55 protein-coding genes and 2 pseudogenes (1 of these 57 cut by a window edge) are annotated in these 55,729 nt (G+C 72.2%); 28 read left to right on the top strand and 29 right to left on the bottom strand.

What is annotated here, in order from left to right:
* From ACFU3E_RS28885 to ACFU3E_RS28875, 3 genes are all read right to left on the bottom strand, one after another.
* On the bottom strand, nt 1-19 hold the beginning of the coding sequence (locus ACFU3E_RS28885; RefSeq protein WP_384164432.1) for a SpoIIE family protein phosphatase. 2,126 nt of this gene lie to the left of the window's left edge; only the first 19 of its 2,145 coding nucleotides appear in the window; the start codon lies at nt 17-19; its stop codon lies off the left edge, out of view.
* Between the two features lie 322 nt (nt 20-341).
* A complete protein-coding gene (locus tag ACFU3E_RS28880) occupies nt 342-1,034 on the bottom strand; it encodes a DUF402 domain-containing protein (protein WP_384164428.1) in 693 nt (230 codons plus the stop codon).
* 83 nt (nt 1,035-1,117) lie between these two features.
* A complete protein-coding gene (locus ACFU3E_RS28875) occupies nt 1,118-2,521 on the bottom strand; it encodes a class II fumarate hydratase (RefSeq protein ID WP_384164425.1) in 1,404 nt (467 codons plus the stop codon).
* Nucleotides 2,522-2,648: 127 nt separating this feature from the next.
* On the opposite strand from ACFU3E_RS28875, the pseudogene ACFU3E_RS28870 reads away from it, so the two are divergent.
* Nucleotides 2,649-2,944, top strand: a pseudogene (locus ACFU3E_RS28870) (transposase); the annotation flags it as partial.
* 33 nt (nt 2,945-2,977) lie between these two features.
* On the opposite strand, the gene ACFU3E_RS28865 reads toward ACFU3E_RS28870, so the two are convergent.
* Entirely contained in the window at nt 2,978-3,538 is a 561-nt protein-coding gene (locus tag ACFU3E_RS28865) for a MepB family protein (RefSeq protein WP_384164422.1), read from the bottom strand.
* A complete protein-coding gene (locus ACFU3E_RS28860) occupies nt 3,535-3,720 on the bottom strand; it encodes a hypothetical protein (RefSeq protein ID WP_384164419.1) in 186 nt (61 codons plus the stop codon). The genes ACFU3E_RS28865 and ACFU3E_RS28860 overlap by 4 nt, the downstream gene beginning before the upstream one ends.
* 192 nt (nt 3,721-3,912) lie before the next feature.
* On the opposite strand from ACFU3E_RS28860, the gene ACFU3E_RS28855 reads away from it, so the two are divergent.
* Nucleotides 3,913-4,320, top strand: a complete 408-nt coding sequence (locus tag ACFU3E_RS28855; RefSeq protein ID WP_384164416.1) for a recombinase family protein — start codon at nt 3,913-3,915, stop codon at nt 4,318-4,320.
* Between the two features lie 157 nt (nt 4,321-4,477).
* On the opposite strand, the gene ACFU3E_RS28850 is transcribed toward ACFU3E_RS28855, so the two are convergent.
* The gene (locus ACFU3E_RS28850; RefSeq protein WP_384164413.1) at nt 4,478-6,151 is read right to left on the bottom strand and encodes a fumarate hydratase; all 1,674 of its coding nucleotides are present in this window, start codon (nt 6,149-6,151) and stop codon (nt 4,478-4,480) included.
* Nucleotides 6,152-6,315: 164 nt separating this feature from the next.
* On the opposite strand from ACFU3E_RS28850, the gene ACFU3E_RS28845 reads away from it, so the two are divergent.
* Together ACFU3E_RS28845 and ACFU3E_RS28840 are read left to right on the top strand one after the other, a co-directional pair.
* Nucleotides 6,316-6,990: a DUF1707 domain-containing protein gene (locus tag ACFU3E_RS28845; RefSeq protein WP_384164410.1), complete on the top strand. Its 675-nt coding sequence runs from the start codon at nt 6,316-6,318 to the stop codon at nt 6,988-6,990.
* Between the two features lie 114 nt (nt 6,991-7,104).
* Nucleotides 7,105-7,482 (top strand): WhiB family transcriptional regulator, encoded by a 378-nt coding sequence (locus ACFU3E_RS28840; protein WP_384164407.1) that lies wholly within the window; start codon nt 7,105-7,107, stop codon nt 7,480-7,482.
* 78 nt (nt 7,483-7,560) lie between these two features.
* Here ACFU3E_RS28840 and glpX read toward each other — a convergent pair whose 3' ends face one another.
* On the bottom strand, nt 7,561-8,595 hold the full coding sequence (gene glpX, locus ACFU3E_RS28835; RefSeq protein WP_150482819.1) for a class II fructose-bisphosphatase: 1,035 nt from the start codon (nt 8,593-8,595) through the stop codon (nt 7,561-7,563).
* Between the two features lie 127 nt (nt 8,596-8,722).
* Here glpX and ACFU3E_RS28830 point away from each other — a divergent pair, with 127 nt between their 5' ends.
* Nucleotides 8,723-9,247, top strand: coding sequence for a DUF4245 domain-containing protein (locus ACFU3E_RS28830; RefSeq protein WP_384164404.1), 525 nt, complete (start codon nt 8,723-8,725; stop codon nt 9,245-9,247).
* A gap of 66 nt (nt 9,248-9,313) precedes the next feature.
* Here the strand turns inward: ACFU3E_RS28830 and ACFU3E_RS28825 are convergent, their stop codons facing one another.
* The 4 genes and pseudogenes from ACFU3E_RS28825 to ACFU3E_RS28810 all read right to left on the bottom strand — a co-directional run.
* Nucleotides 9,314-9,904, bottom strand: coding sequence for a malonic semialdehyde reductase (locus ACFU3E_RS28825; protein ID WP_384164401.1), 591 nt, complete (start codon nt 9,902-9,904; stop codon nt 9,314-9,316).
* Nucleotides 9,905-10,032: 128 nt separating this feature from the next.
* A complete protein-coding gene (locus ACFU3E_RS28820) occupies nt 10,033-10,278 on the bottom strand; it encodes an exodeoxyribonuclease VII small subunit (RefSeq protein WP_384164397.1) in 246 nt (81 codons plus the stop codon).
* Between the two features lie 9 nt (nt 10,279-10,287).
* Nucleotides 10,288-11,496: an exodeoxyribonuclease VII large subunit gene (gene xseA, locus ACFU3E_RS28815; protein ID WP_384164394.1), complete on the bottom strand. Its 1,209-nt coding sequence runs from the start codon at nt 11,494-11,496 to the stop codon at nt 10,288-10,290.
* A gap of 98 nt (nt 11,497-11,594) precedes the next feature.
* Nucleotides 11,595-11,842, bottom strand: a pseudogene (locus tag ACFU3E_RS28810) (amino acid permease); the annotation flags it as partial.
* A gap of 107 nt (nt 11,843-11,949) precedes the next feature.
* Here ACFU3E_RS28810 and ACFU3E_RS28805 point away from each other — a divergent pair.
* Nucleotides 11,950-12,975 (top strand): 4-hydroxy-3-methylbut-2-enyl diphosphate reductase, encoded by a 1,026-nt coding sequence (locus tag ACFU3E_RS28805; RefSeq protein ID WP_384164391.1) that lies wholly within the window; start codon nt 11,950-11,952, stop codon nt 12,973-12,975.
* 68 nt (nt 12,976-13,043) lie between these two features.
* Nucleotides 13,044-13,790: a polyphosphate--glucose phosphotransferase gene (gene ppgK, locus ACFU3E_RS28800; RefSeq protein WP_384164388.1), complete on the top strand. Its 747-nt coding sequence runs from the start codon at nt 13,044-13,046 to the stop codon at nt 13,788-13,790.
* A 19-nt stretch (nt 13,791-13,809) separates the two neighbouring features.
* Here the strand turns inward: ppgK and ACFU3E_RS28795 are convergent, their stop codons facing one another.
* Complete coding sequence (locus ACFU3E_RS28795) at nt 13,810-14,403, bottom strand: DUF6542 domain-containing protein (protein ID WP_384164386.1); 594 nt, start codon at nt 14,401-14,403, stop codon at nt 13,810-13,812.
* A 168-nt stretch (nt 14,404-14,571) separates the two neighbouring features.
* Here ACFU3E_RS28795 and ychF point away from each other — a divergent pair, with 168 nt between their 5' ends.
* Both ychF and ACFU3E_RS28785 read left to right on the top strand, forming a co-directional pair.
* Nucleotides 14,572-15,660 (top strand): redox-regulated ATPase YchF, encoded by a 1,089-nt coding sequence (gene ychF / locus ACFU3E_RS28790; RefSeq protein WP_031132562.1) that lies wholly within the window; start codon nt 14,572-14,574, stop codon nt 15,658-15,660.
* Nucleotides 15,661-15,981: 321 nt separating this feature from the next.
* Complete coding sequence (locus tag ACFU3E_RS28785) at nt 15,982-17,400, top strand: ATP-binding protein (protein WP_384164382.1); 1,419 nt, start codon at nt 15,982-15,984, stop codon at nt 17,398-17,400.
* A gap of 54 nt (nt 17,401-17,454) precedes the next feature.
* On the opposite strand, the gene ACFU3E_RS28780 is transcribed toward ACFU3E_RS28785, so the two are convergent.
* The 4 genes from ACFU3E_RS28780 to ACFU3E_RS28765 all read right to left on the bottom strand — a co-directional run bounded on the left by ACFU3E_RS28780 (nt 17,455) and on the right by ACFU3E_RS28765 (nt 19,929).
* Nucleotides 17,455-17,742 (bottom strand): hypothetical protein, encoded by a 288-nt coding sequence (locus ACFU3E_RS28780; protein ID WP_384164379.1) that lies wholly within the window; start codon nt 17,740-17,742, stop codon nt 17,455-17,457.
* A complete protein-coding gene (locus ACFU3E_RS28775) occupies nt 17,739-18,293 on the bottom strand; it encodes a class F sortase (protein WP_384164376.1) in 555 nt (184 codons plus the stop codon). Before ACFU3E_RS28775 ends, ACFU3E_RS28780 begins: the two co-directional genes overlap by 4 nt.
* Nucleotides 18,294-18,399: 106 nt before the next feature.
* Nucleotides 18,400-19,227 (bottom strand): DUF4397 domain-containing protein, encoded by an 828-nt coding sequence (locus ACFU3E_RS28770; protein WP_384164373.1) that lies wholly within the window; start codon nt 19,225-19,227, stop codon nt 18,400-18,402.
* Nucleotides 19,228-19,323: 96 nt separating this feature from the next.
* Nucleotides 19,324-19,929: a sigma-70 family RNA polymerase sigma factor gene (locus ACFU3E_RS28765; protein WP_384164370.1), complete on the bottom strand. Its 606-nt coding sequence runs from the start codon at nt 19,927-19,929 to the stop codon at nt 19,324-19,326.
* A 162-nt stretch (nt 19,930-20,091) separates the two neighbouring features.
* Here ACFU3E_RS28765 and ACFU3E_RS28760 point away from each other — a divergent pair, with 162 nt between their 5' ends.
* The 4 genes from ACFU3E_RS28760 to ACFU3E_RS28745 all read left to right on the top strand — a co-directional run bounded on the left by ACFU3E_RS28760 (nt 20,092) and on the right by ACFU3E_RS28745 (nt 24,818).
* Complete coding sequence (locus tag ACFU3E_RS28760; protein WP_384164367.1) at nt 20,092-21,159, top strand: MerR family transcriptional regulator; 1,068 nt, start codon at nt 20,092-20,094, stop codon at nt 21,157-21,159.
* Nucleotides 21,160-21,262: 103 nt separating this feature from the next.
* Entirely contained in the window at nt 21,263-22,480 is a 1,218-nt protein-coding gene (locus tag ACFU3E_RS28755; protein WP_384164364.1) for a lycopene cyclase family protein, read from the top strand.
* Nucleotides 22,477-23,247 carry a class I SAM-dependent methyltransferase gene (locus ACFU3E_RS28750; RefSeq protein WP_384164361.1) on the top strand — a complete coding sequence of 257 codons (771 nt, stop codon included), beginning with the start codon at nt 22,477-22,479 and terminating at the stop codon, nt 23,245-23,247. Before ACFU3E_RS28755 ends, ACFU3E_RS28750 begins: the two co-directional genes overlap by 4 nt.
* Entirely contained in the window at nt 23,244-24,818 is a 1,575-nt protein-coding gene (locus ACFU3E_RS28745) for an FAD-dependent oxidoreductase (protein WP_384164358.1), read from the top strand. Before ACFU3E_RS28750 ends, ACFU3E_RS28745 begins: the two co-directional genes overlap by 4 nt.
* A 57-nt stretch (nt 24,819-24,875) precedes the next feature.
* On the opposite strand, the gene ACFU3E_RS28740 is transcribed toward ACFU3E_RS28745, so the two are convergent.
* From ACFU3E_RS28740 to ACFU3E_RS28710, 7 genes are all read right to left on the bottom strand, one after another.
* Nucleotides 24,876-25,892: a DUF5914 domain-containing protein gene (locus ACFU3E_RS28740; RefSeq protein WP_384164355.1), complete on the bottom strand. Its 1,017-nt coding sequence runs from the start codon at nt 25,890-25,892 to the stop codon at nt 24,876-24,878.
* Complete coding sequence (locus tag ACFU3E_RS28735; RefSeq protein WP_384164352.1) at nt 25,885-26,871, bottom strand: phytoene/squalene synthase family protein; 987 nt, start codon at nt 26,869-26,871, stop codon at nt 25,885-25,887. Before ACFU3E_RS28735 ends, ACFU3E_RS28740 begins: the two co-directional genes overlap by 8 nt.
* Nucleotides 26,858-28,420 (bottom strand): phytoene desaturase, encoded by a 1,563-nt coding sequence (locus ACFU3E_RS28730; RefSeq protein ID WP_384164349.1) that lies wholly within the window; start codon nt 28,418-28,420, stop codon nt 26,858-26,860. The genes ACFU3E_RS28735 and ACFU3E_RS28730 overlap by 14 nt, the downstream gene beginning before the upstream one ends.
* Complete coding sequence (locus ACFU3E_RS28725) at nt 28,417-29,559, bottom strand: polyprenyl synthetase family protein (RefSeq protein ID WP_384164346.1); 1,143 nt, start codon at nt 29,557-29,559, stop codon at nt 28,417-28,419. Before ACFU3E_RS28725 ends, ACFU3E_RS28730 begins: the two co-directional genes overlap by 4 nt.
* A gap of 84 nt (nt 29,560-29,643) precedes the next feature.
* A complete protein-coding gene (locus tag ACFU3E_RS28720; protein WP_384164343.1) occupies nt 29,644-31,017 on the bottom strand; it encodes a cryptochrome/photolyase family protein in 1,374 nt (457 codons plus the stop codon).
* Between the two features lie 4 nt (nt 31,018-31,021).
* Nucleotides 31,022-32,605, bottom strand: a complete 1,584-nt coding sequence (locus ACFU3E_RS28715) for an SDR family oxidoreductase (protein WP_384164340.1) — start codon at nt 32,603-32,605, stop codon at nt 31,022-31,024.
* A 117-nt stretch (nt 32,606-32,722) separates the two neighbouring features.
* Entirely contained in the window at nt 32,723-34,834 is a 2,112-nt protein-coding gene (locus ACFU3E_RS28710; RefSeq protein WP_384164338.1) for an MMPL family transporter, read from the bottom strand.
* Nucleotides 34,835-34,908: 74 nt separating this feature from the next.
* Here ACFU3E_RS28710 and ACFU3E_RS28705 point away from each other — a divergent pair, with 74 nt between their 5' ends.
* Entirely contained in the window at nt 34,909-35,418 is a 510-nt protein-coding gene (locus ACFU3E_RS28705; RefSeq protein WP_384164335.1) for a MarR family winged helix-turn-helix transcriptional regulator, read from the top strand.
* Nucleotides 35,419-35,497: 79 nt separating this feature from the next.
* On the top strand, nt 35,498-36,073 hold the full coding sequence (locus ACFU3E_RS28700) for a DUF4383 domain-containing protein (protein WP_384164332.1): 576 nt from the start codon (nt 35,498-35,500) through the stop codon (nt 36,071-36,073).
* Nucleotides 36,074-36,142: 69 nt separating this feature from the next.
* Here ACFU3E_RS28700 and ACFU3E_RS28695 read toward each other — a convergent pair whose 3' ends face one another.
* On the bottom strand, nt 36,143-37,723 hold the full coding sequence (locus tag ACFU3E_RS28695) for a S8 family serine peptidase (protein WP_384164329.1): 1,581 nt from the start codon (nt 37,721-37,723) through the stop codon (nt 36,143-36,145).
* Nucleotides 37,724-38,006: 283 nt separating this feature from the next.
* On the bottom strand, nt 38,007-38,228 hold the full coding sequence (locus tag ACFU3E_RS28690; RefSeq protein ID WP_384164326.1) for a DUF2283 domain-containing protein: 222 nt from the start codon (nt 38,226-38,228) through the stop codon (nt 38,007-38,009).
* 288 nt (nt 38,229-38,516) lie between these two features.
* On the opposite strand from ACFU3E_RS28690, the gene ACFU3E_RS28685 reads away from it, so the two are divergent.
* From ACFU3E_RS28685 to ACFU3E_RS28640, 10 genes are all read left to right on the top strand, one after another.
* Nucleotides 38,517-38,681 carry a hypothetical protein gene (locus ACFU3E_RS28685; protein ID WP_384164323.1) on the top strand — a complete coding sequence of 55 codons (165 nt, stop codon included), beginning with the start codon at nt 38,517-38,519 and terminating at the stop codon, nt 38,679-38,681.
* Nucleotides 38,682-38,828: 147 nt separating this feature from the next.
* Nucleotides 38,829-39,581 carry a GntR family transcriptional regulator gene (locus ACFU3E_RS28680; protein WP_384164320.1) on the top strand — a complete coding sequence of 251 codons (753 nt, stop codon included), beginning with the start codon at nt 38,829-38,831 and terminating at the stop codon, nt 39,579-39,581.
* Between the two features lie 341 nt (nt 39,582-39,922).
* Complete coding sequence (locus ACFU3E_RS28675) at nt 39,923-40,117, top strand: SPOR domain-containing protein (protein ID WP_221757716.1); 195 nt, start codon at nt 39,923-39,925, stop codon at nt 40,115-40,117.
* A gap of 60 nt (nt 40,118-40,177) precedes the next feature.
* Complete coding sequence (locus ACFU3E_RS28670; RefSeq protein WP_384164317.1) at nt 40,178-40,633, top strand: (deoxy)nucleoside triphosphate pyrophosphohydrolase; 456 nt, start codon at nt 40,178-40,180, stop codon at nt 40,631-40,633.
* Between the two features lie 159 nt (nt 40,634-40,792).
* Nucleotides 40,793-41,200 carry an ATP-binding protein gene (locus tag ACFU3E_RS28665; RefSeq protein ID WP_384164314.1) on the top strand — a complete coding sequence of 136 codons (408 nt, stop codon included), beginning with the start codon at nt 40,793-40,795 and terminating at the stop codon, nt 41,198-41,200.
* 252 nt (nt 41,201-41,452) lie between these two features.
* The gene (locus tag ACFU3E_RS28660; protein ID WP_384164311.1) at nt 41,453-44,143 is read left to right on the top strand and encodes a SpoIIE family protein phosphatase; all 2,691 of its coding nucleotides are present in this window, start codon (nt 41,453-41,455) and stop codon (nt 44,141-44,143) included.
* A gap of 31 nt (nt 44,144-44,174) precedes the next feature.
* The gene (locus ACFU3E_RS28655; RefSeq protein ID WP_384164308.1) at nt 44,175-44,750 is read left to right on the top strand and encodes a GNAT family N-acetyltransferase; all 576 of its coding nucleotides are present in this window, start codon (nt 44,175-44,177) and stop codon (nt 44,748-44,750) included.
* A 68-nt stretch (nt 44,751-44,818) separates the two neighbouring features.
* Nucleotides 44,819-45,850, top strand: coding sequence for a hypothetical protein (locus ACFU3E_RS28650; RefSeq protein ID WP_384164305.1), 1,032 nt, complete (start codon nt 44,819-44,821; stop codon nt 45,848-45,850).
* Complete coding sequence (locus ACFU3E_RS28645; protein WP_384164302.1) at nt 45,847-46,209, top strand: hypothetical protein; 363 nt, start codon at nt 45,847-45,849, stop codon at nt 46,207-46,209. Before ACFU3E_RS28650 ends, ACFU3E_RS28645 begins: the two co-directional genes overlap by 4 nt.
* A gap of 56 nt (nt 46,210-46,265) precedes the next feature.
* Nucleotides 46,266-46,841 (top strand): phosphotransferase, encoded by a 576-nt coding sequence (locus ACFU3E_RS28640; RefSeq protein WP_384164299.1) that lies wholly within the window; start codon nt 46,266-46,268, stop codon nt 46,839-46,841.
* Here the strand turns inward: ACFU3E_RS28640 and ACFU3E_RS28635 are convergent.
* From ACFU3E_RS28635 to ACFU3E_RS28620, 4 genes are read right to left on the bottom strand one after another with little or no spacing between them, the layout of a single operon-like run.
* Nucleotides 46,816-47,592: a succinate dehydrogenase/fumarate reductase iron-sulfur subunit gene (locus tag ACFU3E_RS28635; protein ID WP_384164296.1), complete on the bottom strand. Its 777-nt coding sequence runs from the start codon at nt 47,590-47,592 to the stop codon at nt 46,816-46,818. The genes ACFU3E_RS28640 and ACFU3E_RS28635 overlap by 26 nt on opposite strands.
* The gene (locus ACFU3E_RS28630) at nt 47,589-49,526 is read right to left on the bottom strand and encodes a fumarate reductase/succinate dehydrogenase flavoprotein subunit (RefSeq protein WP_384164293.1); all 1,938 of its coding nucleotides are present in this window, start codon (nt 49,524-49,526) and stop codon (nt 47,589-47,591) included. Before ACFU3E_RS28630 ends, ACFU3E_RS28635 begins: the two co-directional genes overlap by 4 nt.
* 18 nt (nt 49,527-49,544) lie before the next feature.
* A complete protein-coding gene (locus tag ACFU3E_RS28625) occupies nt 49,545-50,381 on the bottom strand; it encodes a hypothetical protein (protein ID WP_384164290.1) in 837 nt (278 codons plus the stop codon).
* A 57-nt stretch (nt 50,382-50,438) separates the two neighbouring features.
* The gene (locus ACFU3E_RS28620; RefSeq protein ID WP_031103292.1) at nt 50,439-50,729 is read right to left on the bottom strand and encodes a hypothetical protein; all 291 of its coding nucleotides are present in this window, start codon (nt 50,727-50,729) and stop codon (nt 50,439-50,441) included.
* A gap of 289 nt (nt 50,730-51,018) precedes the next feature.
* Here ACFU3E_RS28620 and ACFU3E_RS28615 point away from each other — a divergent pair, with 289 nt between their 5' ends.
* The 3 genes from ACFU3E_RS28615 (at nt 51,019) to typA (ending at nt 55,693) form a co-directional block, all read left to right on the top strand.
* Entirely contained in the window at nt 51,019-53,178 is a 2,160-nt protein-coding gene (locus ACFU3E_RS28615; RefSeq protein WP_384164287.1) for an ABC transporter family substrate-binding protein, read from the top strand.
* 245 nt (nt 53,179-53,423) lie between these two features.
* Nucleotides 53,424-53,606 (top strand): hypothetical protein, encoded by a 183-nt coding sequence (locus ACFU3E_RS28610; RefSeq protein ID WP_384164284.1) that lies wholly within the window; start codon nt 53,424-53,426, stop codon nt 53,604-53,606.
* 179 nt (nt 53,607-53,785) lie between these two features.
* Entirely contained in the window at nt 53,786-55,693 is a 1,908-nt protein-coding gene (typA, locus tag ACFU3E_RS28605) for a translational GTPase TypA (RefSeq protein WP_384164281.1), read from the top strand.
* The last annotated feature ends 36 nt before the right edge of the window (nt 55,694-55,729 follow it).

The following is a 55,729-nucleotide window of genomic DNA, read 5'->3' as shown; positions in this document are numbered from 1 at the left end:
TCACGCGTGTCGAATCCATCCGTCCGGGGCTGCGCGCCGCGCGCGCAGTTGGTCCCGCCGAAACTCCGATACCCGGAATACGTGCCCCAGGAACGGAATTCCCGCGTGGTCAGAGGTTGTTCCTGTGCCACCGGCGGACCGTCTGCGGCCCGCAGGGGCCGTCTGACGGCCCCTGGGGCCCGTGGCGCAGGCCCTTCCGGTGTTGCCCTCGTACCCCTCGCTCACGTCCTGCCGCCCCTCGGTGACGATCGGTCAAGCTCAGCGCGTGCTCCCGTAGTTGCCGCCGCGCGCCCTTGCGGAGGACGATCCTACGTTTCTTGCCCGGGGGCGCATCAAGGGTCTCATGAGGACACATGCGCGGGCGTACGATCCCAGTCCTCCGGCAGTGACGGTACCGCCCAGGACGGATCCGGGCGCCAGTGCTGCCAGCCTTCCGAGAACGGCGGCCCCCAGGCGCGGATCACCTCCACCGCGTCCCGCCCCGCCGCCCGTACCTTTTCCGCCTGCTGGTCGTCCATCAGCCCGTCCCGCCGGGCCTGGGCGAACTCGTCCTCGTCCCGCCAGTGCCAACTCCGGTCGGGATGGACGGAGATGTCCAGGTAGTGGTCGACGGAGTCGACGCCACCCGTCCAACGGACCAGCGGCTGCTCCAGGTTCACGTACCAGTTCTTGAACCGCCAGCCCGGCTCCCAGAACAGCCACACCGACCAGGGCTCGCCGGGCCGGGCCAGCTTCAGCACACCCGTGCCGAACCACCGGTCGCGCTGCACGGTCCGCGGCTTGGTGTAGCGCGACTCCAGCGGCTCCAGGTGCACGGGTGTGCCGTCGGCGAGCACGGGCTTCACACACTCGGTGCCGGGCGCCAGCCACACGGCGAGCAGGTCGGCGTCGTCCCGGACGACGGTGACGGGACGGGCGATGTGCACGTGCGTGCCGCCGTTCTCCCGGTACCGCCACAGGATCCGGCTCCCCGGAGCCCAGAAGCCTGCCGCACCACCCGTTTCCACGCGTCTCATCGCTCCACCGTCTGCCATGAACAGATATTAGGTGCCGCAGGCATACGACGCTGCGGCGCGTGTCACGGTTCACGCGCCGGGCACACGTAGGCGCCCCTTCGTCACGGGTGTGTCATCCGCAGGACATCGAGCGCCTCGTCGAGCTGCTCCGCGGTCAGGTCCCCGCGCTCCACGTACCCGCCGTCCAGCACGACCTGACGGATCGTCTTCCGCTCGGCCAGCGCCTTCTTGGCGACCTTCGCGGCCTCCTCGTATCCGATGTACTTGTTGAGCGGGGTGACGACGGAGGGGGAGGACTCGGCGTACTCCCGCGCCCGCTCCCGGTTCGCGGTGACGCCGTCGACGGTCCGGTCGGCGAGCAGCCGCGTCACGTTGGCGAGCAGCCGGACCGACTCCAGCACGTTCTTCGCGATGACGGGCAGCATCACGTTGAGCTCGAAGTTCCCGGCGGCGCCCGCGGTGGCGACGGTGGCGTCGTTGCCCACGACCTGGGCGGCGACCATCAGCACGGCCTCCGGGATGACGGGGTTCACCTTGCCCGGCATGATCGAGGAGCCGGGCTGGAGGTCGGGCAGGGCGATCTCGGCGAGGCCGGTGCGCGGCCCGGAGGACATCCAGCGCAGATCGTTGGCGATCTTCGTCAGCCCGACCGCGATGGTCCGCAGCTGCCCGCTGGTCTCGACGATGCCGTCCCGGGCGCCCTGCGCCTCGAAGTGGTTCCGGGCCTCGGTGAGCGGCAGCCCGGTGGTGCGGGCGACCTCCTCGATGACGGCGGCGGAGAAGCCGGGCGGGGTGTTGATGCCGGTGCCGACGGCCGTACCGCCGAGCGGCAGTTCGGCGAGCCGGGGGAGGGAGGCCTCCAGCCGCTCGATGCCGTACCGCACCTGGGCCGCGTACCCGCCGAACTCCTGGCCCAGCGTGACGGGCGTGGCGTCCATGAGGTGCGTCCGCCCGGACTTCACGACGTCGGTGAACTCCTCCGCCTTGCGCTCCAGGGAGGCGACGAGGTGTTCCAGGGCCGGGACGAGGTCGCGCGTCACGGCGGCGGTGGCGGCGATGTGGATCGAGGAGGGGAAGACGTCGTTGGACGACTGGGAGGCGTTGACGTGGTCGTTGGGGTGCACGGCGCTGCCCAGCCGCTCGCTCGCGAGCGTGGCGATGACCTCGTTGGTGTTCATGTTGGACGAGGTCCCGGACCCGGTCTGGAACACGTCGACCGGGAAGTGCGCGTCCCACTTCCCCTCGGCGACCTCCCCGGCCGCCTCCTGGATCGCCCCGGCGATGTCCTTGTCCAGGACCCCCAGCTCGGCGTTGACCTTGGCCGCAGCCCCCTTGATCCGGGCCAGCGCCTCGATGTGCGCACGCTCGATGCGCTGCCCGGAGACCGGGAAGTTCTCCACGGCCCGCTGGGTCTGCGCCCGCCACTTGGCGTGGGCGGGCACCCGCACCTCGCCCATGGAGTCGCGCTCGGTGCGGTACTCGGTCCTGCCCTGCTCGTCGGTCATCGACGATCACCTCCACGTGTCACAGCATCCGCGCCGCGACCACTGTTCCCCGTGAGGGCGAGTCGTCACCGCCGATATCGGGCGAGTCCGGGGTGGCGTACCGGAATGGACTCGGGTCTTCGCCTTCGACGATCGTCCGTGGGGCGTCAACCGCGGCCGCAGAGGCACCGCCAACACCTTGCCGCACTGAAATCGATCCGCGCCGCCCGACCCGACGGCACCCCGATCCGCATCATCCTGGACAGCCTCTCGCCCCCACCGGCGCCGACATCCGGCGCTGGGCGTGGAAGGACAAGGTCGAGCTGTGCTTCACACCGACCTACGCCTCCTGGGCCAACCCGGTCGAGGCCCACTTCGGCCCACGGCGGCAGTTCACCCTGGCCAACCCCCCACCACCGCGGCCACCCCGCGCAGCCCCGGGCGGCCGGCGGGTCTTGTGGTGGTGCCAGCGCCCTCCTACGGGTGGTAGAGCTCTCGGGCGCGGGCCAGATCGATAGGCCCGTCCTGGTGCAGATGCAGGAAGAAGCCCAGCTGCCACGCCTGCGCACTGCTGGCCTGGCGGTTGGTGGTGGTCACCCAGGGCGGGTAGACGCGGAAGGCTCGTTTCCCACCGGAACCGTTCGCTGACACGACACCGTGCCGGCGGAGCGCGTCCATGGGAAGGACGAACTGGCCGAAGTGGGAATGGTCGCGGGTGCTGATGACAAAGAGGTCGACGGGGTCCGTGGCGTCGAAGGGCTGGATGGGCCCGGCCGGGGACCTCTTCCAGACGGTCACGAATTGGCCGACCTTGGTAGGGGTCGTCTTGGCTGCGCGGAACCGGATGGAGAGGCCGTCAAGGGTGAACTCGTGGGCGGCATAAGCGGCACCCTCGGCTTCGGGTGCCGGCTGCGAGCAGGTGAACCCGCAGGGGTCATAGACGAGTGCCTTCGCCGCGATGAGATCTCCGTGGGCCGGGGCGGTGTTCCACCACGGTCTGGGATGGAGATCGGATGAGCACTCGCGGTTCCTCGTCATTCGTGCACCCTGTCACGGTTGCCGGGACGCAGTCGGCTCAAGTCGGTGCGGCCGCTGATCGAGTCGGTCAACGACACCCCAAGGGCCAGCTCGACCTGGAACAGCACGGCGGGCGAACCTTCGGAGGTGTCGCCGTGCGCGGCGCCCAACGCGTCCTCGCGATGGCCGCCGCGATCTGGCACTCCGCAGGACCCACCGGCCGGTCACACGATCACTGATCGCCTGCGACCACTGATCATTCGGAACAACCCGCCCAGGTCAGGCCAGGCCCGGACCCCGGACCGGGATCGACGTGAAGGTCGGCTGCGGCGCCGGGTCCTGGAAGAATTCGTTCGACTTGTTCACCTTGTGTGGCCCTCCGTACGATCGCCGCCGTGATCAAGCACCCGAGGGTCCTGGGCGCTGTCCGCCTGTCCATCCTCCTGTCCATCCTCAAGGACGACACCAACAGCCCCGAGAGGCAGCGGCAGGCCGTAGAGCACTGGACTGCTGGCCCCGCCGTGGACGGTCGCACAGCGGGCTGGGCGGAAGACCTGGATGTGTCCGGTGCGATGCACCCCTTCAAGCGACCTGGCCTCGGTCCTTGGTTCAACGAGCGGGCCGACGAGTGGGATGTGTTGGGCGTCTGGAAGCTCGACCGCCTCAGCAGGAAGGCGGGCCACTTCGCCGAGGTCTTCGAGTGGTGCCAGAAGCACGGGAAGTCCATCGTGTCCGTGCTCGTCGACCCAGACCGTGGGGCGGTTCGCCCCGTCCGTGTTCGGGTCCTTGGCGATGAACCGTAGCGACACAGCAGCCTCCCGGGCTACGCGGATTGCACGGACTTCTCCGCACGGACCCTCCCGACGCATGCGTGATCGCCTCAAGGGTGGCGGTATTGGCCAGAAGAAGCGACAAGAGCCCCCGGCGCCTGCCAGGGGCTCTCTACAGGGTGCCGCAGGGTCAGCCGAGGCCAGGACCCCGCACCGGGATGCTGGTGAACGTCGGCTGCTCCGGTTCCCGTGAAGTGAAGAAGTCGTTGCCCTTGTCGTCGACGACGATGAACGCCGGGAAGTCCTCGACCTCGATCTTCCAGACGGCCTCCATGCCGAGCTCCTCGTACTCGACGACCTCGACCTTCTTGATGCAGTCCTGGGCGAGGCGCGCGGCCGGGCCGCCGATGGAGCCGAGGTAGAAGCCGCCGTGCGTGGCGCAGGCGTCGGTGACCTGCTTGCTGCGGTTGCCCTTGGCCAGCATCACCCTCGAGCCGCCCGCCGCCTGGAACTGCTCCACGTAGGAGTCCATCCGGCCGGCCGTGGTCGGGCCGAAGGAGCCGGACGCGTAGCCCTCGGGCGTCTTGGCCGGACCGGCGTAGTACACCGGGTGGTCCTTGAGGTACTGCGGCATCTCCTCGCCCGCGTCCAGCCGCTCCTTGATCTTGGCGTGCGCGATGTCGCGGGCCACGACCAGGGGGCCGGTCAGGGACAGACGGGTCTTCACCGGGTACTTGGTGAGCTCGGCGAGGATCGTCTCCATCGGCTGGTTGAGGTCGATCTCGACGACGTCGGAGGCCTCGTCGAGGTGCTCGTCCGTCGTCTCCGGCAGGAAGCGCGCCGGGTCCGTCTCCAGCTGCTCCAGGAAGACGCCCTCCGCGGTGATCTTCGCGACGGCCTGGCGGTCGGCGGAGCAGGACACCGCGAGGGCGACCGGGCAGGACGCGCCGTGCCGCGGCAGACGCACCACGCGCACGTCGTGGCAGAAGTACTTGCCGCCGAACTGCGCGCCGATGCCGATCTTCTGCGTCAGCTCGAAGACCTTCTGCTCCAGCTCCTTGTCCCGGAAGCCGTGCCCGAGCTCGGAGCCCTCCGCCGGGATCTCGTCCAGGTAGTGCGCGGAGGCGTACTTCGCGGTCTTCAGCGCGTATTCGGCGCTCGTGCCGCCGACCACGATCGCCAGGTGGTAGGGCGGGCAGGCCGCGGTGCCCAGCGAACGGATCTTCTCCTCCAGGAACTTCATCATGGAGGCCTCGTTCAGGACGGCCTTCGTCTCCTGGTACAGGAACGACTTGTTGGCCGAGCCGCCGCCCTTCGCCATGAAGAGGAACTTGTAGGCGCCGCCGTCGGCGGCGTACAGCTCGATCTGCGCGGGGAGGTTGGAGCCGGTGTTCTTCTCCTCCCACATGGTGAGCGGAGCCATCTGCGAGTAGCGCAGGTTCAGGTTCTGGTACGCGTCGTGGATGCCGCGGCTCAGGGCCTCCTCGTCACGGCCCCGGGTGAGCACGTTCTGTCCGCGCTTGCCCATCACGATCGCCGTGCCCGTGTCCTGGCACATCGGCAGCACGCCGGCCGCCGCGATGTTCGCGTTCTTCAGCAGGTCCAGCGCCACGAACTTGTCGTTGCCCGACGCCTCGGGGTCGTCGATGATGCGGCGCAGCTGTGCGAGGTGGGCCGGGCGCAGGTAGTGCTGGATGTCGTGGACGGCCTCCTCGGCGAGCTTGCGCAGCGCCTCCGGCTCCACCCGGAGGAAGGTCCGCCCGTCCGGCCCCTCGACCGTGGAGACACCCTCGGAGGTCACCAGGCGGTACGGGGTGGTGTCCTCGCCCTGGGGGAGCAGATCGGTGTACGCGAACTCAGGCATCTCAGCCCATTCCTCACTCGGCAGACGGGCTCGCCTCCTTCGGCGAGCGCCCACCAGCGTAGAACCTGCCGCTGACGGCGAGCTTGTGAGGTAAGGCTCAGTTCGTCACAGTCGAAAGGGACGTGGGGGTGTCGCGATCTATCGTGAGTGGGTACGCTGCTGCCGTGGACCTTCAGAAGCAGACCACGCCCGCCGTCGCCGAGCTCCGTGCCTCCGACGCCGAGCGCGACCGCATCGCCGACATCCTGCACGACGCCCTGGCCGAGGGCCGTCTCACGGCGGACGAGCACGCCGAGCGGGTCGAGGGGGTGCTGCACGCCAAGACCGTAGGCGAGCTGGAGGTCTTCATACGGGACCTGCCGGCGGCCCACCGTCAGGGCCCCGCCCCGGCCCCGTACCGCCCCACGGCCGGCGCCATCCCGATCGATCCCGACGACAACGTGGTCGCGGTCTTCAGCGGCGCCGTCCGCAAGGGCCGCTGGCGCGCGGGCCGCCGTATCCACGCCTACGCGATCTTCGGCAGCGTCGAGATCGACCTCAGCGAGGCCCTCTTCGACCACCAGCAGGTCGTCGTCAAGTCGTTCGCGATCTTCGGCAGCGTCGACATCCGCGTCCCGGAGAACGTGTCGCTGCGCGGCATGGGCGGCGGCGTCCTCGGCAGCTTCGAGGTGGCCACCCTCGACTCGGGCGACCCGGAGGCCCCCATCGTCTACGTCGACGGCTGGGCCGTTCTGGGCAGTGTCGAGGCGCGGCCGAAGCGGGGCAAGGTCGTGGCGGACATCCTGGACCGGGTGCACCGCAAGGTCGACAGGAGTTTGCGCAGGCATCTGGGGCATTGACAGTCGCGAATCAACCGAAACCGGCGGTTCGGAACTCAGTGCATAGGCGCGCGTACAGCGGGTAGGCCTTGCTGCATCGTCTCTCGCTCGCGAAGCCGTCGTCAGGAGTAGACCGTGCTGCAACCGCCGCATTCGTCCCTGCAGGTCGCTGCCGTTCCGGCCCCGCGGGTGCCAGCGCGAGACAGGGACCAAGACGCCCCGTGGCACACCGAGGCGGTGTGCCGGCGCGACGAGGCCGGCCTGTTCTTCGCCCCCTCCAAGGAGCCGACCGCCGCGCGGCTGTCCCGGGAGGAGGCGGCGAAGCGGGTCTGCGCCCGCTGCCCGGTGATGGTCGAGTGCCGCGAGCACGCCCTGCTCCAGCCCGAGCCCTACGGCGTCTGGGGCGGGCTCACCGCCGCGGAGCGCCGTGTGGTCCTGGCCCGGCGCCGCCGCCGCGACATGGAGCTGAAGAAGGCGGCCCGCCCGGCGAACCGGATAGCGGCAGCGGGCTGACGGCCGAGCAGGACGAAAAGGGCGTCCCCACCGCACCGGGGACGCCCTCTCGTTGTGCCGGCCTTCTTCTCCCCGGGGCTACTTCCCCTTGTCGAAGTCGATCGCGCTGTAGGCCCGCAGCTTGCTCAAGCGGTGCTCGGAGTCGATCCGGCGGACCGTGCCCGACCGCGACCGCATCACGATCGAGTCGGTCGTGGCGGTCTCCGCCCGGTAGCGAACCCCCCGCAGCAGCTCCCCGTCGGTGATCCCGGTGGCCACGAAGAACACGTTCTCCCCGGTGACGAGGTCCTCGGTCGTCAGCACCCGGTCGAGATCATGCCCCGCGTCGATCGCCCGCTGCCGCTCCTCGTCGTCCTTGGGCCACAGCTTGCCCTGGATCGTGCCGCCCAGGCACTTCACCGCGCAGGCCGAGATGATGCCCTCCGGCGTACCGCCGATGCCGAGCAGCAGGTCGACGCCCGTGCCCTCGCGCAGCGCCAGGATCGAGCCGGCCACATCGCCGTCGGAGATCAGCCTGATGCGCGCCCCCGTGTCCCGGATCTCCTTGATGATGCCCTCGTGCCGCGGCCGGTCCAGGATCACCACCGTCACGTCCTCCGGCGCGGACCGCTTCGCCTTGGCGACCCGGCGGATGTTCACCGACACCGGCGCGTTGATGTCGACGAAGTCGGCCGCCTCCGGTCCCGTGACGAGCTTGTCCATGTAGAAGACGGCGGACGGGTCGAACATGGACCCGCGCTCTGCGGCGGCCAGCACCGCGATCGCGTTCGTCATGCCCTTCGCGGTCAGCGTGGTGCCGTCGATCGGGTCGACGGCGATGTCGCACTCGGGCCCGGTGCCGTCGCCCACGCGCTCCCCGTTGAACAGCATCGGGGCTTCGTCCTTCTCGCCCTCGCCGATGACGACGACGCCGTTCATCGAGACGGTGGAGACGAGAGTGCGCATGGCACGCACCGCGGCGCCGTCGGCGCCGTTCTTGTCACCCCGCCCGACCCAGCGGCCCGCGGCCATCGCCGCTGCCTCGGTGACCCGGACGAGTTCCAGGGCGAGGTTGCGGTCGGGGGCCTCGGAGGGCACATCGAGTTCGGACGGCAAGTGATGATGCTCGGTCATCGGAGCGCACCTTTCTGTACGACGACGGCCGGATGAGGGTGTTGTCGCCTGACTCTATCTCCGAGCCGCCAAAATGAGCAGGGGCCCCCACGGATGAGCGCAGCAGGGACCTGCGACGATAGGGGGCGTGGCAGGCGAGAACGGCAAGCAGAAGACGGCGCGGGACATGATCCTCTCCATGGGTGTCATCGGCCTCGTGGCGGGCTTCGTGTACCTCTTCATCCCGCACGACGACAGCCCGCCCGACATCAAGGCCGTCGAGTACCGGGTCGAGCTGCTCACGGCACGCCGCGCCGCCTCCTACCCCTTGGCCGCGCCCCAGGGTCTGCCCGACGCCTGGAAGGCCACCTCCGTCCGCTTCCAGGGTGACGAGTTCGACGCCTGGCACCTCGGCTTCCACGACCCCGAGGGGGAGTACGTGGCGGTGGAGCAGTCCACTCAGCGGCGCCCGGTCTTCCTCGACGAGGTGACGCTGGGCGCCCGGGAGACCGGGAAGACCGAGAAGATCGGCGGCGGTACCTGGACGCGCTACGAGGGCGGCCGGTACGACGCGCTGGTCCTCGAGGGCACCAAGGGCTCGACGACCGTCGTGACGGGAACCGCGTCGTTCGCACAGCTGGCGAAGATGGCCGGGGCGCTGCAGACGAAGTGAACGCGCACGAGGAAGGCCCCCGGTATCACGCCGGGGGCCTTCCTCATGTGCGTCCGAGGGGACGGTTCAGACGGTGGTGACGACCTGGTCGAACTCCAGGCGCGGGGAGCGCGGGTGCCAGGCGTCCGGGCCCGGACGGCCGATGTTGACGACCATCAGCGGGGTGTGGTCGTCGTCCAGGAACTCCTTGCGGACGCCCTCGAAATCGAAGCCGGTCATCGGGCCGGCGGCGAGACCGGCGGCGCGGACGCCGACGATGAAGTACGCGGCCTGCAGGGCGGCGTTCATCGCGGCGGAGCTCTCACGCGCGGGGCGCTCGGCGAAGAAGGCGTCCTTGGCCTGCGGGAAGGCCGGGAACAGGTGCGGCAGCTCCTCGTGGAACTCGTTGTCCGAGGAGAGGACCGCGACCAGCGGGGCGCTGGCGGTCTTGGCGCGGTTGCCTTCGCCCATGTGCGCGACCAGGCGCTCGCGGGCCTCCGGGGAGCGGACCAGGGTGATGCGCAGCGGGGTCTGGTTGAAGGCGGTCGGACCGTACTTGACCAGGTCGTAGATCGCCTGCACCTGCTCGTCGGTCACCGGCTCGTCGGTGAAGGCGTTGGCGGTACGGGCTTCACGGAACAGGAGGTCCTGGGCGGCGGGGTCAAGAACGAGGGACATGGATGCACTTTCTCGCGTCTGGTCGGGAAGATCGGCTGACGGTTCGACCGTACGCGAGCGAAGTTCAACGTTCAACCAATGTGAGGGTGTCGTGTGTCACCGCGAACCGAACGGCCCCGCCTACTCCACTACTCCGCGTCCCCGCTCTCCGCGGCCTCCTCCGCCAGCGCCGCGTCCAGCCGCGCCCGGGCCCCGTCCAGCCAGCGCCGGCACACCCTGGCCAGCTCCTCGCCCCGCTCCCAGAGCGCGAGGGACTCCTCCAGCGTCGTACCGCCCGCCTCCAGGCGCCGGACGACCTCGATCAGCTCGTCCCGCGCCTGCTCGTACCCGAGCGCCTCGCTCGTGCCCGGCGTCTCATCAACCTCGCTGGTCATCCACCCACCCTATGTGTCCACTCGTACGGAGAACTCACCCTCGGAGACCCGCGCGCGCAGGGCCTCGCCGGCCTCCACCTCGCCGGGGTCGCGGACCGCGTGACCGTCCGCCTTCTGCAGCACGGCGTACCCGCGCTTCAGGGTCGCGGCGGGGGAGAGGGCCACCACGCGCGCGTGCGTGTGCGTCAGCTCCGAGTCGGCGCGGTCGAGCTGGTGACGCAGACAGCGCCGGCCCCGGTCGAGCAGGTCCGCCACCTGGTCGGCGCGCACGTCGATCATCCGGTGCGGATCCTCTATCGACGGCCGCGCGAGCGCGTGCGCCAGCCCGCGCTCCTCCCGCTCCACCAGCGCCGCCACGCACCGCCGCGCCCGGTCCCGCAGCAGCCGCACCCGCTCGTACTCCTCGCCGACGTCCGGCACGACCTTCTTGGCGGCGTCGGTCGGGGTCGAGGCGCGCAGGTCGGCGACGTGGTCCAGCAGCGGATTGTCCGGTTCGTGCCCGATGGCGGACACCACGGGCGTACGGCACCGCGCGACCGTGCGGATCAGCTGCTCGTCGGAGAACGGCAGCAGGTCCTCCACGCTGCCGCCACCCCGGGCGACGATGATCACGTCGACGTCGTCCAGCGCGTCGAGCTCCTTCACGGCCTGCACGACCTGCGGCACGGCGTGCACGCCCTGCACGGCGACGTTGCGCACCTCGAAGCGGACGGCGGGCCAGCGGTGCCGGGCGTTCTCCAGGACGTCCCGCTCGGCGGCCGAGGCCCGTCCGCAGACCAGCCCGACCAGCTGCGGCAGGAACGGCAGCGGCTTCTTGCGCTCCGGCGCGAACAGGCCCTCCCGGGCGAGGGACTTCTTCAGCTGCTCCAGACGCGCGAGCAGTTCACCGACCCCGACGGGCCGTATCTCCGCGGCCCGCAGCGACAGCTGCCCCCGCGGGGCGTACCACTCGGGCTTCGCGAGGACGACGACCCGGGCGCCCTCGCTGACCACGTCCGCGACGTCGTCGAACACCTGCCGGTAGCAGGTGACGCTGACGGAGATGTCGTACGACGGGTCCCGCAGCGTCAGGAACACCACGCCCGCACCCGGCCGCCGCGACAACTGCGTGATCTGCCCCTCGACCCACACCGCCCCGAGCCGGTCGATCCAGCCCCCGATGAGCCGCGACACCTCACCGACGGGCAGCGGGGCTTCCGGAGTCGTGTTCACAGCCATGCCCGCGAGGGTAGTGGGCACCGCTGACAGCACCGCTCATCCGGTAGCGACGCGGCGACCCGCGGACCCGTCCAGGAGCCGCCGCGAGGCCGGCGCTCGCCCGCCCGGGGGACCACCCGCACCACCTGGGCGCAGCCGAACGCGGTGAACGCCATCGCGATCGTGGCGACGACGTACACCAGCGCGACCACGCCGTGCGACAGGGCGTCCGGCGTGCCGCACACGCCCGCCGGGGCCATCGGCGCGAGGAACAGCAGCCCGCGGACGACCGGATCACGGAAGCCGGGACTGCGCCGCAGCGCGTGCTCCCCTCGGCCGCAGGGACCGCCGTTCCGGTCTCGGACACCGCGCCTCCGCTCCGCCCACGTCCCTCGCATCTCACGTCGCGCCACGTCGGTCTTCCCGGGGACTTCACACCGTCGCGATCTTCGACCCGCCGGACGCGGCCTTACGATGGGACGCATGTCTGCTTCGCCTGGCCGCCGTGTCCTGCTCGCCGCCCCCCGTGGCTACTGCGCGGGTGTGGACCGCGCCGTGATCGCCGTCGAGAAAGCCCTGGAGCAGTACGGCGCTCCGGTGTACGTCCGGCACGAGATCGTCCACAACAAGTACGTCGTGCAGACCCTGGAGAAGAAGGGGGCGATCTTCGTCGAGCGGACGGAGGAGGTCCCCCCGGGCAACATCGTGATGTTCTCCGCGCACGGGGTCGCCCCCGTCGTCCACGAAGAGGCCGAGCGAGGCCGCCTCGCCACCATCGACGCCACCTGCCCCCTGGTCACCAAGGTCCACAAGGAAGCCGTCCGCTTCGCGGACGAGGACTACGACATCCTCCTGATCGGCCACGAGGGCCACGAGGAGGTCATCGGCACCTCCGGCGAGGCTCCCGACCACATCCAGCTCGTCGACGGACCGGGCGATGTGGCGAAGGTCGAGGTCCGTGACCCGTCCAAGGTCGTCTGGCTGTCCCAGACCACGCTGTCCGTCGACGAGACCATGGAGACCGTCGACGCCCTGAAGGACAAGTTCCCGCAGCTCATCTCCCCGCCCAGCGACGACATCTGCTACGCCACCCAGAACCGCCAGCTGGCCGTGAAGCAGATGGGCGCCGAGTCGGACCTGGTCATCGTGGTCGGCTCGCGCAACTCCTCCAACTCCAAGCGGCTCGTCGAGGTCGCCAAGCTCGCGGGTGCCCGCGAGGCGTACCTCGTGGACTTCGCCGACGAGATCGACGAGGCCTGGCTGGAGGGCGTGACCACGGTCGGCGTCACCTCGGGCGCCTCCGTCCCGGAGGTCCTGGTCGAGCAGGTCCTGGAATGGCTGTCCCGGCGCGGCTTCGAGGACGTCGAGATCGTCAAGGCGGCCGAGGAGTCCATCACGTTCTCCCTGCCCAAGGAGCTGCGCCGCGACCTGCGCGAGGAGGCCGCGGCCCTGGCCGCCGAGCGCGGCGGCGCCGGGACCGGTGAAAATTCCGCGGAGTGATCGGGGACAGGCCGGGCAGCCCCGCAGCCCGGCCTGTGACGGTCAGTCGTACGTCGTAACGTAGGGCCATGCAGATCTTCGGTGTGGACATCGGCGGATCCGGGATCAAGGGCGCCCCGGTGGACCTGGACAAGGGCGACCTGGCGCAGGAGCGCCACAAGGTCCTCACCCCGCAACCGGCCACGCCCGACGGGGTGGCCGACGCCGTCAAGCAGGTCGTCGACCACTTCGGCTGGAGGGGCCCGGTCGGGGTCACGTTCCCGGGCGTGGTCACCGACGGGGCCACGATCCGGACGGCGGCCAACGTCGACGACGGCTGGATCGACACCGACGCCCGCGCGCTGCTCGGCGAGCGGCTCGGCGGGCTGCCGGTGACGGTGGTCAACGACGCGGACGCGGCGGGTGTAGCCGAGATGCACTTCGGTGCCGGCCGCGACCGCCGGGGCACGGTGATCCTGCTGACGCTCGGCACCGGCATCGGCAGCGCGGTCTTCGTCGACGGCGTCCTCGTCCCCAACACCGAGCTGGGCCACCTGGAGCTCGACGGGCACGACGCCGAGAAGCGGGCCTCCAGCAGGGCCCGCGAGGACCACGACATGACGTGGGAGCACTGGGCCGCGCACCGCGTGCGCAAGTACCTCGCCCACGTCGAGATGCTGTTCTCGCCGGAGCTGTTCATCATCGGCGGCGGCGTCAGCCGCAAGTCCCACAAGTTCCTGCCCTACATCGACGGCATCAAGGCGGAGATCGTCCCGGCGCAGTTGCAGAACAACGCGGGGATCGTGGGCGCGGCGATGCGGGCGACCGAACGGTAGGACCGTTTCGTGGGGTGTGTCACACCGGCGGCCGGGCCCCGGCCGTGCGCCGCAGGTGTGACAGCCGGATCCGCCGGACGATCACGATCAGCCCGGCGACCAGAGTCCCTCCGTACAGCCAGCCGGCCTGCGTGGCGAGCGCCGTCACCAGGCCCATCAGCGTGCCGCCGGTCCCGCCCTCGCCGTCGGCCACCGGCAGCAGCCCCACGGCGAACGCGATCGGCACCACGATGGGCGCGGTCATCAGGTCCCCCCGGCGCACCCAGAGGGCGGTCAGCGCGCACACCGGCAGGAACAGCACGCCGTACGCCGTCAGGGACGCCCCGAACAGCGCCGAGCAGAGCGCGCCGAGCAGGAACATCACCACCGCGCAGAACAGCCCGCTGCCCAGGCCGGTGAGCCGGGGGTTGGGCAGTCCTCCCGCGGCGGGTGCCGCCGGGGGCGCAGGGCGTCGCACCGGCACCGGGCGGCGCCGCGGCCCGGGCGGCCGGGCCGCGCGCACAGGCTCGCCCCCCGCTCCCCGTCCCGCCTGGGACGGCACGGGTTGCCGGGTCGGCCTGGGCCGGTCCCGTCGCGGTCCGTACTGAGGAGATCGCGTCCTGTAGTGCTCCACCGCACCAACTTAGGTCGTTCTATATGTCGAATAGCCCTTCTGACACGCCGTGGAGCGCGGCTTGGCCAAGCGTTCGATACCTCGCCGGGGCGGTTCCGGACACGCCGTAGACTGGTGGATCGGCCGGTCCCCTGGCCTCCAGGCCCTCCACTCACGGGAAGTCGCAACGTGTCGCTCACGATCGGAATCGTCGGTCTGCCGAATGTCGGCAAGTCGACCCTGTTCAACGCCCTGACCAAGAACGACGTGCTGGCGGCCAACTACCCGTTCGCCACGATCGAGCCCAACGTGGGTGTCGTCGGCGTGCCCGACCCCCGCCTGACGAAACTGGCGGAGATCTTCTCCTCGCAGCGGGTCCTTCCGGCCACGGTCGACTTCGTCGACATCGCGGGCATCGTGCGCGGCGCCTCCGAGGGCGAGGGACTGGGCAACAAGTTCCTCGCGAACATCCGCGAGTCCGACGCGATCTGCCAGGTCATCCGCGCCTTCAAGGACGAGAACGTCGTGCACGTGGACGGCAAGGTCTCGCCCAAGGACGACATCGAGACGATCAACACCGAGCTGATCCTCGCGGACCTGCAGACCATCGAGAAGGTCCTCCCGCGCCTCCAGAAGGAGTCGCGCATCAAGAAGGACATCGCGCCGAAGGTCAAGGCCGTCGAGGAGGCCAAGGAGATCCTGGAGAAGGGCGACACGCTCTTCGTGCACGGCCTCGTCCAGGGCAGCGAGCGCGCGGAGCTCCTGCACGACCTGCACCTGCTCACCACCAAGCCGTTCCTCTACGTCTTCAACGTCGACGAGGACGAGCTGACCGACGAGGACTTCAAGAACGAGCAGCGGGCCCTGGTCGCTCCCGCCGAGGCGATCTTCCTCAACGCCAAGCTGGAGGCGGACCTCGCCGAGCTCGACGAGGACGAGGCGCTGGAGCTCCTCCAGTCCGTCGGCCAGGAGGAGCCGGGCCTGGCGACCCTGGCCCACGTCGGCTTCCGCACGCTGGGACTCCAGACGTACCTGACCGCCGGTCCCAAGGAATCCCGCGCCTGGACCATCAAGAAGGGCGCCACCGCCCCCGAGGCCGCCGGCGTCATCCACACCGACTTCCAGAAGGGCTTCATCAAGGCGGAGGTCATCTCCTTCGGCGACCTGGTGGAGACGGGCTCGGTGGCGGAGGCCCGCGCGAAGGGGAAGGCCCGTATGGAGGGCAAGGAGTACGTCATGCAGGACGGGGATGTGGTGGAGTTCCGCTTCAACGTCTGACGTCTCGTCAAGAACTGTGCCCCACCCGCTTGTTGGTGGGTCGGGCACTAGTTTCTGTCCACAGGTGGTACTCGCCCCGTCGTGAGGGGCAGCGGCAGGTCCGGTCGGCCGGGAGGTCGCGCGCAGGGAGCCTCTGACCTGCGGCAGCGCAGGCAGTGGTCGTTGACCACGCCAGGGCTGTCGAGGCGGTGCGGGCGGCGCTGAAGCCGATCCACGAGGCAGCCGTCACGCGGGAGCTCGACGCCACCCCCGACCGTCCGGCGGTAGTAACGCGCATGTTACTAACAACATTGTTAGTGTCGTGGGCGGAGGTCGGCAGACGTGGTGGATTTTGTAGGCCGTCGGCAGGAGCTGGCGACGCTGGAGCGAGAGCTGCAGAAGGTGGCGGCAGGGGGCGGCGGGGAGCGGCCCGGCCGGTGCGTGATGTTGCGTGGGCGGCGCCGGGTGGGCAAGTCGCGGCTGGTCGAGCGGTTCGCGGAGCGCTCCGGAGCCCCGTTCTTGTTCTACGCGGCGACCGGCGCGTCCCCCAGGGATGATCTGGCACGGCTGGCCCGGGACGCCCAGGTGTCGACGCTGCCGTTGGCGCAGCTGGTGGCCGCCGCGCGGCCGGAGAGCTGGGATGCCGCGTTCGATGTGCTGGCCGCGGCACTGCCCTCCGACCGGGCGAGCGTGCTGGTCATCGACGAGGTGCCGTACCTGATGGACGCCGATGGCGCCTTCGAGGGGATGCTGCAACGGGCCTGGGACCGGGTGCTGGAGAGCAAGCCGGTGCTGCTGGTTCTCATCGGCTCCGACCTGTCGATGATGGAGGCACTGAACAGCTACGGGCGCCCCTTCCACCAGCGTGGCCGGGAGATGGTGCTCGGGCCGCTGAACCCGGCCGAGGTCGGGCGGATGCTCGGGCTGGAAGCGGCGGAGGCCTTCGACGCCGCGCTGGTCACCGGCGGGCTGCCGCTGATCTGCGCGGAGTGGCCTCGAGGTGCGGGGCTGTGGGATTTCCTCGGCGAGGCGCTGGGCGACCCGGTCTCGGCCCTGCTGGTGTCGGCCGAGCGCTCGCTGGCCGCCGAATTCCCCCCGCAGGCTCAGGCGCGAACGGTGCTGGCGGCCATCGGCAGTGGCGAGCGGACCTTCACCAACATCGCCCGTGCGGCCGGCGGGATCGGGGCCACGCCGCTGCAGCGAGCACTGGAGCTGCTCACGGACAAGCGGATCGTCGCCGCGGAGCTGCCCGTGTCGCTGCGTCCGTCGAAGGACCGCCGCTACCGGGTGGCGGATCCCTACCTGCGGTTCTGGCTGCACCTGCTCGGCCCGTCCATGGAGGAGATCGAGCGGGGGCGCGGCGATCTGACCCTGGCGCGGATCCGGGAGAGCTGGACCAGCTGGCGCGGCCGGGCGATCGAGCCGCTCGTCCGCGAGGCGCTCGCCCGGATGCTGCCCGACGACCGGCTCCCCGCCGCGCCCGCGATCGGCGGCTACTGGACCCGTACCAACGACGTCGAGATCGACATCGTCGGGGCGGACCGCGCCCCCATCGCCAAGGAGCTGCTCTTCGTCGGCTCCATCAAGTGGCTGGAGCAGTCGCCCTTCGACCGGCACGACCTGGCGGCCCTCCATCGACACCGGGCCGCCCTCACCGGCGAACCCGTTCCAGTCGCGGCGGTCTCGCGCAGCGGTGTCGACTGTCGGGGGCTCGATGCCGCCTACGGCCCCGGCGATCTGCTGACGGCATGGCCGCTGTGAGCGGCGCGTACCCGGTTCGGCGTGTACCCGGACGACCCACCGGGTGTCCGGCTCTCAGGAACCGGGCCCCGAGTCGTGCCACGGGTAGTCCCGCGGCGGTGGTGTGCCCGTCTCGCGGGAGACCTCTCGGGTGATGCGGCGCCAGACGTGCTCCGGGGGTGGGGTCGGCAGGTCCAGAGCCACCGCGGTGCGCGCGGCCGTCACCAGCCGGGTCAGCACGTGGAGTTCGTCGCGGCAGTGGTCGCACCGCTCGACGTGACGCAGCGCCTCGGCGTCGTCGTCGCCCGGCGCCGCGTTCCCCAGGGCCAGTTCCACCAGGTGCGCGGACTCCACGTGTGTCACTGCGCCCTCCCGGACTCCAGGGGCTCCGCCGTGACGACGAGGTTGGACACGTAGCCTCCTCGCTCGGGGACGTACGGAGGCGCACAGGTGATGAGGGTGAGGACGGGGGCGCCGGTCCGGCGGAACGCCGAGGGCGGCAGGTCGTCCTTCGCCACGGTGACCCGCGAGACGACGCGGTAGTTCACCGGCTCGCCCCCCGCTCGGCGCACCTCGACCCGGTCTCCGCGCCGCACGTCGTACAGCGCCAGGAACTCGCCGAGGTCACCGGTCTCGGAGTCGACGTGCCCGACCAGCACGGCCGAGCCCCGGGCACTGCCCGGCGCGGGGCCGTAGCGGTACCAGCCGGCCACGGAAGGGTCGTCGGGGACGGCCATGTCCCCTCGGTCCGTCACGCCCACCGGGCTGACCCGGGCGTCGAGGTCCGCGCGGGGCACGAGCACGCGCCGGGGCGGTGGATCCTGCGCCGTGCCGGGGGCGGTCCGCGGGGCCGCCGCCGTGCCGGGGGCTGTTCCCGGGGCCGCGGCGTCCCCGCGTTCCGACGGCGCTGCCACGAAGTCCGGCGGAGGCGCGGCCGGGTCCGACGGCGTGGCAGGAAAACCGAGGACGGCTGCCAGAACGGCAGCCGCCACAATCGGTCCCGTCAGCCGTCGTGTGCCGTCAGCCACGCCGGCGGGCGACCCGGCGGGCCATCAGCACGCCCGCCACCGCGACCGCTCCGGCCCCGGCGGCCCAGGCCGGCCCCAGGTCGGTGGAGTTCGCCTCGACGGCGGCGCCACTGCCGCCCGCGGGGACGCCGCGGGGCGACGACGCCATGCCGCTGAACGTCTGGGTCGCCAGCGCGAGGTTCTTGTCCTCGGCGCTGCCCCAGGCGTAGACGACATTGCTGGTGCCTTCGCCGAGCTTCAGGTCGGCCGGGCCGATGGCCACGGTGTCCGTACCGGCGAGCACCACATCGGTGTTGATCGTGCCCGCGTCGACCTCGGCGGTGTCCTCCTTCGGGTTGGTCAGGTCGCTGAAGACCGGCTGCCCGCCGGCCCGGACGTCGACGGCGGGTGCGGCCGCGACATGACGGACCGTCAGGCGGCTCTTGCCGGCATCGACCTGGGAGACGTCGTTGGTGAACGCCGTCAACTCCGGCTTGCCGTCTGCGGTGAGGTGGGCGGCGACCGTGGCGTTCGCGCCCTCGGGCACCTCGATCTTCTTCTCCAGGGCCGGAGTTCCGTCAGGACCCTGGCCTGCTTCGAAGATCTGGATCTCGTAGGTCCCGGCATCGAGGGACTGGGGGTCCGTCACCGTGCCGGGCTTGAAGTCGCCGATCAGTTCGTCGCCGTTGGCGTACACGTCCACGGTCATACCGGGGATGCCGTGGAAGACGGACACCATGGCCTTGTCCTGCTGGCCGGCCAGGGCGGGCGCGGAGATGCCGAGGGCCAGAGCGCAGGCACCGGCCGAGGCGGCGATGGCGAGGCGGGTGTGAGAGGTCATGGGAATCATTCCTTCGAACGGAGTCTCCGTACGGTGCGGAGTCTCGTTCCTGTTTCAGGTCCAGGGGCCGTCGTGGATGCGCGCACGGCGTCATCGCTACAGATCCGGGTCGTGGACCGGGGGCTGCTCGATCGCCAGGCGCAGCCGGTGCAGGCCGCGGCGGGCGTGGCTCTTGACGGTCCCCAGGGGCATGCCGGTGCGTTCCGCGATCTGCGCCTGGGTCAGGTCCTCGTAGAAGGCCATGCACAGCACCTCCCGCTGGTGGCGCGGCAGCCGTGCCAGGGCGTCGATGAGCAGCACCCGGTCCAGGACGCGCTCCGGTGCAGCCTCGTCGGGCCCGGTGGTGTCCGCGTCGCGGCCGGCCGAGTCGATGAGTGTCAGGCGCCTCGTCCTGGCCGCCAGCGCGTCGACGATCTTGCGCCGTGTGATGCCGACCAGCCAGGCGCCGAGCGGACCCCGCTCGGGGCGGAATCCGGCCCGGCCGTGCCAGGCGCCGAGGAAGACCTGCTGGGTCACGTCCTCCGCCTCGTAGGTGTCACCGAGCAGTCGGGTGGCCATGGTGTGGACGAGCGAGCCCCAGCGCCGGTAGATCGCGGCGAACGCCTCCTCGTCGGCGGCGACGAGGCCACGGGCCAGCTCCTCCTCGTACCGCGTTTCCTCCGCGGGTGCGGCGGGTGCGGTGAGTCGCGTGTTCGTGATCATGGCCTGGTTCCTCCTGCAGTGCGTCGTGCGGGGACGGAAGGCCGTCTGCCGAACCGCACCGGTCGCGCTGTGCCGAGCCGCGACCATGCGCTTGAAGCCAGTGTTCGGCGCACAAACGACGCGTCTCAACATGCGTCGTTTGTGCGTCGTACAGTCGGGGGTATGGGAGTACACGAACGGGACAGCGAGGACCGCGGAGGCGAGAGCGCGCCGCTCGGTGGCGGGCTGACCACCGGAGAGGTGGCCAGACGGCTCGGGGTCGCGCCCACCACGGTCCGCACCTGGGACCGGCGCTACGGCCTCGGACCCGACGCACACACCGGCGGCCGGCACCGGCGGTGGACCCCCGTGGACGTGGCCCGGCTGGAGCGGATGTGTGCCCTGACGGCGACCGGGATACCCCCCGCCGAGGCGGCGCGCACCGTACTCGGCGAAGCGACGCCGAAGGCGGCCCCGGCCGGGGCCGCCCCGGCCCCCTCAGCGGCACCCCCGGAGGCGGTCCCGGACGCGTTCCGGGGCCGGAGGGCCGCCGCCGGGCCACCGCGGCCGTCCCTCCCTGCCCGCAGCCGGGCGGGCAGCGGCCTGCGCCTCGGTGACGTGCGTCAGGAATGCAAGGGCATCGCCCGTGCCGCCCTGCGCCTCGACGCCGCAGCGCTGGACGAACTGCTCGAGGCCGCGATCGACGAGCACGGGCTGGTCGCCGCCTGGACCGAGGTGATCATGCCGACCCTCCAGGCGGTCGGCCGCAAATGGGAGAGCTCGGGTGAGAAGTACGTCGAGGTCGAGCACTTCCTGTCCTGGCACGTCTCCGGCGCGCTGCGGCGCGGCGCCCCGCCCGCGGCGGCCGACGGCCCGGGCGCGACCACCGTGCTCGCCTGTGTGCCCGGGGAGAACCACACGCTGCCCCTGGAGGTGCTGGCCGCCGCGCTGGCCGAACGCGGTCTGCCGGTGCGGATGTTCGGCGGTGCCCTGCCCGTGGAATCCCTCGTCACGGCCGTCCGCAGGACCGGGCCGGCGGCGGTGGCGCTGTGGGCACAGTCCCGGACGACCGCCAGCCGGCCGCTGGCCCAGCACGTGGCGGCGATGGAATGGGGCGTGCGGGGCGCCCGCCGCAAGCCGGTCGTCCTGACGATCGGGCCCGGCTGGACCGGCCGGACCGTCACCGGCCTGCCGCGGCCGACAGGGCTGGCCGAGGCCGTCGCGCTGCTGGAGACGGTCGTGTCGCGGTGACTCCGGCCGGCTGCATCCGATCATGGCAGTCGGCCCGAAGCGGTGAGCGGACAGAACACAGTCGACCGGGTGGCCGGGAGCGGAGTGCGGAGATGAGCGGCGCGTGGTGAGCCCGGGGCCCGTCGGCACGTCGGACGTGGTGGTCCTCGGGGGTGGCGCCGCAGGCCTCAGTCTCGCGCACCGGCTGGTCGAGACCGGCGTCGCGACCGTGACCGTGGTGGAGCCGCCGGACGGCCCCGCGCGTCCGGCGGAGCGGACCTGGTGCTACTGGGACCAGGGCGACGGCGACTTCGACGAAGCGGTCACCGCCACCTGGCCCCTGCTGCGGGTGCACGGACCCGACGGCAGCCCGCTCACCGTCGATCCGGCCCCCTCCCGCTACCGCATGGTGCGTTCCGCCGTGTTCGAACGGCTGGTGCACGCGCGGCTGGCGCGTGCACCCGGCGGGCGGCTGCTGCGCGCGACGGCGGACACGGTGCGCGACGTACCGGGAGGCGCGGAGGTCCGCTGCACGGCCCCCGGAGGCCGGACGCTGACGCTGCGCTCCCGGTACGTGTTCGACTCCCGGCCTTTGCACGCCCTGCCACCGGCCCGGACGCAGCTGCTGCAGCACTTCCGCGGCTGGTTCGTGCACACCCGCACCGGCCGGTTCGACCCGGCGGTCGCCGACCTCATGGACTTCCGCGTGCCCCAGCCGCCGCACGGGCTCGCCTTCGGGTACGTCCTTCCGCTGGCCCAGGACCGGGCGCTCGTCGAGTACACCGAGTTCTCCCGTGCCCCGCTGACCACCGCGGCGTACGAGGCGGCGCTCGGTCACTACGCCCGCGAGGTGCTGCGCCTGGGCGAGTTCAGGGTGGAGACGGCCGAGCAGGGCGCCATCCCCATGACCGACGCCCGCTTCCCCCGGCGGGCCGGGGCGGCCGTCTTCCGCATCGGGACGGCGGGCGGTGCGACCCGCCCCGCCACCGGCTACACCTTCGCGGCGGTACAACGGCACAGCCGGGCCATCGCCGCCGCCCTGCGGGACGGCCGTGCCAACGCGCCCGCACCGCACGGGAGGCGGGCGCTCGCCATGGACGCGGTACTGCTGCGGGCCCTGGACACCGGGCGGATCGACGGCCCCGCGTTCTTCACCGGCCTGTTCCGCCGCACGCCCACGCACCGCTTGCTGCGCTTCCTCGACGGTGCCACCTCGGTCCGTGAGGAGTGGGGCATCGGCCTGCGCACCCCGGTGGGCCCGATGCTCCGCACCGCGCTCGAAGTGCCCTTCCTGCCCCGCCGCGCCCACCCCGCCCCAGGAACCGGAGAGAGCCCCCGATGACGCTGCTGCGCGACCACGACCTGGCACACGCCTTCGACCACGCGTCCCGCACCTACGACCGCCTCGCCGGCCTCAACCCGGGCTACCGCGCCGACCTGCGGCGCTCGGCCCGCCGGCTCGGGCTCCCCGGCGACGGGGCCGGTCTGCACGTGCTCGACCTCGGCTGCGGCACCGGCGCCTCCACCCGGGCCCTGCTGCGCACCGCGCCCCGTGCCCGGATCACCGCGGTGGACGCCTCCGCCGGCATGCTGCGCCAGGCGCTGGCCAAGCCGTGGCCCGACGGCGTGCGCTTCCTGCACCTGAGCGCGGAGGAACTCGGCGCGTCCGGCGAAGGGCCCTTCGACGCGGTCTTCGCCGCCTACCTCTTCCGCAACGTCTCCGACCCGGACGGCGTCCTTCGCGCCGTGCGGACCCTGCTGCGGCCGGGCGGGCGGCTCGCCGTCCACGAGTACAGCCTCGGCGGCTCGCCGGCGCACCGGGCGCTGTGGACGGCCGTCTGCCGGGGCGTGATCATCCCGGCGGGGACGCTCACCGGTGACCGTTCCCTGTACCGGCACCTGTGGCACAGCGTCCTCGACTTCGACACCGCGTCCGCCTTCACCGGGCGGCTGGCACGAGCCGGGTTCACGGGTGCGCGCGCCCTGCCCCTCGCCGGATGGCAGACCGGCATCACCCACACCTTCGTCGCCCGCAACGGCACCGCCGCGGCAGGGGAGACCACCCTCGCCCGCAACGGCATGGCCGCGGCAGGCGAGGCCACCCGATGAGCCGTCCGGCGAGCACCCGCCCGGCCGCCCGCCGCGGCCGGGACCGCAAGGCCGAAGTCCTGATGCCCGCGCCCGGCCGGGACCGGTTCGCGCCCGGGGACGCGCCCTCTGTCGCCGTGGTGGGCGGCGGGATCGCCGGCCTCGCCGCGGCCACCGGCCTGGCCGAACGCGGCGCGCGGGTGACCCTCTATGAGCGGGAGGAGTCCCTGGGCGGCCGCCTCGCCGGCCACCGCACCCGGCTGGCCGACGGCTCCGAGGCGACCATGAGCCGCGGCTTCCACGCCTTCTTCCGCCAGTACTACAACCTGCGCGGCCTGCTCCGGCGCACCGACCCCGCCCTCGCCCGCCTCACCCCGCTGCCCGACTACCCCCTGCGGCACAGCGGCGGACTGACCGACAGCTTCGCCCGCGTCCCGCGCACCCCACCCCTCAGCGCCCTCGGGTTCGTCGCCCTCAGCCCCACCTTCGGCTGGCGCGACCTCACCGCCCTGGACGCCCGGGCGGCCCTGCCGCTGATGGACGTGCGCGTACCCGACGTATACGCACGCTTCGACCAGGTCGGCGCGACCGCCTTCCTGGAACGCGTCCGCTTCCCCGAGGCGGCGCACCACCTGGCGTTCGAGGTGTTCTCCCGCAGCTTCTTCGCCGACCCGCGCGAACTGTCCGCCGCCGAACTGCTGCTGATGTTCCACATCTACTTCCTCGGCTCCTCGGAGGGGCTGCTCTTCGACGTGCCCGGCGAGCCCTTCCCCCAGGCCCTGTGGGAGCCGCTCGCCGACTACCTCCAGCGCCTCGGCACGAGCATCCGCACCGGCACCCCCGTCCACGGCGTGGAGCCCGCCGGCACCGGAGGAGCCGAGGTGCGCACCGGCACCGGCACCGACCGGTACGACGCCCTGGTGCTCGCCCTCGACACCGGGGGGCTGCGCCATGTCGTCGCCGCCTCGCCGGGCCTGGGCACCGCCCCCTGGCGCGAGGACATCGCCGCCCTGCGCACCGCGCCGCCGTTCCTCGTCTCGCGGCTCTGGCTCGACCGGCCGGTCCGCGCCGACCGTCCCGGCTTCCTCGGCACCAGCGGCTACGACGGCCTGGACAACATCAGCGTCCTGGAACGCTACGAGGGCGAGGCCGCCCGCTGGGCCGCGAAGCGCACGGGTTCCGTGGTGGAACTGCACGCCTACGCCGTCGCCCCCGGCGCGGACCGGGAAGCGGTGCAGGACACGCTGCTCGGGCAGTTGCGGCGGGTGTACCCGGAGACCCGTCAGGCGCGTGTCGTCGACGCGCGGCACGAGTGGCGCTCGGACTGCCCGCTCTTCCCGGTCGGCACCCATCACCGGCGCCCCACCGTGCGGACCCCGCACCCGTGGTTGGCGCTGGCCGGCGACGGACTCCGCTGCGACCTGCCCGTGGCCCTGATGGAACGGGCCGCCACCACCGGCTTCCTGGCGGCCAACGCCCTGCTCGCCGGGTGGGGCGTCCGCGGCCAGGTGCTGTGGACCGTCCCCCGGGCGGGCCGCTCCCCGGTGCTGCGGGCACTCGGCGCGCTCGCGGAACGTCCGGCGCGCCGGTGACACCCGTCCGCCGGACGCGTCCGGGACGACCCGCACAGGCCCGTCCGGCGGGTCACCTCACCCGGGGAACCGTCCGGTGCTGCGCAACGCCCAGCGCCGCTCCGCGTAGGCCAGGTCGTCACGCCACAGGCGCCCGGCCGTGCCCCGCATCAGGGGGCGCAGCACGGGGGCGGCGGCCCGCGCCAGGGCGAAGCCGCGCCGGTCCGAGGCGGCGACGACCGCCTCGATCACGGCCGTACGCGGCCGCGCCGCATCCGCGGCGGTCAGCGGCGTGGCATGGGTCTCCACCACGGATGTGGCGCCCTCGCCCTCGGTGATGCGCATGACGACGGTGCGCGGCTCCGGCGCGGTGAACTCGGCGCGTACGGGCACCACCAGACGGCCCGCCACCCGGAAGGAGACGTCGACGACGAAGGCGTCGTCCGCGTCACCCTCCTCGTCGCCCTGCGGTTCCCGGGCGACCGTCAGATCGACGAAGGAGTACGGGTGGAACCAGGACCCGTGCCACGGGTCGAGCCGGTTGGCCACCACGTCCTGCGGTTCGCACCGCCCGACCGCCGTGAACACGGCGTCTACCCCGCGGCCCGGTGCGGGACGCGCCGGTACCACGGGCCGCTCCGAGGGCTCTTCACCGCCGACCGCGTCGAGCCGTACCCACACCAGCACCCCGTCGTCGTGGACGGGATACGGCTGCCAGCCGGCGACCGCGGAGCCGTCCAGGGCCAGTCCGTGCCAGTGGCACATCAGCGTGCCGCACACCACCCGGCTGTCCCGCAGCGGTGCTCCGAGGTGCGGGCAGGCGCCGGGGCCAGCCCGCAGGTCACCCGACCGCGAGCGCCACAGCACCACCTCGACGCCGCCGACGGTCCTGCCGTAGGGGCTGCCGGGGCGCACGTCCCGGGAGGCACCGGCCACGAACCAGTTGCCGGAGGGCCGGGCGGACGCCCGTTTCAGTGTGTCGGCGATCAGCGCCGGGCGGGCCGCGCGCCAGGTCGGCGTCTGCTCCGCCCAGCCGGGGCCGCGGCGCCGCCGCAGCGGTGAGGTCCAGCGTGCCTTGTCCGCCCCGTCAGCCACGACCCGGTCCCTTCCGTTCCAGCGCGGCGGCGTGCTCCGCCGCGGGCGCCGCGCGCCACCGGGCGGCGGCCACCTTCAGGACACCGGCCGCCGCGGTGGCCGCCCGCCGGCGGCGGGGTACCACCGCACGGCGGTGCAGCACGGTGTAGTCGTGCCGCGCGATCGCGTCGAGGATGCCGCCGTACAGCGTGAACGCGGTGCGGATGCACGGGCGCACCCGCGGGTCGAGCATCGCGATGCCCGGTTCCGCCGTCCGGTACACGTCCCTGGTCAGGGCCTCGGCCGCGACGAGTGCCGCCCGGATGCGCGGGTCGCGGCGGCCGCTTCGCCGGCTCCACTCCAGAAGCGGCCGGTCCACGCCGTGGGCGGCCAGCAGGTCGGCCGGCAGGTAGACGCGACCGCGGTCCAGGTCCTCGCCCACGTCCCGCAGGAAGTTGGTCAGCTGGAACGCCACCCCGAGGGCCGCCGCGTGCGGTGCCGCCTCCTCGCGCGGGACGACCGTGCCGAGCACGGGCAGCATCTGCAGGCCGATCACCGCGGCCGAGCCGTGCATGTAGGCCCGCAGGTCGGCGTAGGTCGGGTAGTCCGTGACGGTCAGGTCGGCGCGCATCGAGGCGAGGAAGTCGGCGAACAGGGCCACGTCGATGCCGTACCGGCCGGCGGTGTCGGCCACGGCCCGGACCACCGGTTCGGCCCCGCCACCGGCCCGCAGCGCGTGGGCGAGATCGCCCTCCAGCCTCTTCAGCCGCAGGTCGCGCTCGTCGGGCGTCATACGCCGGTCCAGGTCGTCGACGATGTCGTCGGCCCAGCGGGCGAAGCCGTACAGCGCGTGCACCGCGGAACGGCGTTCCAGCGGCAGCAGGCGCGTGGCCAGGAAGTAGGTGCGGCCGTGCCGGGCGTTGAGCTGCCGGCACCGGCCGTAGTCGGTGCGCAGGCCGGGGTCGGTGATCCCGGCGGCGTCCAGTTCACGACGGGTCATGGGCACCTGCTCCGCTCGGGGTGGACGGGCGGCGGCCCGGGAACCGGCCCGCCGGGGCCACTCGGGTGCGGCCCCCGGTGACGCGGGCGGCGGCGAGTTTCCCGCTGATGAGCACGGTCGGTACGCCGACTCCGGGGGTGGTCCCGCAGCCGGCCAGCACCACGTTGTCCAGCCCGCGCACGAGGTTGCGCGGACGGAAGGGCCCGGTCTGGGCGAAGGTGTGGGAGACGGAGAAGGGACTGCCCGCCGCGTGGCCCTGGGCCGTCCAGTCGAGCGGGGTCACCAGCAGTTCCTCCTCGACACTGTCCGCGAATCCGTCGAGGCCGCGGCGTTCCAGCTCGGCGACCAGGCTGTCGCGGTAGCGCGGGCCCAGATCCCGCCAGGCGGCGGCGGAGGGGCCGACGGCGGTGTTGGGGCAGGGAGCCAGGACGTAGTGCAGGTGGCGGCCCGGCGGCGCGAGCGAGGCGTCGTGCGTGGTCGGGCGGGTGATCAGCAGGGACGGGTCGCTCATCAGCGTTCCCGAACGGGTCAGTTCGTCGAACGTGCGCTCCCACGCGGCGCCGAAGGACAGCGTGTGGTGGGCGAGATGGGGCCAGGTGCGGTCGGTCCCGGCGTGCAGCACCACCGCGGACGGCGAGTGCCGCAGCGGCACCGGGCGCCGCGGTGCCCGGCCCAGCAGCCGGTGCGCGGCGGGCAGTTCGCAGGTCAGCACCACCGCGTCGCACGGGACGCGCTCACCCGAGGAGAGCCGGACGGCCCGTACCCGGCCCGCCGAGCGTTCCAGCGCGCTCACCTCGGCCGACCAGCGCAGCTCGGCACCGGCACCGGCCGCCACGTCCGCCATCGCGCGGGGCAGGGCGTGCATGCCCCCCTTGGGGAACCAGACGCCCGCCACGGTGTCCATGTAGGCGATCACCGCGTAGGCCGCGAGGGCACGGGCCGGTGCCACACCGGCGTACAGGGCCTGGAAGGAGAAGACGCGGCGCAGGCGGGCGTCGGAGAGGAAACGGCCGATCCGGCCGTCGAGGCGCCCGAAGCCGCCGAGCGCCGCCAGCCGGGCCAGGTCCGGGTGCGCGAGCTGGAACGGCGAGTCGAAGTTGGTGTCGATGAAACGGCGCATCTGCGCCCGGTACAGCCGCTCCAGCCATTCCCGCAGCCTGCGGTAGCCCGCCGCCTCCGCCGGCCCGGCGAAGCGCCGCACCTCCGCCTCCATGGCGTCGGCGTCGGTGTGCACGTCGAGCGAGGTCCCGTCCGCGAAACCGGCCCGGTAGGCGGGGTGCAGGGGCATCAGCCCGACGTGCCGGTCGAGGCTCTCGCCGACGGCCGCGAACGCCTCGTCGGCCAGCTGCGGCATCGTCAGCACGGTGGGCCCGGTGTCCACCAGGTAGTCGCCGAGCCGTGCCCGCCCGGCCCTCCCGCCCGGGCCGGCGTCCCGTTCGACGAGCGTGACCCGGCGCCCGGCGCCCAGCAGATGCAGGGCGCACGCCAGCCCGGACAGGCCGGCGCCCACCACGACGACATGGTCCGTCGGCCCCGTCACCGTCCTCATACCAGCTCCTCCGCGTGCTGCGGGGCGGCGCCCGAGGCCCGCTCGACCAGGGCGGCGAACTCCCGCCGCACGGCGGGGGCGGCGCCCGTCGCCTCGAAATGCCGCAGACCGGTGGCCGCCAGGTCCGCGATCTTCGCCTCCACCTCGGCCCGGGCGCCCGTCCGCTCCAGCGCCGCCCGCATCCGCTCGACGGTGTGCCCCGGCCGGGTGTCCGCGTCCGGCGCGAGTACGGCGGCGGCTTCCTGGTCGCCGGAGGCTTCCGCGAGCCGGACGGCGACGGCGAGGAGCGGGGTGAGCTTGCGGGAACGCAGATCCTCGTGGGCCGGTTTGCCGGTCAGCGCCGGGTCCCCGAAGGCCCCCAGGAGGTCGTCGCGCAGCTGGAAGGCCACTCCCGCGCACCGGCCCGCGGCCCGCAGCGCGCCCAGGGTGCGGGCGTCCGCACCGGCCAGCGACGCACCGAGCGCCAGGGGCCGCGCGACCGTGTACCGGGCGCTCTTCAGGACGGCGATGGTCAGCGCCTCCTCGGCGCTGGACGAGCCGCCCGCCTGCGCGCGCAGGTCGCGGTACTGCCCGGCGACCATCTCGGTGCGCATGGCCCGCCACTCGTCGTACAGCCGTGAGCCGTGCGGTGAGGCGAGCGCCGTCTCCGTCAGCAGATCGTCCGCCCACGCCAGCGCCAGGTCGCCCGCGAGCACCGCCGCCGACGTCCCGAACGACTCGGCGGACCCGCCCGGCCGGCCGGCCCGGTGCTCCCGGGCGAAGTCCACGTGCATCGCGGGCGCGCCCCGGCGCAGCGGTGATCCGTCCATCACGTCGTCGTGGATGAGGGCGCAGGCCTGGAGCAGTTCGAGGGCGGCCCCGGTGCGCAGGACCGCGCCCGCGTCGCCCGAGCCGCCCGCGGCCCGCCAGCCGCACCACACGAACGCCGTGCGCAGCCGCTTGCCGCCCCGCCGGACGAACGCGGCGACGCGATCGGCCATGTCGAGGGCGAACACCGCGTCGGTGTCGCGGGCCTGCCGCAGCCGCGCCTCGAGCACCCGCTCGAGGACCGCCCCCATGGCGCGCGTGGCCCCGGGAGCGGTGAGCGGTGCGTGGTTCGTCTCCGCCGGTCCGGCCACCGTCGGCCGCGGTCCAAGCATGCACAACCCCTTCTCGCTTCCGGTACTCCGCACATCAGTGCTTCCACGGAGATCGGTGTTTCGGATGCGCCGAGTGACTGGCTCTCAGCCGCGGCCCCTGGCCTGCCGGAAGCGGGCCAGGCCCTCGCCGAGGTCGAGGAGCGGCTCGGGATAGCGGAGCCGGGCCCGCTCGTCCGCCGGCAGCCGCCAGGGCTCGTGCACCGCGGCGCCGCCGACGTCCGCCAGTTCGGGCACCCAGCGGCGTACGTAGGTGCCGTCCGGGTCGTGGCGCCTGCCCTGGAGGACGGGGTTGAGGACGCGGTGGGGGCGGGTGTCGGTGCCGGTGCCGGCGACCCACTGCCAGTTCAGCTGGTTGTTGACGAGGTCGCCGTCCACCAGGAACCGCAGGAAGTGCCGGGCGCCGATCCGCCAGTCCACGTACAGCGTCTTGGTCAGGAAGCTCGCCACGAGCAGCCGGGCCCGGTTGTGCATCCAGCCCTCGTGGCGCAACTGGCGCATGCCCGCGTCGACCACCGGGTAGCCGGTGCGGCCCTCGCGCCACGCGGCGATGTCCTCGGCGGCCTCGTCCTCGCCGCGCCACCGGTCGTCCCGGGAGCGGTAGTCCCGGGTGGACGCCTCGGGGCGGGCGGCGAGGACCTGGTGGTGGAAGTCGCGCCAGCACAGCTGCCGGACGAACGCCTCCGCCCCGGCACCGCCCTTCGCACGGGCCGTCCGGACCACTTCCACCGGCGAGAGCGCCCCGAAGTGCAGGTACGGCGACAGGCGGGAGGTCGCGTCACCGGCCAGGTCGTCGTGCCGTTCCTCGTACCGGGACAGGCCCGCGTCCGCCCACCGGGCGAACCTGTCGCGCCCCGCCGACTCACCGCCGGCCGGGAGATCGGGTGACAGGTCCGCCGCCCCCGCGCGGGACGGCAGTTCCTCGCCGCGCACCGCGCCGGGGACACGCACCGTGCGCGGCGCGGGCAGGGGATCGCGCAGCGGTTCCTTGGACCAGCGGCGCAGGTACGGGGTGAACACGGCGAAGTGGTCCGAGCCGGACGGTGTGACGGCCCCCGGCGCGACGGCGGTGACCACACCGTCGTGCACCCGCAGCGCGACACCGTCGGCGTCGAGCTCCTTGCGCAGCCGCTCCTCACGGCGATGGGCGAAGCCGGTGACGCCCGCGGCCATGTGCACCTCCGCGGCACCGCACGCGGCGGCGACCGCGCGGACCTCCCGGGCGACCGGCCCGGTGCGTACGACCAGCCGCCCGCCGCGTCGGCGCAGCGAGGAGTCGAGGTCGGCGAGGCAGTCGGCGAGGAAGGCGGCGCGGTTGGGCACGTCGAATCCGGCGGCGTGGACGGCGGGGTCGCGGACGAACAGGGGTACCACCTCGTCCGCCGCGTTCAGCGCGGCGTGCAGGGGCGGATGGTCGTGCAGACGCAGGTCCGAGGTGAACAGGACGACCGCGACGGTCATGGCGTCACTCCTGGTGCGGTGGTGCGGATTCCGTCTGTTGCTCCCGGGCACTTCGCCGCCCGCGGGCCCGTCGGATGCGCGAGGCGTTCCGGCGTCCGGTCGTGCCCTCGGACGCGGCCCGCGCGATGTTGCGCGCCATGCCGCCGAACACGACGGAGTGGAACGGGGCGACGCTCCACCAGTAGGCGTGACCCAGCAGGCCGCGCGGATGGAACAGGGCGCGTTGCCGGTAGCGGGTGCGGCCCTCGTCGTCGGTCTCGGTGTACATCTCCAGCCAGGCGAGCCCGGGCAGCCGCATCTCGGCGCGCAGCCGCAGCAGATGACCCGGTTCGATCTCCTCGACCCGCCAGAAGTCCAGCGAGTCGCCGACCCTCAGCCGCTCGGTGTCACGCCGTCCGCGGCGCAGCCCGACCCCGCCCGCGAACCGGTCCAGCCAGCCCCGGACCGCCCAGGCCAGGGGGGAGGAGTACCAGCCGTTGTCGCCGCCGATGCCCTCGACGACCCTCCACAGCGCCTCCCGGGACGCGTCGACCGGCCGCTGCCGTTCGTCCTCGTAGAGGCTGCCGCCCGCCCAGTCCGGGTCCGTGGGCAGCGGGTCGCTGGGCGCTCCGGGCACCGAGGCCGAGGACCAGCGCGTCGAGACCTGCGCATCCCGCACCCTGCGCAGCGCCAGGGCCAGCGCCTCGTCGAACGGCAGCGGCCGGCCCGGGGCATCCGGCACGTACCGGGCGATGTCGTGTTCGTGGCAGACGACCTCGTGCCGCAGCGACTCGGTCAGCGGCCGGGCCAGGGAGGCGGGCACCGGGGTGACCAGGCCGACCCAGTGGCTGGACAGCCGTGGGGTGAGGACCGGGACCGGCACGATGAACCGTCGCCGCAGTCCGGCGACGGTGGCGTAGCGCCGCATCATGTCCCGGTAGGTGAGGACGTCCGGCCCGCCGATGTCGAAGGCCCGGTCGACGTCGTCCGGCATGGTGGCCGACCCGACGAGGTAGCGCAGCACGTCCCGTACCCCGATGGGCTGGGTGCGGGTGTGCACCCAGCTGGGGGTGACCATGACGGGCAGGCGTTCGGTGAGGTATCGCAGCATCTCGAACGACGCCGATCCCGAGCCGATGACGACGGCGGCCCGCAGCACCGTCGCGGGCACGGGCGAGTCGAGGAAGATCTGCCCCACCTCGGCCCGGGAGCGCAGATGCGGGGAGAGCGACTCCTCGGGGACGCCGCGTGGCGTGAGCCCGCCGAGGTAGACGATCCGCCGTACGCCGGCCGCCCGGGCCTGCTCGGCGAAGATCCGGGCGGCGGCCCGGTCGGTGTCCTCGAACCGGGAGCCCGACCCGAGGGCGTGCACCAGGTAGTAGGCGACGTCGACACCGCGCATCGCGGCGGCGACCGACGCCGGGTCGGTGACGTCGCCCTGGACCGTCTCGGCGTGCGCCGCCCAGGGATGGTCGCGGAGTTTTCCGGGAGAGCGGGCGAGACACCGGACGCGGTGGCCCTCCTGCAGCAGTTCCGGCACCAGGCGCCCGCCGATGTATCCGGACGCCCCGGTCACCAGGCAGTGCAGCCGCTGCCCGTCCGTCGCCATGGTCGTGCCTCCGTCCTCCGACACCGTCGCCGTGCTGTCGGATCACGGCGGGCCCCGGGGCGAACACTTCCCGTTCGGGGCTCCCGGCGGATGCACGACACGGGCGCCGCCGACGGTTCAGCCGGAGGGAGTAGCGCTCCCGGCGTCTTCCGGGGCCCGGCGGGCGAGGGCGCTCGGCCACCACGCCCGGGGCCCGATGTCGATCATCAGAGCCGGCACCAGCAGCGAGCGCACCACGAGCGTGTCGAGCAGCACCCCGAAGGCGACGATGAACGCGATCTGCACCAGGAACGCCAGGGGGATCACCATCAGCGCCGCGAACGTCGCGGCGAGCACCACGCCTGCCGAGGTGATCACACCGCCGGTGGTGGTGAGCCCGCGCAGCACCCCCTGCCGGTTGCCGTGCAGGAGCGCCTCCTCCCGGACCCGGGACATGAGGAAGATGTTGTAGTCGACGCCGAGCGCCACCAGGAACACGAAGCCGTACAGCGGCACCGAGGCGTCCGTGCCGCTGAACCCGAGGAGGTGCTGGAAGACCAGCGCCGACACCCCCAGTGTGGCCAGGAAGTTGAGCCCCACGGTCGCGACCAGCAGCACCGGCACGAGCAGGGAGCGCAGCAGCAGCATCAGGATCAGCAGGATGACGGCGAGCACGATCGGCACGATGACCGTGCGGTCCCGGGCGGCGGTCCGCTGCGTGTCGTACTGCTGGGCCGTGTACCCGCCGACCAGCGCGTCGGCGCCGGAGACCGCGTGCACCTCCGCGCGCAGCCGCTCGACCGTCTCCTTGGCCGCGTCGCTGTCCGCGGCTGCCTTCAGGGTGGCGTCGATGCGCACGCGCCCGTCGACGACGAGCGGCTTCCCCGCCCCGGGCCGACCGGAGGCGGAGACGGCGCCGGCGGAGGCCACGCCCTCGGTGCCTTGTGCGGCGGCCGTCACCTCGGCGGTCCGGCCGGCGTCGGCGATGATGACGGCGGGGTTGCCGGACCCGCCGGGAAAGTGCGCGCCGAGCGTCGTCTGCGCGGCCACCGAGGGCGCGTCGTTCACGAAGATCTCGTCGAGCGGCACGCCCTTGGAGGACAGGGAGGGCGAGAACGCGGCGCAGGCGGCGAGGGCGAGCGCCGTCACCGCCCACGTCCGCCGCGGCCGGCCGTTCACCACTCCGGCGACCCGGCGCCACACGCCGCTGCCCTGCACGGACTCCTCCGGGGGCTTGGGCCGGGACGGCCAGTAGGCGACGCGGCCCAGCAGGGCCAGGGCGGCCGGCAGGAAGGTGAGGGTGACGAGCACGGCGCAGCCGATGCCGATCGCGCCGACCGGCCCGAGGGCGCGGTTGTTGGTGAGGTCGCTCGCGAGCAGGGCCAGCAGCCCGAGCGCCACGGTGGCGGCGCTGGCGGTGATCGCCCCGAAGGAACGGCGTACGGCGGCCACCGCGGCAGCGGAACGGTCCCCGCGCAGGGCGAGTTCCTCGCGGAAGCGTGCGGCCAGCAGCAGGGCGTAGTCGGTGGCGGCGCCGATCACCAGGATCGACAGGATGCCCTGCACCTGCCCGTCCACCCGGACCACGTCCCGCTCCGCCAGCGCGTAGACCACGGCACAGGCGAGACCGAGGGCGAAGACCGACCCCAGGATGATCAGGAACGGCAGCAGCACGCTCCGGTACACCAGCAGCAGGATCAGCAGCACGGCGCCGAGGGCCACGCCCAGCAGCAGTCCGTCGATGCCCGCGAACGCGTCCGAGAGATCGGCCTGGCTGGCCGCCGGGCCGGCGATCGCCGCCGTGGTGCCCGGCACGCCCCCGGCCGCCTCGCGCACCGCGTCGAGGACGGGGGGCAGTTCGTCGCCCAGATCGGGCCTCAGCTGGACGACGGCCTGTATCGCCTCACGGTCGCCGGAGAGCAGGGCGGGTGACGGGCGGCCCACGACGCCGGGCTTCCCGGCGAGCGCACCGATGGCGCGGGTGGCCTCGTCCTGCCGGGCCTCGGTGAACCGTTCCCCGTCCGCCGTCCACACCACGATGGCCGGCACGGTCTCGGACTGGTCGAAGGCCGCCCGGGCTTCGAGGACGCGGGTGGACTCGGCGCTCCGCGGCAGGAAGGCCGCCTGGTCGTTGGTGGCCACCTCGCCGAGCTTGCCCGCGTAGGGACCGAGCGTTCCGCCCACCCCCAGCCAGACGAGCAGCAGAACGAGCGGTACGAGCCGCCGGGCCCAACGCTGTGCGGTACTCATGCGCATCCCAAGCCGTAGAGGAAGTAACTCACTCATAAAGTATCTTAATCATTGAGAGATACTAGGGTGGGGGGATGAGCGGCTCCGGTGTACCCACGGCATCTCTTCCGGCGGACGACCCCACCGGGTTGCAGGCCTTCGCCGTTTTGTTGCGCCGCATGAACGGCGAGTTCAACCGCATCGCCCAGGAGTTCGCCCAGGAACAGGGCCTGCACCTCACCGACATGCAGGCCCTGATCGCGATCCTGGACGCCGACTCCGACCCGGACGCGGGAGGCGAGCCCATGACGCCCGGCCGTCTGCGCGGGCAGCTCAATCTCACGTCCGGCGCGGTGACCGCGTGCCTCGACCGGCTGGAGCGGGCCGGACACGTCCGCCGCGTCCGGGACGCGGGCGACCGCCGCGTGGTGCACCTGCACTACGCCGACGCGGCCCGGGGCGTGGCCCGGGACTACTTCCGGCCCCTGGCCCGGAGCACCGACGCGGCCCGGAGCCGGTTCAGCGCCGAGGAACTGGAGGTGGTCGTCCGGTTCCTCGCCGAGATGAACGCGGAACTCGTCCTCCTGCGCCGCAACTCCGGCTGACCTCCCGTCCGGGGGGAGTCCGGATCCCCGCGTTCGCGGCGCCCGCATCCACCACCGCCACAAGCGGCGAAAAACGGATGTGAAGCTACGAGACGAACTCCCGGTCGACCACCACCTGGCGACCGTCTACCGCTACGGCGCCGGCTTCTGCGGCCTGGTCCTGCTGCTGTTCGCGGCCCTCGGCTTCGCCGACGCCCTGAGCCCCTTCGACACGGCGGGCGACCGCATCGCGGGCATGACCACCGACGTCGCCCTCAGCGTCATCTCCGCCGTGGCCGGGGTGGCGCTGCTCGCGGGAGCCGTGATCGGCGGCAACGTCGCCTCCACCCTCGACATGACGGTCGGCGCGCTCTTCGTCCTGAGCGGCTTCGCTCACGTCTTCGTGCTTGACCGTCCCGCCAACATCCTCGGCTTCGGCATGACCAACGTGATCTTCAGCTTCGTCATGGGGCTGGTCGTCGCGACCTTCGGCATGTACGGCCGGGTCTCCGGCAAGCTCTCGCACGACAACCCCTACTGGCGGCGCAGGCATCCCGGGCAGGCGGCGGGGGACCGCGAGGCGGCCGCCGCTCAGGCCGGGCCGGCCGGGCCCGAGCGCCCGCTCCCCGCGGCGGAGGCGGCCGGCGCCGCGCGCGAACGGCCACTGCCGAAGTGAGGTTCGCGCCTCGGAGCGGCCGGGGGCCGTGCCGTCACCAGCCCGGCACCCGGTATTCCGCGGTACGGGTCAGAACTGGAGCGCCCAGGCGTCGATCCGCCCGGTGTCGTAGCGGGCGTTGTCGCTCACCCGCAGCTTCCACGTGCCGTTCGCGGCCTCCGAGGAGGCGTTCACGGTGTACGTGGTGTCGATGTTGTCGGCGCTGCCGCCGGTGCCGTAGGCCTTCAGCGTGTACGCCGTGCCGTCGGGGGCGATCAGCTGGATCTGGAGGTCACCGATGTAGGTGTGGACGATGTGCACCTCGACGGCCAGGGCCGAGGGTGCGTTGCCGGAGACGCCGGAGACGGTCACCGGGGATTCGGCGGTGGCGTTGTCCGCGATGGCCTGGTCGGCGGTGTTCTCGAAGCGCGGGCCGGGCGGGGTGGTCGTGCCGCCGCCGACGTGCAGGAGCCGGTTGGGTGATCCGGTGCCGGGGCTGGTGACGACGTTGGTGGTGGCGGCGGACGTCAGCGTGGCGGAAACCTGCGCGGGCGTGGCCGAGGGGTTGCCGGCCAGGTGCAGGGCGGCGGCGCCGGCGACGTGCGGGCTCGCCATCGACGTACCGGAGATGGTGTTGGTCGCCGAGTCGCTCGTCCTCCAGGCCGAGGTGATGGACGAGCCCGGTGCGAACAGGTCCAGGACGGTGCCGTAGTTGGAGTAGCTCGCCTTCGCGTCGCTCGAGGTCGTCGCGCCGACCGTGACGGCCTCGGTGACGCGGGCCGGAGACCGTGTGGAGGCGTTGGTGGACTCGTTGCCGGCCGCGACCACGAAGGTGACGCCGGAGGTGATGGCGTTGCGGACGGCCGTGTCGATGGCCGTGTCGCCGGGGCCGCCGAGGGACATGTTGGCGACGGCGGGCTTGACCGCGTTCCGGGCGACCCAGTCGATGCCGGCGACGACCTGGGCGGTGGTGCCCTGGCCGGAGTTGTTCAGCACCCGGACGCCGACGACCTTGGCCTTCTTGGCGACGCCGTAGGCGCTTCCGGCGACGGTGCCCGCGACGTGCGTGCCGTGGCCGTGGCCGTCCTGGGCGGTGTTGTCGTTGTCGACGGCGTCGTAGCCGTTGGAGGCGCGGCCGCCGAAGTCGCCGTGGGTGATGCGGACGCCGGTGTCGATGACGTACGCGGTGACGCCCTCGCCGGCGGAGTCCGGGTAGGTGTACGAGCTGTTCAGCGGTAGGCTCTTCTGGTCGATGCGGTCCAGGCCCCAGGACGGCGGGCTGGGCTGCGTCCCGGTGATGGTGAACGTCCGGTTCTGCACGACGGAGGCGACGGCCGGGTCGGCGGCGAGACGTTTCGCCTCGGACTCGGAGGCCTCGACCTCGTAGCCGTTCAGAGCCTTGGTGTAGGTCCGCTCGATGTCGGCGCCGTACTTGTGCGCGAGCGCGCGGCCTTCGGCCGAACCGGCCTTCTCGGTCTTCAGGGTGACGACGTAGCTGTCGGCGACGGCGTTCGCTGCGCCCTCGTACTGGATGCGCCCCTCGGCCGCGACCGGGGCGGCGCCGGCGGGGAGGGCGGTGACGAGGCTCGCGACGAGCGCCGCGGTGGCCGTCGCGCCGAGCGCGGCCAGTCTGTGCCGGGAGGATCTGCGGGGAGTACGCATCACTGCCATCTGAGGGGTCCTCCTCAATCGGTGGTGCGCTGTGGGGTGTGGTGCACGCCCGTCGGTCGCCGCCGGTTGGGCAATGGTCATGGTCATGTCAAGCCGGCGGCTACTCCTGTGCGTCAGCGAAAGATTGAGGCCTCCACAGGAATTGCACAAGGGGCCCCGCACGGACCGGCAGGGCCCCTTGTGACGGCTCGTCAGTCGTCGAGGCCGGGTCCCGGCTGGGCTTCTCCCGCGCCAGGACCTCTTCCCGCGGCTGCTCGGAGCGCCGACGGCGGTATCCGGGCCGTCAGCCCGCGGAGGCCCGCTTCAGCACCTCCGCCGGCAGCGCACCGCCGGCACCGATCACCTCGATGCCGAGCAGCCGCCCCGACGCGTCCACGTCGAGGAACACCCCGGCGCCCGCCCCCACCCCGTCGACGGCGATCTGCCGGACGGCGGCGCCGTCCGCGATGTGGGCGACGAGAGAGACATACGCGGTGTCGTTCTCGCTGTCGTACTCGATGTGCATGCTTCGCCTTTCGGGAACGGGCTCTTGGTGAACGGGGTTCGGGAACGGGTTCGGGAACGGGTTCGGGAACGGGTTCGGGAACGGGCTGGGTCGCGGCCGGCGGACACGACGTCGCCGACCTTGTCGATCACGACCGATCTTGCCGGTCCTCACTCTGTACGAGCCAGGTCGTCTTCCTGCCGACGGCCGACGCACTCGACGCGGCGCTCTACGAGGAGCCCGCGAAGACCCGCGACGACGACCTCGCCGCCCATCGGGCCCGGGCCGCCCAGGTCCACGACGTGCCCGGTGAGCGCCGCTGGTGACGCGGGCACGTACTACGCGCGCTACGACACGGCGTACGGGGCCGTGGACGGCACGGCGACCGTCACCGCGCGCAAGGCCCTCGGACCGGCGGCCACCCCGCCGTCCGCCGAGGACAGCGGGAGCGGAGACTCCGCAGCGCAGGTGTGACGGCGGCCATAGCGGGGAGAAAGTGCCTGCGTAAAGGCTTCAGAGCCCTCATGTCATCACATCGAGTGATTCTCTGGCCTTTGCTTGCACCGCAGAACCTACGGTTGCCACGCTGTTGCTGTCTGTACAACCTGATGGGAGCGGCCAGTGACATTCGGTGAGCAGCCGGCGTACCTGCGCGTCGCGGGTGATCTCCGCCAGAAGATCGTCGACGGCCAGCTGCCACCGCACACCCGTCTCCCCTCCCAGGCCAGAATCCGCCAGGAGTACGGGGTCTCGGACACCGTCGCGCTGGAGGCCCGCAAGGTGCTCATGGCGGAAGGTCTGGTCGAGGGCCGCTCCGGTTCGGGGACGTATGTGCGCGAGCGGCCCGTGCCCCGGCGCATCTCCCGCTCCGGCTACCGCCCGGCCGGCGGGGCCACCCCGTTCCGCCAGGAACAGGCCGACGAGGAGGGCCGGGGTACCTGGGAGTCCAGCAGCGAGCAGTCCGAGGCGAGTGTCGCGGTCGCCGAGCGGCTGGGCGTCGAACCGGGCGAGCGGGTCATGTGCACGCGGTACCTCTACCGCGAGGGCGGCGAGGCGATGATGCTCTCCACGTCCTGGGAGCCCCTCGCCGTGACGGGGCGTACGCCCGTGATGCTGCCGGAGGAAGGGCCGGTCGGCGGCATGGGCGTCGTCGAGCGCATGCGCGCCATCGACGTGATCGTGGACAACGTCACGGAGGAGGTCGGCGCCCGGCCCGGCCTCGCCGAGGAACTGCTCGTCCTGGGCGGGGTTCCCGGGCATGTGGTCCTGGTCGTCCAGCGCACGTTCTACGCATCCGGCCGCCCGGTGGAGACGGCCGACGTGGTCATCCCGGCCGACCGGTACCGGGTCGCCTACCACCTTCCGGTCAAGTAGCGAACGCTCACATCCGTCCCGCGGCGCGCTCCCCGCGCGCCCCGCTCGCACCGTCGCCGTGCGGGCCGTCATGGGCGCGGGTGGTGCGCGTCCGGTGGCCGGCCATCGTCGTCGCAGGTCGGCGGTCCCGTATACGCCATGCCTCCGACTGGTTGCGCCGAGGTGCGCGGACAGCGCGTTCATCGGCGTGCGCCCCCTGCGTTCTGGCTGGTTGCGTACCTCTTTGTGAAAAGCCGTATTCGCTCCGTGAAGGTTAGGCGTACGCTCGGGCATATGCGCATTGCGGTTTCCTTAGCGGGTGGGGCACGGCACAGGCCGCGAGCGGGAAGTGGAGGGGCGCGATGAACGACAGCACGGTCACTCTTCCCTGGCTCGTGATACGAGAGGACGACAACGGCAACCGCTACCGAGTGGGCCGGTATGCGACCCGGGCCGAGGCCCAGAAGATCGCGGACAGCCTCGACGGTCGCGGCCACAAGCAGCTGTACTGGGTCGAGCGGCTCGGTCAGAACGGGTCGGCAGTGGCGCGCGACTGACCGCCGCGGAGTGCCCCGGGCAGGGCCCGGAGGCCGGCGGGGCTCCCGTAGGCTCCCCGCATGAGTGAGCGGATCGTCGTAGGGGCCGCGCTGGTCGAGGACGGGCGGCTGCTGGCCGCCCGGCGCAGCGCGCCCGCCGAGCTGGCCGGGCGCTGGGAGCTGCCCGGCGGCAAGGTCGAACCCGGGGAGACGGCCGACGCGGCGCTCGCGCGGGAACTGCGCGAGGAACTCGGCGTCGACGCCGAGGTGAGCGGGCGCGTCCCGGGGGAGTGGCCCCTCAGGCCGCCGTACGTCCTGCATGTGTGGACCGCCCGGCTGCTGCCCGGCTCCGCCGCCCCCGAGCCCCTGCAGGACCACGACGCTCTGCGCTGGCTCGGCCCCGACGAGATCTGGGACGTGCGCTGGCTCGACCAGGACGTTCCGGCCGTACGGCAGGCGCTCGCGCACCTCGGGTCCGTAGAGGGCCTCACCCCGGGTGGCGCCGGCTCCGGCGTGCCGGAAGAGCCCGGCGCCTGAAGCCTGCCGGGGCGGGCGGCCTCATCGCAGTGCCGTAGGGGCGCCCCCTGCGCCTTTCGTGCCACAGTGCGCTGCTCCGCGCGATACTCCGCCTCTGATATCGGGTATGTGCCCATTAATCCCGTGAATTCGGACACGGGTAGAGCTCCTGCCCGGGAAGTGATCGGCGTGATCGACACCGAAGGTGACTGCGCCGAGTGGACCTTTCCCGCCGAACCGGGAGCCGTACGCACCGCCCGCCAGGCCGTACGCGGCCAGCTCCGCCGCTGGGGCCTCGACAACCTCGCGGACCTCGCGGCGCTGCTGGTCAGTGAGTTGGTCACCAACGCCCTGCGGCACGCCACGGGCCCCATCGGTGTCCGTCTGGTACGTCCCGCGGGCCTGGGAGGCGTCCTCCTGGTCGAGGTCTCCGACCCGCTGCCGGACCCGCCCCGCGAGCGCCCCGTCCGCCTCGAGGACGAGGGAGGCCGCGGACTGCACCTGGTGGCCTCCTCCTCCCGCCGCTGGGGTACCCGGCCCGGCGCCACGGGCAAGACGGTGTGGTTCGAAATCGCGGTGCCGGAGTGAAAATCCGGTGTACGTACGTCTTACCGCTGTAGAGCGATTGGTTCAGGCCAGTGGCGGTTGCCGGCGAACGGGATTCGATGACGTGTCCCCTGGTTAGAAGACTGGAAGTGTTGTCACGGTCCGGACCGAAAACCATCGGGACCGTGCTGTGATCGTGAACACCGTGTTGTGCGGCACCGTAGTGCTGGATACTGCGGGCAGCCGCCCCCGGTGACCGGTGCCGGACGCGGTGAGCTGGAGGGGACGGTTCGCGTGAGCGAGATACCAGCGAAGGCCACGGAGTCCGAGGACCCGTCGGAGGGCGCGAGGGCGAGGGCGGCCGACGGCCTTGCCTCCGCGGTCGGAGGCGCGCTCGCGGCCGACGGGGTGCCGGTTGGGGACGCCATGTGGCAGAGCAGTCCCCCCGGCTCCATCTACGACTACATCAGGGTCGCGTCCTTCTCCATCGGCCCCGACGGGCTGGTCGAGCAGTGGAGCCTGCGTGCCGAGCACCTCTTCGGCATCCCCGCCGGCCGCGCCGTCGGCATGGACCCCATCGAGGCGTTCATCGACCCGCGCCACCGCGAGCGCGGCATGCGCAAGATGGCCGAGATCCTCGACGGCCGCGAGTGGACCGGAGTGGTGCCCTTCCGGATGCCCCAGGGCGTCGAGGGGGAGTGCGGCCACGAGGGGCTCGCCGAGGTGTACGTCATGCCGACACGCACCGAGGAGGGCGACAAGGCGGCCGTCTGCATCGTCGTCGACGTGCGCACCCTGCGCAGCATCGAGACCGACCTTGCCGCCTCGCAGGCCATTTTCAGTCAATCCCCGTTCGGTTTCCTGCTGATCGACCCCGACCTGCGGGTCCGCCGCGCCAACCAGCGGTTCGCGTCCATCTTCGGCGGCACGCCCGACGACCACCGCGGCAAGGGCGTCCACGACTACCTCCAGCGCGGCGAGGCCGAGCGGGTCGCCGCCACCCTGCGCCGGGTGCTGGAGACCGGCAACTCCATCACCGACATGCACGTCACGGGCTTCGTGCCGGGCTCCGACGAGCGCCGCCACTGGTCCGTCAACCTCTATCGCGTGCACAGCGGTTCGGGCCGCCCCATCGGCGTCGCCTGGCTCGGCACCGACATCACCGCCCGTCGTGCCGCCGCCCGCGAGGCCGCCGCAGCCCGGCGCAACCTCGCCCTGCTGAACGAGGCGGGAGCCCGCATCGGCAACTCCCTCGACCTGGAGACCACCGCCCGGCAACTCCTCGACGTCGTCGTCCCCGGCTTCTGCGACCTGGCCACCGTCGACCTCTACCAGGGCCTGCTGGCCGGCGACGAGACCCCGCCCGGACTGGCCGACGGCAGCGCCGAGCTGCGCCGCGTGGCCTTCGCCAGCGCCGTCTCCGACGCGCCCTTCGCCGGCACCGGCGTGCCCGTCTCGGTCGGCGCCGTCCACCACTACCCGTTCAACTCGCCCTGCGCGGACGCCCTGCGCACGGCCCGCCCGCAGACCGTCCCGGGCGAGGACGGCGGGCTGGTGCAGTCCACGCTCGCCGTGCCGATGGTCGCCCACGACACCGTCGTCGGGCTCGCGCAGTTCGCCCGGACGAAGGGCAGCGAGCCGTTCGGCGACCGGGACCGCGACCTCGCCGTGGAACTGGCGGCACGCGCCGCCGTCTGCATCGACAACGCCCGCCTCTACCGCCGCGAGCACGAACGCGCGTTGATACTGCAGCGGTCCCTGCTCCCGCCCGGCGACCCCGAGGCCTCCGGCCTCGACATCGCCTGCCGCTATCTGCCCGGCAGCGTCAACACCGGCCGGCCCAGCGAGGTCGGCGGCGACTGGTTCGACGTCATCGAACTCCCCGGGCACCGCACCGCGCTGGTCGTCGGCGACGTCATGGGCCGCGGCCTGCGCGCCGCCGTCGCCATGGGTGAACTCCGTACGGCGGTCCGCACCCTGGCCCAGCTCGACCTGGAACCGGCCGAGGTGCTCTCCCAGCTGGACGAGATCGCCCGCGGCCTCGGCGCCCCCGGCGGGGTGCAGCAGGCGACCCGGGCGGCCCGCCGCCCCCGCGAGGCGGACCTCTCGGAGGTGTACCTCGCCACCTGCGTCTACGCCGTCTACGACTCCGTCACCCGGCGCTGCACCTTCGCCAACGCGGGCCACCTGCCGCCCGTCCTGGTCGAACCGGGCGAGCCGGCGCTGATGCTCGACGTGCCGCCGGGCATGCCGCTCGGCGTCGGCGGCGAGCCCTTCGAGGAGGTCGAGGTCGAACTGCCCGAAGGCGCCCTGCTCGCGCTCTACACGGATGGACTGGTCGAAAGCCGCGACCACCCCCTGGACGAGGGCCTGCAGGCCTTCGTCAGCGCGCTCTCCGGCCCCGCCCACCCGTCGCCCGGCCACCACCCCTCGACGACGGCGCTGCGCGCCGACTCCTCCCAATACCTGGAGGACGTCTGCGACCACGTCCTCAACACCCTCGACACCCATCACGGCGAGGACGACATCGCGCTGCTGATGGCACGTGTACAGGGGCTGCCCACGGAATCCGTCGGTGACTGGACCCTGCCGCGCGAGCCCCGCAGCGTGGGCCGGGCCCGTGAGTACGCGCGTGCCCAGCTGCTCGCCTGGGACATGGAACCCCTGGTCGACACCACGGAACTCCTGGTCAGCGAACTGGTCACCAACGCCCTGCGCTACGGCGAGGGCGAGATCCGCCTCCGCCTGCTGCTCGACCGCACCCTGGTCTGCGAGGTCTGGGACTCCGGCCTGGTCCAGCCCCGCCGCCGCCGTGCCCGCGACACCGACGAGGGCGGCCGGGGCCTCCAGCTCGTCGGCCTCCTCAGCGCCGCGTGGGGCTCCCGCCGCACCCCGAGGGGCAAGACGGTGTGGTTCGAACTGCCCCTGCCCGGAGGCGACACGAGCCTGACGGATCCGGCGGAGGCCCTGCTGAGCCTGTTCTGAGAGCGGCCGGCGGCCACCGTACGATCGCCCCGTGCCCGACACCACGACCCGGCTCCCGGCAGACGCGACACCGACGGCCCCTGCCCTGGTCCTGCGCCCCTGGGGCCCCGCGGACGCGGCCGGGCTTGCCGCGCTGGGCGGGGACGAGGCCCTGCGCCGCTGGACGTCCTTCGCCGTCGACGACGAGCCGAGTGCGGCGCGGTGGCTGTGGGAGCAGCGACAAGGATGGGAGCAGGGCAACCGCTTCTCGTTCGCCGTCGAGGAGGCCGATCCTTCCAGCGGCGGGCTGCCGGCCGGCCATGTGGTCCTCAAGGACGTCCTCCCCGGCGCCGCGACCGCCGAGATCGGCTACTGGAAGGTGGCGCGCGCCCGCGGCCGGGGAATCGCCCCGCGCGCCCTGCACGCCCTGTCCGACTGGGCTTTCGCGGCCTTCGCACGGGACGGCCTGACGCGCCTCGTCCTCCTCCACCAGGCCGGCAACACCGCCTCCTGCCGCGTGGCCGGGAAGAGCCGCTACGCACTCACCGCCGTCCTGCCGGCGAGGCCCCCCGCCCGGCCCCTGGCGGGCCACCTGCACGTACGGCACGGGTCCGGACGCGCCGGCTGATCGCAACCGAACGTCCGTGCTGCTCGTCATCCCCTGCAACACCGACCGCACCATCAAGGGGAGACGGCATGGGCCGCGACAGCGGAGGAAACAACAGACGCCGGCGCTGGATCAGACGCACGGCCATCGCCCTCCCCCTGCTCCTCCTGCTCCCGCTTCTCACCGTTCTGGCAGCCCTGCGCATCAACTACACGGGCGACCCGGCCGACGGTACCCACACCCGCAACCGCGACGCCCTCTGGCTGGGCCATGCCTGGGTCGACGGCCGGAAGAGGGACGCCGACGTCAGCGCCCTTGCCCGCCGCCTGCAAGGCACCGGTATCCGGGACCTGTACGTCCACTCGGGGCCGCTGGAGCACGACGGCACGCTTCCCGAGTCGGTGTACCCGAGGGCCCGTTGGTTCATCGACGCCGTCCACGAGAAGCTCCCCGGGATCCGTGTGCAGGCCTTCCTGGGCGATGTCCTGGCCACCGAGAGCGACGACGGCATGCGCCTGGAGAACCCGGAGACCCGCGCCTCGGTCCTCCGCTCCGCCCGCCGGATCCTGGACACCGGTTACGAGGGCATCCACCTCGACCTGGAGCCCCTGCACTCCGGGGACGGGAACTACCTCACCCTTCTCGACGCCCTGCGCCGCGAGACCCGCTCGCGAGACGCCCAGCTCTCCGTAGCCGCCCACCAGATCGACCCGCTCCCGGCCTTCCACACCCTGTGGGGCGGCGTCACCGGCCACCCCAAGTGGTGGACGCAGGAGTTCTTCGGGCAGGTCGCGCGCCGTGTCGACCAGATCGCCATGATGTCGTACGACACGATGCAGCCGCTGGAGAGCACCTACGGCGGCTACGTCGCCCAGCAGACCTCCCTCGCCCTGGAGGTCACCCCGCCCTCCACCGACCTGCTGATGGGCCTGCCCTTCTTCCACGAGAACCGCTTCGGCCACTGGAACCACGCCGAAACCGTCCCCGCCGCCGTCCGCGGCGTCCGCCTCGGCCTGTCCCGTACGGACGCGGACCGGGCCAACTTCGGCGTCGCGCTGTACATCGATTTCGCCGCCACCGAGGCGGACTGGCGTGCGTACAAGGAAGACTGGGTGCGGTGATCACGCCCCGGCGCCCCCTCACCACCACCGACCTCGCCCCCCTCGCCCGCGCCGCCCTGGGCGGGTCCCGCGGTCTCACCGGCGTGCAACGCCTGCGTGGCGGCACCAGGAAGGGCGTCTACCGGCTGATCCTCGACGACGGCTCCACCGCCATCGCCTACGTCTGGTCGGCCGACGAGGACTACTGGGGCCGGCCGGACCCCGACCCCCGGGACGTCTTCTCCCACGGCACCGGCCTCGGCCTGTTCACGGCGGCCCACGACCGCCTGGCCGCCGCCGCGTCCGAACGCCCCGCCTCCTGCACGCCGACGCCACGCACACGCACCTGCCCGCGGACGCGGCCGTCGTCGAGGACCTGACCGGCGGCAGCCTGGAGGAGACCCTGGCCCGCGACCCCGAGGGGGCTCGGGAGGCCATGGAACGGATGGCGGAACTGCTCGCCACCCTGCACAGCCACACCGGGCCCCGGTTCGGGAAGGTCGCCGTCGTCGACAACGGCGGGACCCCTTACGGCGTCTCCTGCGAGCAGCGCGTCACCGAGGGCGCCCTGCGCTGCATCGCCGAAGCCGCGGCACGCGACCCCCGCGCCGCCGCCGCACGCCGGGAACCGGAGGAGGAGGTCCACGCCCTGGCCGCCGAGGTCCGGCCCCGCGACCGCCACACCCTCGTCCACGGCGAACTCGGGGCGGACCACGTCCTGCTCACGCCCGGCGGGCAGCCCGCGCTCATCGACATCGAAAGCCTGATGTACGTCGACCTGGAGCACGAGCACGCCTTCCTCAGGCTCCGCTTCGGCCCTCACTACGACGCGCTGCGCGCCCCCGGCCTGGACGAGGCACGCCTGCGCCTGTACCGCCTGGCGATGCACATCGGCCTGGTCTCGGGCCCGCTGACCCTCATCGAGGATGACTTCCCGCACCCGGGCCGGATGCGGGAGATCGCGGACCACAACCTCCGCCAGGCGCTCAGCCTGCTGAAGAGCGCCTCCTGATCTTCGAGCCCAGCCACACCAGCGGATCGTACTTGCGGTCGACGGCCCGTTCCTTCAGCGGGATCAGCGCGTTGTCCGTGATCTTGATGCCCTCGGGGCAGACCTCCGTACAGCACTTGGTGATGTTGCAGTAGCCCAGGCCGTGCTCGTCCTGGGCGGTGGTCTTGCGGTCCAAGCCCGACTCCGCCGCCGCGTCCAGCGGGTGCATGTCCAGCTCCGCCACCCGCATCAGGAAGCGGGGACCCGCGAACGCCTGCTTGTTCTCCTCGTGGTCGCGGACCACATGGCAGGTGTCCTGGCACAGGAAGCACTCGATGCACTTGCGGAACTCCTGCGAGCGGTCCACGTCCTCCTGCATCATGCGGTACTCGCCGGGAGCGACACCGGCCGGCGGCACGAAGGCCGGGACCTCCCTGGCCTTGGTGTAGTTGAAGCCGACGTCGGTGACCAGGTCGCGCACGACCGGGAACGCCCGAAGCGGCGTCACCGTGATCGTCTCCTCCCGGTCGAAGACCGACATGCGCGTCATGCACAGCAGCCGGGGCCTGCCGTTGATCTCCGCCGAGCAGGAACCGCACTTGCCGGCCTTGCAGTTCCAGCGCACGGCGAGGTCGGGCGCCTGGGTGGCCTGGAGGCGGTGGATGATGTCGAGCACCACCTCGCCGTCGTTCACCTCGACCTCGAAGTCCTCCAGGCCGCCGCCGCCCACGTCCCCGCGCCACACCTTGAAGTGGGCCGTATAGCCGCTCATTCGTGGAGCTCCTCTTCGGCGAGGTACTTGACCAGCTCCTCCTTGTCGAACAGGGCGAGCAGGTCGGCACGGACGGGTTCGGTGGTCTCGCGGGTGAGGGCGATCTGGCCGCGGACCGGGTCCGTCGCCAGTCCGCCCGTCGGGTCGGTGAGTGCGCACAGCAGGTTGATCCGCCGCCAGGCGCGGTCCATCCCCGGGTGGTCCTCACGGGTGTGCCCGCCGCGCGACTCGGTGCGCTCCAGCGCGGCCCGCGCCACGCACTCGCTGACCAGCAGCATGTTCCTGAGATCCAGGGCGAGATGCCAGCCCGGGTTGAACTGCCGGTGCCCCTCGACCCCGGCCCGGCGCGCCCGGACCCGCAGCTCGGCCAGCTTCTCCAGGGCCCGTTCCATCTCCGGCTCGCGACGGATGATGCCGACCAGGTCGTTCATCGTCTGCTGGAGTTCCTGGTGCAGGGTGTACGGGTTCTCCGGCGGGCCACCCGACGGTTCCTCGATCTCCGCCTCGGCCGAGAAGGGCCGCAGGGCCTCCGCCGCCGCCGAGTCGATCTGGACGTCGTCCACGACGGGCCGCGCCCCGGCCAGTCCCGCCGCGTACTCGGCGGCGTGCAGGCCCGCCCGGCGGCCGAACACCAGCAGGTCGGACAGGGAGTTGCCGCCGAGCCGGTTGGAGCCGTGCATACCGCCGGCCACCTCACCGGCCGCGTACAGCCCGGGCACCCCGCGCGCCGCCGCCGTGTCGGACTCGACCGCGACCCCGCCCATCACGTAGTGGCAGGTGGGCCCGACCTCCATCGCCTCGGCCGTGATGTCGACGTCGGCCAGTTCCTTGAACTGGTGGTACATCGACGGCAGCCGCCGCTTGATGACCTCGGCGGGCATCCGTGTCGACACGTCGAGGAACACGCCCCCGTGCGGCGAGCCGCGCCCTTCCTTCACCTCGGCGTTGATCGCCCGCGCGACCTCGTCGCGGGGGAGCAGCTCGGGCGGGCGCCGGTTGTGGTCCGGGTCGTCGTACCAGCGGTCGCCCTCCTCCTCCGTCTCGGCGTACTTGTCCTTGAAGACGTCGGGGATGTAGTCGAACATGAACCGCTTGCCGTCGGAGTTGCGCAGCACGCCGCCGTCGCCGCGCACCGACTCGGTGACGAGGATGCCCTTCACCGACGGCGGCCAGACCATGCCGGTCGGGTGGAACTGCACGAACTCCATGTTCAGCAGGGGAGCGCCCGCGAGAAGCGCCAGCGCGTGGCCGTCGCCGGTGTACTCCCACGAGTTCGACGTGACCTTGAAGGACTTGCCGATACCGCCGGTGGCGATCACCACGGCGGGTGCCTCCAGGACGAAGAACCGGCCCGACTCGCGCTCGTAGCCGAAGACCCCGGAGACCCGGCCTTCCTCTTTCAGCACCCGCGTGACCGTGCACTCCTGGAAGACCTTCAGCCGGGACTCGTAGTCGCCGGACTCCTCGAAGTCCTCCTGCTGCAGGGCGACGATCTTCTGCTGGAGGGTGCGGATCAGCTCCAGGCCCGTGCGGTCACCGACGTGCGCGAGGCGCGGGTACTCGTGGCCGCCGAAGTTGCGCTGGGAGATCCGGCCGTCCTTGGTGCGGTCGAACAGCGCCCCCCAGGTCTCCAGCTCCCACACCCGCTGCGGCGCCTCCTGGGCGTGCAGCTCGGCCATCCGCCACTGGTTGAGGAACTTGCCGCCGCGCATGGTGTCGCGGAAGTGCACCTGCCAGTTGTCGCCGCTGTTGACATTGGCCATCGCGGCGGCGATGCCGCCCTCGGCCATCACCGTGTGTGCCTTGCCGAACAGCGACTTGCAGATCACGGCCGTACGGGCGCCTCGCTCGCGGGCCTCGATGGCGGCGCGCAGCCCGGCACCGCCCGCGCCCACCACGACGACGTCCCACTCCTGCCGGTCGACCACGGACATCGATAAGGCCCCATCCCTCTAGAAGAAGCGCGGATCGTCGAAGGCACCGGACGCGACCAGGTAGACGTAGAGGTCGGCGAGCGCCACGCTCACCAGCGACGCCCAGGCGAGCTGCATGTGCCGGGCGTTGAGCTTCCCCGCCCACTGCCACATCCGGTAGCGCACGGGGTGCTTGGAGAAGTGCTTGAGCTTGCCGCCGACGATGTGCCGGCAGGAGTGGCAGGAGATCGTGTACGCCCAGATCAGCACGATGTTGACCAGGAACACGAGGGTGCCGAGACCCATGTGGCCCCAGGCGTAGGTCTCGTCGCGGAAGGCGAGCACGGTGTCGTACGTGAGGATCCCGGCGACGAGGAGCGCGGCGTAGAAGAAGTACCGGTGGATGTTCTGCAGGATCAGCGGGAAGCGGGTCTCACCGGTGTACTTCCCGTGCGGCTCGGCCACCGCGCAGGCCGGCGGGGAAGCCCAGAAGCCCCGGTAGTAGGCCTTGCGGTAGTAGTAGCAGGTCAGGCGGAAGCCGAGCGGGAAGATCAGGATGATGATCGCGGGTGAGATGCCCCACCAGCTCCCGAAGATCTCCCAGTTCGGGCCGGCCTTCATCGGCTCGCAGTTCTCCGCCAGACAGGGCGAGTAGAACGGGGAGACGTACGGCGCCGCGTAGTAGTCCGTGTTGGCGAGGGCCCGCCAGGTCGAGTACACGATGAACGCGAGAAGACCGGCCGCGGTGGCGGCCGGGGCCAGCCACCAGCGGTCGGTCCGCAGGTGCGGGGCGGCGATCGCGGCGCGCGTACCGCTCCGCACACCGCCGCTCTCAGGTCTGGGTTCGGTGGCGGGAGGTTCCGTACCAGTGGCCACGTGACGACTCCGGTCGGGTTCGGGGGAGGTGCCGGTCGCGCTCGACTCCTCCCCGGGTCAGGGGGCGCGCCGGTCCCGGGCGCCGAGCCCCTCGTCGTCCGAGTCGCTCCACAGGGCGGAGTCGTACGGCGTGTCCGAGATGGTGACCAGCTCGGGGCGCTTCGGTGCGGCCGGTGACGCGGCGGCGTCGCGCAGCAGGGCGACGCTCTCGCGCAGGTGGTTGGCGTCGGCACGGACGCGGCGCATCTCCAGGCCGCCGGTGCCGAGCTGCTTCTCCAGGCGTCCCAGCGATCGGAACACTTCGTCGAGACTGCGCTGGACTGACGTCAGTTCGTCGTGAACGGACATGACTTGCCCTCACTTCCGCGGGTCCTTCATGGCCCAAGGCGGCAACGTTCATGCGCCTGCGAGTGTTGCGCGTCACACCTTGTGCTGTGAAGGGATGTGCATCGATTGGCCGAGGCGTATGGGTGCACCCTGCGGTGCGTTGCGCCGCACGGGTGACCTTCCCGCCCGTGAACGCCGTGTCGCTCTGTGTTGCCGAACCCTTTCCTCTTCAGTGGCCGCATACATCAGATGAACTCCAAATACCGCCAAAAGTGATCATAACGCCCGCGGCTTCCCGGAGGTAGCACAGATGTCCCAGCACGGCGTCGGCCCGCGTGCGGTCACGCGCTCGGCCGCTTTCCTCACCGCGGGCGTGCTCGCGGTGACCGCGCTCGCCGGATGCGGCTCCGACGACCCGTCCGGCAAGCCGCTCGCCGGGCCGGACATCCAGCCCGCCCCCCGCGACCGGATCTCCGACGGCGGCACCCTGCGCTGGGCCGTCGACTCCGTGCCCGACACGCTGAACACGTTCCAGTCGGACGCCGACGCCACCACCACTCGCGTCGCCCAGGCCGTCCTGCCGTCGATGTACCGCATGAACGCCTCCGGGCGTCCGGAGCGCAACCCCGACTACCTGGAGTCCGCCAAGGTCGTCGACACCGAGCCCAAGCAGGTCGTCCTGTACAAGCTCAACCAGCAGGCCGTCTGGAGCGACGGCCGGGAGATCGGCGCCGCCGACTTCGCCGCCCAGTGGCGCGCCCTGTCCGGCAAGGACACCGCGTACTGGACCGCCCGCAACGCCGGCTACGACCGCATCCAGAAGATCGAGCGCGGCGACAACGCCCTGGAGGTCCGGGTCACCTTCAGCCGCCCCTACGCGGACTGGCGCTCGCTGTTCTCGCCCCTGTACCCGAAGGACGTCATGGGCACCCCGGACTCCTTCAACGACGGGGCCCGCAAGAAGCTCAAGGTCACCGCCGGCCCCTTCACGGTGAAGAAGGTCGACACCAAGGGCGAGGAGATCTCCCTCACCCGCAACCCGCGCTGGTGGGGCGAACCGGCCAAGCTCTCCGAGATCGTGCTGCGCACCGTCCCGCGCGACAAACGGGCCTCCCAGCTGGCCGCCGGCACCCTCGACCTGGCCGAGATCGATCCCTCGGCGGCCCGCCGCATCACCGTCGCCGCCCGCCCCCACAGCTCCAGCAGCCCGCTGATGGGCCCCGGCGCCGACCGGTCCGCCGCGGACGCCCTGCACTCCTGGGCCGTCGCCAACGGCTCCGACGAGGACGCCGCCGACGAGGAGACCGTCGCCCGCAAGAAGCTGCGCAAGGCGGCCGTCAAGTACGCCCGGCAGCAGCGGGCCCTCAGCGGCTTCGAGGTCCGCAAGTCACTGGAGCCCGCCTACACCCAGCTCGCCCTGAACGGCGCCGAGGGCCCGCTCGCCGACGAACGCGTGCGCAGGGCTGTCGCCCGCGCCCTGGACCGCAAGGAGCTGGCCCAGGCCGTCCTCAAGCCCCTCGGCCTGCCCGCCGTCCCGGTCGGCAGCCACCTGGCCCTGTCCGGCCAGGCCCACTACGCCGACAACAGCGGCGCCCTCGGCGGCCAGGACACCAAGGAGGCCCAGGCGCTGCTCGCGGACGCCGGGTGGGTGCGCGGCGGCCCCGTCAAGGAGGAGAAGAAGAAGGACAAGGAGAAGGAGGAGGCCGCCGGCCCCGAGGCCGAGAAGACCGACGACGCCGGTGAGGACAACAAGGCGCACCACGGGCCGGACCCCGCCGGTCACCTCGCCCAGGACGGCAAGCAGTACAAGACCGCGCACCAGGGCGGCGTCCCCGGCGCGTACGCCCCCAAGGGCACCGCCGCCCCGGCGAACCAGGAGGCCGCCCCGCTCGCCAAGGACGGCAAGCCCCTCACACTCCGCTTCGTGCTCCCCTCCGGGCCCGGCTCCCAGACGCTGCGCACGGTCGCGGACCGCATCTCCCGCATGCTGGAGCGCGTCGGCATCGGCACGGAGATCTCCAAGGTCTCCGACGAGTCCTACTTCAAGGACCACATCGCCTCCGGCCAGTACGACCTCGCCCTGTACTCCTGGCCCGCCACGGCGTTCCCCGCCACCGACGCCCGCCCCGTCTACGCCAAGCCCGTCCCGGCCGCGGACGGCTCCCTGAACGTCGAGCAGAACTACACCCGCGTCGGCACCGACCAGGTCGACCAGCTCTTCGACGAGGCCGTGGCCACCCTCGACGAGGGCGAGTCCCGCTCCCTGATCCGCAAGGCCGACTCCCGCATCTGGGCGGCGGCCGGTTCGATCCCCCTCTTCCAGCGCCCCCAGCTCCTGGCGGCCCGCAAGAACCTGGTCAACACCGGCGCCTTCGGCTTCGGCACGCCGGTCTACGAGGACATGGGCTTCCTGAAGAAGGGCGCGAAGCCCGCGTCGGGCCCGTCGGCGAAGGGCTCGGCCGCCCCGTAGCTCCGGCAACGCCCGAACGCCTTGCCGTCACCGCCCGGCGCCCGGCGCCCGCACCATGAGATCAGCAGTGATCATGGTGCGGGCGCCGGGCGTCCGTGCACGGGGGACAGGGGCCCGCTCATGCGCGGCACGATACGGCTGACCTGCGCGGCCGGGATGGTCATCGGGGTGCTGGTGACGGGACTGACGGCGTGCACGGGAAGCGAGGGCGACGACGAGGCCGACCAGGGCCCGGGGTGAGAGAAGTGTCGGCGGACCTCCGCTACACCTGCCCGGACGGCAGGACCGTCTCCGGCCACGCCCGGAACTGGGCGGTCGACATCACAGGCGTGGCCGTCTGCGAGGAGCGCCCGGACTCGGCCCTGAGCCGGGAAGCCGCCCGGCGCTCCTGTGAACCGGCGGCTTCCTCCAGCCCGTCCGGATCCTGAGGAAGAGGGCGTTCAGCACCTCGCAAAAGGGCCTGACCTGCACCGACGTATCCCGGCTAACCTCTGCGGCCGCAGCCCCGTACCATGGGGTGTGGCCGTGGCATGTTGAGCCCGGCAGGGCCCGCGCACCGCAGACGTCCGCGCAGGGCATTCCTCACACTCCGGGAGAACGCCGCAATATGGCCACGCGCCACGACATCCGCAACGTCGCTATCGTCGCCCACGTCGACCACGGCAAGACCACCATCGTCGACGGCATGCTGAAGCAGGCCGGCGCCTTCGCCGCGCACCAGCTCGAAGGCGTCGACGACCGCATGATGGACTCGAACGACCTGGAGCGTGAGAAGGGCATCACGATCCTGGCCAAGAACACGGCGGTGAAGTACCACCCGAAGGACGGGGGGGACGTCATCACCATCAACATCATCGACACCCCCGGTCACGCCGACTTCGGTGGCGAGGTCGAGCGCGGTCTGTCGATGGTCGACGGTGTCGTCCTGCTCGTGGACGCCTCCGAGGGCCCGCTCCCGCAGACCCGCTTCGTGCTGCGCAAGGCGCTCCAGCAGCGGCTGCCCGTCATCCTCTGCATCAACAAGACGGACCGCCCGGACTCCCGGATCGACGAGGTCGTCAACGAGACCTACGACCTCTTCCTCGACCTGGACGCCGACGAGGAGCAGATCGAGTTCCCGATCGTCTACGCCTGCGGCCGCGACGGCATCGCCTCGCTGACCAAGCCGGACAACGGCACGGTCCCCGCCGACTCCACCAGCCTGGAGCCGTTCTTCTCCACGATCCTGGAGCACATCCCGGCCCCGACCTACGACGAGGCCGCCCCGCTCCAGGCCCACGTCACCAACCTGGACGCCGACAACTTCCTCGGCCGTATCGCGCTGCTCCGCGTCGAGCAGGGCGAGTTGCGCAAGGGCCAGACGGTCGCGTGGATGAAGCGCGACGGGTCCGTCAGCAGCGTCCGCATCTCCGAGCTGATGATGACCGAGGCGCTCACCCGCAAGCCGGCCGAGATGGCCGGCCCCGGTGACATCTGCGCGGTCGCCGGTATCCCGGACATCATGATCGGCGAGACCCTGGCCGACCCGGAGAACCCGGTCGCGCTGCCGCTGATCACGGTCGACGAGCCCGCGATCTCCATGGTCATCGGCACCAACACCTCCCCGCTGGTCGGCCGTGGCGCCACCGGCAAGGGCGCCGACAACAAGGCGGCCGTCAAGGACCGCAAGGTCACCGCCCGCCAGGTCAAGGACCGCCTCGACCGCGAGCTGATCGGTAACGTCAGCCTCCGGGTGCTGGACACCGAGCGGCCGGACGCCTGGGAGGTGCAGGGCCGTGGTGAGCTGGCGCTGGCCATCCTGGTCGAGACGATGCGCCGCGAGGGCTTCGAGCTGACCATCGGCAAGCCGCAGGTCGTCACCAAGGACGTGGACGGCAAGGTCTACGAGCCGGTCGAGCGCATGACGATCGACGTGCCCGAGGAGCACATGGGCGCGGTCACGCAGCTCATGGGTGTCCGCAAGGGCCGCATGGACAACATGTCCAACCACGGCTCCGGCTGGGTCCGCATGGAGTTCGTCGTCCCCTCCCGCGGCTTGATCGGTTTCCGGACCGAGTTCCTGACGCAGACCCGCGGCACGGGCATCGGCCACTCCATCCACGAGGGCTTCGAGCCCTGGTTCGGCAATCTCCAGACCCGTAACAACGGCTCCCTGGTCGCCGACCGCTCCGGTGCGGTCACCGCGTTCGCGATGACCAACCTGCAGGAGCGCGGCGTGCTGTTCGTGGAGCCGGGCACCGAGGTGTACGAGGGCATGATCGTCGGCGAGAACTCCCGCGCCGACGACATGGACGTCAACATCACCAAGGAGAAGAAGCTCACCAACATGCGGTCGTCGACGGCCGACGTGACCGAGTCGATCGTCCCGCCGCGCAAGCTGTCGCTGGAGCAGTCCCTGGAGTTCTGCCGGGACGACGAGTGCGTCGAGGTCACCCCGGAGGCCGTGCGCATCCGCAAGGTGAACCTGGACGCCCGCGAGCGCGCCCGCGCCGCGAGCCGCGCCAAGCACGGCTGACGCCCCCTTCCGACGGCACCGGGCACCCCGCATGGG

The organism is Streptomyces sp. NPDC057424 (assembly GCF_042803315.1).
Taxonomy (GTDB): Bacteria; Actinomycetota; Actinomycetes; order Streptomycetales; family Streptomycetaceae; genus Streptomyces.
This window is presented reverse-complemented; position numbering and strand designations above follow the sequence as displayed.

What these genes read in the sequence shown, in the direction of transcription:
- ACFU3E_RS28880 (WP_384164428.1), bottom strand. Translation starts at nt 1,034, where the DNA reads ATGGCAGACGGTGGAGCGATGAGACGCGTGGAAACGGGTGGTGCGGCA.
- ACFU3E_RS28875 (WP_384164425.1), bottom strand. Translation starts at nt 2,521, where the DNA reads ATGACCGACGAGCAGGGCAGGACCGAGTACCGCACCGAGCGCGACTCC.
- ACFU3E_RS28865 (WP_384164422.1), bottom strand. Translation starts at nt 3,538, where the DNA reads ATGACGAGGAACCGCGAGTGCTCATCCGATCTCCATCCCAGACCGTGG.
- ACFU3E_RS28850 (WP_384164413.1), bottom strand. Translation starts at nt 6,151, where the DNA reads ATGCCTGAGTTCGCGTACACCGATCTGCTCCCCCAGGGCGAGGACACC.
- glpX (WP_150482819.1), bottom strand. Translation starts at nt 8,595, where the DNA reads ATGACCGAGCATCATCACTTGCCGTCCGAACTCGATGTGCCCTCCGAG.
- ACFU3E_RS28825 (WP_384164401.1), bottom strand. Translation starts at nt 9,904, where the DNA reads ATGTCCCTCGTTCTTGACCCCGCCGCCCAGGACCTCCTGTTCCGTGAA.
- ACFU3E_RS28820 (WP_384164397.1), bottom strand. Translation starts at nt 10,278, where the DNA reads ATGACCAGCGAGGTTGATGAGACGCCGGGCACGAGCGAGGCGCTCGGG.
- xseA (WP_384164394.1), bottom strand. Translation starts at nt 11,496, where the DNA reads ATGGCTGTGAACACGACTCCGGAAGCCCCGCTGCCCGTCGGTGAGGTG.
- ACFU3E_RS28805 (WP_384164391.1), top strand. Translation starts at nt 11,950, where the DNA reads ATGGGACGCATGTCTGCTTCGCCTGGCCGCCGTGTCCTGCTCGCCGCC.
- ppgK (WP_384164388.1), top strand. Translation starts at nt 13,044, where the DNA reads ATGCAGATCTTCGGTGTGGACATCGGCGGATCCGGGATCAAGGGCGCC.
- ACFU3E_RS28770 (WP_384164373.1), bottom strand. Translation starts at nt 19,227, where the DNA reads ATGACCTCTCACACCCGCCTCGCCATCGCCGCCTCGGCCGGTGCCTGC.
- ACFU3E_RS28765 (WP_384164370.1), bottom strand. Translation starts at nt 19,929, where the DNA reads ATGATCACGAACACGCGACTCACCGCACCCGCCGCACCCGCGGAGGAA.
- ACFU3E_RS28760 (WP_384164367.1), top strand. Translation starts at nt 20,092, where the DNA reads ATGGGAGTACACGAACGGGACAGCGAGGACCGCGGAGGCGAGAGCGCG.
- ACFU3E_RS28750 (WP_384164361.1), top strand. Translation starts at nt 22,477, where the DNA reads ATGACGCTGCTGCGCGACCACGACCTGGCACACGCCTTCGACCACGCG.
- ACFU3E_RS28745 (WP_384164358.1), top strand. Translation starts at nt 23,244, where the DNA reads ATGAGCCGTCCGGCGAGCACCCGCCCGGCCGCCCGCCGCGGCCGGGAC.
- ACFU3E_RS28735 (WP_384164352.1), bottom strand. Translation starts at nt 26,871, where the DNA reads ATGACCCGTCGTGAACTGGACGCCGCCGGGATCACCGACCCCGGCCTG.
- ACFU3E_RS28730 (WP_384164349.1), bottom strand. Translation starts at nt 28,420, where the DNA reads ATGAGGACGGTGACGGGGCCGACGGACCATGTCGTCGTGGTGGGCGCC.
- ACFU3E_RS28725 (WP_384164346.1), bottom strand. Translation starts at nt 29,559, where the DNA reads ATGCTTGGACCGCGGCCGACGGTGGCCGGACCGGCGGAGACGAACCAC.
- ACFU3E_RS28720 (WP_384164343.1), bottom strand. Translation starts at nt 31,017, where the DNA reads ATGACCGTCGCGGTCGTCCTGTTCACCTCGGACCTGCGTCTGCACGAC.
- ACFU3E_RS28715 (WP_384164340.1), bottom strand. Translation starts at nt 32,605, where the DNA reads ATGGCGACGGACGGGCAGCGGCTGCACTGCCTGGTGACCGGGGCGTCC.
- ACFU3E_RS28710 (WP_384164338.1), bottom strand. Translation starts at nt 34,834, where the DNA reads ATGAGTACCGCACAGCGTTGGGCCCGGCGGCTCGTACCGCTCGTTCTG.
- ACFU3E_RS28705 (WP_384164335.1), top strand. Translation starts at nt 34,909, where the DNA reads ATGAGCGGCTCCGGTGTACCCACGGCATCTCTTCCGGCGGACGACCCC.
- ACFU3E_RS28695 (WP_384164329.1), bottom strand. Translation starts at nt 37,723, where the DNA reads ATGGCAGTGATGCGTACTCCCCGCAGATCCTCCCGGCACAGACTGGCC.
- ACFU3E_RS28690 (WP_384164326.1), bottom strand. Translation starts at nt 38,228, where the DNA reads ATGCACATCGAGTACGACAGCGAGAACGACACCGCGTATGTCTCTCTC.
- ACFU3E_RS28675 (WP_221757716.1), top strand. Translation starts at nt 39,923, where the DNA reads ATGAACGACAGCACGGTCACTCTTCCCTGGCTCGTGATACGAGAGGAC.
- ACFU3E_RS28670 (WP_384164317.1), top strand. Translation starts at nt 40,178, where the DNA reads ATGAGTGAGCGGATCGTCGTAGGGGCCGCGCTGGTCGAGGACGGGCGG.
- ACFU3E_RS28650 (WP_384164305.1), top strand. Translation starts at nt 44,819, where the DNA reads ATGGGCCGCGACAGCGGAGGAAACAACAGACGCCGGCGCTGGATCAGA.
- ACFU3E_RS28640 (WP_384164299.1), top strand. Translation starts at nt 46,266, where the DNA reads ATGGAACGGATGGCGGAACTGCTCGCCACCCTGCACAGCCACACCGGG.
- ACFU3E_RS28635 (WP_384164296.1), bottom strand. Translation starts at nt 47,592, where the DNA reads ATGAGCGGCTATACGGCCCACTTCAAGGTGTGGCGCGGGGACGTGGGC.
- ACFU3E_RS28630 (WP_384164293.1), bottom strand. Translation starts at nt 49,526, where the DNA reads ATGTCCGTGGTCGACCGGCAGGAGTGGGACGTCGTCGTGGTGGGCGCG.
- ACFU3E_RS28620 (WP_031103292.1), bottom strand. Translation starts at nt 50,729, where the DNA reads ATGTCCGTTCACGACGAACTGACGTCAGTCCAGCGCAGTCTCGACGAA.
- ACFU3E_RS28615 (WP_384164287.1), top strand. Translation starts at nt 51,019, where the DNA reads ATGTCCCAGCACGGCGTCGGCCCGCGTGCGGTCACGCGCTCGGCCGCT.
- typA (WP_384164281.1), top strand. Translation starts at nt 53,786, where the DNA reads ATGGCCACGCGCCACGACATCCGCAACGTCGCTATCGTCGCCCACGTC.